Below are 57,054 nucleotides of genomic sequence, written 5' to 3'. Positions count from 1 at the left end.
CGTAGGGCGATGCTGGCGGATCACGCTTCCGAGCGTCAGATCTCGGATGAGCATTTTGAAAAGATCGGCTTCCGCCGAGTCTTCCCTGACATCTGGCTTATCCAAATTGTCCCACATTGCACCCCGGGTGATACCTGGGTTTCGATAGATTTCTCCGATGACTTCAAAATGGAAATCTGAGTATAGGTCCATCCAGTCGATGAACAATTTAATGACGTCGTCGGAAGTGGTTTTGGCCGCAGCGGAGTTCGCCAAGATATTCCGGATGCGCTCGCGCTTAAATTCTGTGTCGATCGACGGCCAGTTGCGGAACGCCTTTTTCAGCAGCGCCTGATATTCGGGAGACTCTATGCGCTCCTTGATAGCTTCGTCCTTCATGTCCAACCGCGCCACAATTTCCGCGATCGTCTTTCCCTTGTCACGAAGCTCGTCCTCAAGCATCTGGAGCCAGTGCCTCAGAATGTTGGTGACTTGCTCCTGCTCTTGTTCAGACCAGTAGCCGACGCCAGCGGAGATCAAGCCTCCGACGAAGGGAATTGAGCCCGCAAGAGCATTTATCGCTGCTCGGGCAGCCTTCTTCTTGCCGTCCGGCTCCAGTTCATCCTTGTCGATCCTGTCGATTTCCATCGGGGGCAACGTTACGTCAGGCCCGAGCTATACGCGCGTCGAACTGCCAGCCAAAACCGATGCTGCTGGCTCTTCGAATTTCTTCAATGCGACGAATGCGAATGTTTCCTGATGCCTTCTAAGCCCATCAAACCATTCGCAAATGGCCTCACCAAGCATACCCTTGCCAGTATAAATCATCTTCTTTCCACCTGTTCGGTGGACTACTTCGTCGCCAACAGTGAAATCGTCCTCAGTCATTTCCGCCTCCATGCGTCCGAATCGCGAACTTCAGCGTGCGCTCACGCCGCGCCCCTCGCCATCGGATATGATGGACGTCCCGCAATTTACAGGGCGGGGCAGGAGGCACTGTCATCTGTGACGCTTGTGATAGGGTCGATATTTCCCGACCGGTTTTGAACTGCCTAAACGTTCTCACCTCTTCGCCTTGGCCAACTCCGCCGTAATGTAGGCGGCAGACTCCTCAGTCGCTCGTCGCGTTTGTTACCGCAGTCGTGCCATTTCTTCTGGCGCGATGGCGGTGGACGCTGGGCCAGGCACCGCAGTTGGCGGAGTCCCCGTCGTTGCAACGGCCGGGCTGATGTTCACGATCTCGCTGCAGGACGGGAAGCGGCTGCATCCCCAGAACTGGCGGCCGGCAAATCTTCCTTGATGAGCCATTCGCAGCTTCATTCCCGCAGAGCACTTTGGACACCGCAGCCAGGCGCCTTGTTGAGCGACAGACTGCACCCCTAATTTCGAAACCTCGTCCATCTTCGAAGGCGCGGGCGGCGCTTCGGTGGGCGACGGCAAGTGCAGCGGCCTCCATTCCTCAATTGGGTCTGCTGTGCCGCCCCATTTCGATCTCAGGGCGTTCCACGTAACACCGGCCGCCACACCTAGCGCGATCGTGGCAGGCATGACCCAATTGCCGTGGTCTAGCCCTCCCACGCCACCATGCCAGGAGCATGCGCCGCGGCGGCCAATCGACATCGAATGCCAACCATCGCTGCACGCCCGAACACCCACGAAGGGAGACAGGCCAATCCTTGAGACTATGAACGTGGGGAAACCCACCGCGAAAGGATTCGCTACGATCGCCTTCATGGCGTCATTGGGGCAGGTTGCAGTAAGCGATACTGTTCTCGCCACTATAGGGAGACTTGATCTGAAGCGTCCACTGGCGACCTTCAAAATGGCGACCCAACGAGTTCATCTTCGCAGCCATCGCTTCGCACGCCTGGTGAGCGCTCGAACTGTCCATATCCAAATAGGCCGTTACCGTCCCGCCCCATCCCGAAACGTCACAAGGTTGAGTTGAAAATCCGGTGGAATCGACAATCTTGCAAAGCAAATAGGCACTATCGACTGCGTCGGCTGAAACCACGGAAGGAACAAGCACCGCAAAGGCGGCTAGCATCCATTTCATTTGACCCCCCAATGTCGCCAGCTATGGCTACAGCTTACCACTCTTCGCCTTTCAACAAAATTCTGCCGTGCGATTGTTCGACACAATGAACTTCATTATTTCGCGCGATCGGACGTTCCGCCATTTGAGCGGCGGCATCGAGGCTCACCCGAAGCTCCGCGGCGGCAAGCATGACGAAGTGAACCAAGCTGCCGGGACCACTTTCGAAGTTGATATCGCAGATATTCTCAGCGACATTCATCTCGGCGGCCGTTTCAATGTTCGCGTTGTCAATTGTACGCGCATCGGAAATGCTAACGCTGCCTGGCCAGATGCCCAGAATCGACAACAACAAGGCTCCAGAGCGTACGGATTTCATTGCGCTGCTCCCCCAACACGCAGCTTTGCCCGGTTCGTGAAGAGCGTCAATCCATGTCGCGCGCGTGTAGCGTGGATTCGCCGAGTGTCGCAGGAAACGTTTGGAAAGCAACGCGTGAACAAGGGGCGAACGCGCTGCTACCATTTTGCTACCCAACTGGGTAGCACTGGGGATAACAGCCCGGGACGAAAGCCTTTTCTTTTTTGAGGAAGCCTTGGCAGCAAAGGGCTACAGGCGACTGGCGGGGGTATAGCGGTACGACTGTAAGCGAATTTCAAGACCGTTCGTTCAGGATGGGCCTAGACAAGGATATCATCGTTGACGAGAAAGTCGCCGAGTCGACCGCAAAGGAAACCGGAACCGTCATCGAGATTTCCGGCATTAAGTCGGTGAAGTTTCCGGACAAGCGGCTCGAAACCATCAGCCGCGTGGTGGTGGAGCGGCTTCTTCCCTACTTTGTTGACAAAGATTGCGCCTGCCCTTCCGTCGTCCGCGAGGCGAAGGACGCCTCCGGCACGCTGTCGCTCAACGACTATCTGGGCAAGGACAGCAGCCAGATTGTCGAAATGAAGGTTGAGAACGGGACGTTCTCGCTCAAGGCGAATGACGAAGAAAAGACGTTCCATGTTCGCGTCTTCAAGTTCTATTCACCGAGGGTGGCCAAGAGCAAAGTCAGCCTTGTCGCGCATCGCCGCGAGGTGACTGACAACCCGCTGCAATCCCAGATTCCCGAGTTCGGCGAAGAATTCTACGAGCCGGGTCCGGACGGGGACGTATCCAAAGGCCGAAACTTCGTCATCAAAGCCTATGTGTTCGGAGACTACCTCAACGACAACGTGTCGCTGGAACGGGGCGAGTTTCGGTTCCAGACCGATGCGGATCTGCTCAGTGGGATTTCGCAGAACGATATTGAGCAGAAGGCCGCTGAGATAGCCCGGTCCGCCGTCGGGTCGGAGATTGCAGAGCGAAAGCGCCCAAGGAGGCGCGCATCGCGGACTATGTTTCGTCTGATGCGCCCTGGGCACCGCACGCTCGCGGAACAAAATAGATTTCACCGCATTGCCCATGCGCCCATCCAATCAGGATATCGAATTGCACCTTCAAAAGAAGAAATACGAGAAAGAGATTGCTATGCGGAGCCAGGTTGCTGCGGTGCTGAAATCCGACAATCCCAGCGAGCTAAGCGAGAAAATCACGCAGCTGATGGAAAGCATTTCGGAGACGAGCAAGGACGATCTCATCCACTATGTCTCGATGCGCAAATGCGTGCTCGACCTGTTTTCCAAGTCGTTGGAGATAGACGGCGATGGCAAACACAAATCGGAAGGAGATGTCCAGGACATCATCATGCGGCGTAAGAAGGACTCGGAAGACCTCGACTACGATGCGCACAATCTCTGGATTCTCGACGAGCTTGAATTATCGTATGTGTCGTCGGACAAGCCGCTGAACAAAGCGAACAGTGACCGTACGGACATAACTGTGTTCAACAGGCGCGTCGCGTTTCGCGGCGAAAACCAGGCCAGCAATGCCATCACCATCTTCGAGTTCAAAAAGCCGCAGAGGGACAATTTTGCGGATCCGTCCTCGAAGGAAGACCCGGTCCAACAGATTGTTCGCTACGTGAATCAGATCAGAGAGGGGAAGTTCAAGACGCCAAGCGGGCGCGACATTCTCGTGAACGACACCACGCCGTTTTACGGATGTGTGGTGTGCGACCTCACCGCCAAGGTTAGGAAATGGCTTCACACTGAAAAGGAATTCACACCCATGCCGGACGGCATGGGATGGTTCCGCTGATTCGGAAATAACAACCTCTACATGGAGGTCATCAGCTGGACGAAGCTTCTTCGGGATGCGGAAATGCGAAACAAGATATTCTTCAGCAAGCTGGGACTATAGCTATACCACCAGCAGAGACGTTGAGGAACGATTAGACACTGAAGAAGCTGCAGGGCATGTCGGGCCCTAGGAAGGACAACGGATCTTTCGGCCCCAGCACATACTCGGGCCACTCCGAAGCGATGCTGTCCGCATCGGGCGCGACCGGGTTGCGCGAGCGGCTGACATGTGTGCGTGCTCGTTCGAGCAGCTCTTCGACTATCGCGATAATGGCAGCTGAGCCCAGAACGGCGGGGATCGTCAAGCGCAGAGAGTCCTCGAAATTGTCGAGGCAGATATGGACGACTTTCGGATGGAGCCTGCGCGTGGTCTCGAGAAGCCTGCCATAGTCAAACTTTCGCCCGTCATGCGCCATCAGCGCGAAGTTGTAGAGATGGCCGGGCTTGCATTCGGGCTGATTGGTCCGCGCGGCCCAAGGCCGTGTCAACACTTCCACAGTGATGCCGGCCACCGGCGACTTATCGACATGGCCGATACGTGCCCATTTGCCAGGCTCGATCTCACCCCACGGCAAGGGGTCAAGCGCGATGAAGTGCATGGTCACCGGATCGTCCGCTTGCGGCAGAACCGGAACGGCATCGTTGTAGCTGGTGCAGAAAGCCAGAAGCCCTTGTCAACGTCGCGCAGGAACTGGAGGAGCCTCGGATAGTCGTCTGCATGCCCGACCCGGAAATGGGCGCCTCAATGTCGGCCGAAGAGATCCACCTCGTAACTTCCTGAAAGCCGACCTTGCCGCCGATCCCGCTGTACGTGCAAAAGGGGACGTTGCCAGTTTTCAAATTCATACTCTCGCCAAAGCCCCTAATCCTCATCGCAAGTTGGGCATCTATAAGTCTTCGCGCTGAACTGGTGTAGAATTCGTGCGTGCGAATCGACCTTCCAAAGCAATCCGTTGATGCGCTCGCGGAGATCATCTCTGGCGACTCGGCAAGTGGCTATGCGTCATCGATTGGCCTGTATCGTCAGGGCTGGCGGCTGGAAGGCTTGTTCAAACGCTTCGGTGTACCCTTCGACGTGAAAGCCGAGAGCAGGGTGACGGCCACCAAGACAGCGATCCGTTGGGCCATTTTCATCGACACTGGCAACGGAGAGGTGCTCAAGCGGATCATCGAAAGCGCCGCAGATCCCCGCGACTTCATCAAGGAGCCGGAGCGGCACGCTGCCGAAGTCGATTACCTCAACGAGCACCTTTTCTACGACGGCTTGAAGCTCGAGTCGGCGGGCCGCACTATGCGACTGGTCGAGGTTCTTGTGACCGCGCCGGTGACCGGCGAGCTGTCGGACATGGCCGCCGAGTATCGACTTCGAAACCGTGAGCCGGGATCTAGATCGAGCTCTACGTGCGGCCGCCGACGACCCGGAGATCGCGGTCACTGCAGCCTGCGCTGTTGTTGAGAGCGTGTGCCGGTCCATCTTGGTCGAGTTGGAGATCTACTTCCCTGCGAAGCAGGACATCACGAGCCTTTACCGGGCGGTGCGGGATCCACTGGGGCTCAACCCTACAAGAGAACGTGCGGCGCCCGAGATCGTGAACGACGTGAAGGCTGTGCTCTCAGGTTTAGTGACGTCCGTCGAGAGCATCGGCTCGCTGCGTACACACGTCGGTGGCGCCCATGGCAAAGAGAAGGGCTTCCGTCGTATCGACGCCCGCATCGCCAAGGTGGCCATCCACTCGGCATCAGCGATAGCACTCTTAATCATCAAGATATGGCAGATAAGACATCCCTGTCAAAAGCTGCCCCTGCAAGAAAAGCCGAAGGAACCGTCATGAGTATCGGACCCATCATCCCGAAGCTGAGTCCGGATCGAGCGGACGAGGGCCTTCGCATCGCGTACCATCCGCTCGACTTTGGTGATTACAGACTTGAGCTGCAGCTGACGGGCGACGGATTGGAGAGGGCAATGAAGGCGAACTCGGACTTCGAGGTGCCGACTGAGCCGATTATCCTCGCTCGGTACAAGAAGTCGACTAGGACTCTGACGACTTATCCGGTCGGCACCACCTTCGGCGCCTATTTCTTGGAGCCCAAGTACCTACACCTCAAGACCCTCATTTTGGAGGGTGTGGTCTCACCGATGGTAGCGATGGAGGATGGGGACTACCTCTACTACGAGGAGCTGCCCAACGGCATCATCCGCGAGCCACTCGCGGGCTTCGGGCTGGCTTTTGATATGCGGTTCATCGTCGAGTCAGCCGAGCGGCAGTCCGGCGTAACGACGTTGCGGTTTTCGGAAGACAAAGGCGTGTCGCGCAAGGGCGACACGCTTTCGATGTCGTACTCACTCTTCAAAAGATTGCGCCGCGACATTAACCGCACCCACAGGCGGTCCCTCGACTTGGCGAACAAGGCCAAGCGTGAATACCTAGACGCCACGCTCAACCTGATGCTCGATCCGGAGTTCGAGCTGCCGATCGGCGACGGGACTGCGAAGCCGGTGGCTGACATCCTTGCCGAGACGCTGATCGGCAGATCTCGATCGGTGGAAGCAGAGGCAAAGGCTGCGGCCCGCACCGTGAAGAAGTCGGTCAAGACGCTCGCGGAGAAAGAACCGGCTGAGCTCCTGGACCTACGTCGCGAGATCGAATTGGTATCCCTTGAGGAGCTGATTGAGCTGTTCGAGAAGAAGCTAGGTCAGGCGGGTCTACAAGAGCGTCATTGGCAGGAATTCTTTAACGGCAATGCTTTCGTCCTGCAGTTAGCTTTCAACTTACCGGCTTTGGCCTTCGGCGACCAAGTCGCGGTTGGAGGCACCAAGTTCGACGGTTCCGGCGGCAAGCTGGCTGATTACGCGATCAAGCTCGGTCTGTTCGGCAACTTGGCGTTGATCGAGATCAAGACGCCGAAGACAACGTTGCTGGAGAGAAAAACGTATCGAGGCGGTGTGCACGCGCCGTCGCAGGAGTTAGTGGGCGCCGTCACCCAGATACTCGACCAGCGCCATCAACTGCAGAACGAGATTAATAACAAGAAGGTCGCGTCGAAGGCATACGATGTCTTCACCTACGCCGTGCCCTGCATCGTGATCGCCGGCTGCGAACCCGCCACGGACGACGAGAAGAAAAGCTTCGAGCTTTATCGGAACAACCTGCGCGACGTAATCGTCATCACATTCCATGAGCTACTGGCCAAGTTGAAGGCGCTGCACGCGTCCCTGAGCAAGCCACCGAGTACGGTTGCCCCTGCAACGGACACGTTGACGCGATAGCGTCAGGATCGGCTTCGCCAACGCTCGGCCTGGTGTTGGTTGGGGATAACCAACGACCGCCTATGGTCATGTCACTACGATGCCCACACCGACCTGAATGTCTTCAACAAAAGAGCTGCATCTGGAAGCTGCCAGTCCGCTAACGGCCCCTAAACTGCCTGTCGGCAATGCGCCTATGTGCCATTGAGCCCGAACTTGCCTTAGCCAATAAGCAGGACATAAAGGCGGTGCCAGTCAATCAATCCGAGCTGGGCATGGGCTGGCTATTCGCCGCGGAACGCGAGGTGATATCAGATAAGTTCGAATTGCAGTTGATCTTCGATGGCGGGCGCGGTGACTTCAAATCCGAGCGGCCTGTTGCAGATGACGGGTTCGGCAGCTAATTCAGCGCGAAGGCTGTCCAGGTGTGGCAATCCCAAAACCTTGGAGAAAGCCTCATCCACCGCCTTTCGGACCGGATCATCCGCCATATTGGGGATAGTTCTTAGATCCATTGAGGCGAGTTTTTCGTAAGAACCGGCCAGCTGTGCGAGTTGTCGCTCGGAAAGAGCCCTTACATCCAAAATTGGAAGGTTCTCAATAGTGGGTTTTTTGAACTGTACCCACGAGCCTTCCGTCGGAACTCGATGTGCTACCAAGGTGAGAAGCCCAAGTGTTGAGTTGAGCCACATCGCAATGACCTTCTCAGCACGCTCATCTTCACTGTGTAACCTAACTGGCCACCAGACATTCGACAGCCCGCGCTCAGGTAGGCGCACAGCCAACGCCCTTTGAGTATTCAGTCTGGAACGCTCGGCTATCATCACAGTGCCAGCGCGAGGCCACAGAAGGCCGATATCGCGCGCTGGTCTTCCTTTGGCAGGGGAGATACGCGGCGCGAGCCACTTGTTGGGCAGGGTTTCAATTGTGCGGATCAATTCGCCGCTGTGGCCAATGAGTGCCGGAAATGATGTGTGAGAGTTAGAAACAGTAAAGCCATCGGCAATATCACGGCGATCTGGGCCGAGAGAGGCCATTTTCCTAAGGGCTTGCATTGGAACCTCAACCGACTCATTCCGACCCGGTCGATAAAAATAGCCCTGCCGAAGCATCCATGCTGTCCGGACGAGATTTGTTTGAGCGAATGAACATCCTATCCACGGACCTTGCCGTACATCGCCCCATGGGATTTCAAGAGTCTCGCCGTATTTCTGAGCCCCAATGATAATTTCAGACAAGCCGTGGACCGGCTTCGCCGATGTGCCGACAGGCGCTGGCGCTCCACGCAATATTTCCTCGCCCAAGGCGAGAGCATGAGCGCTGTTCTTTGGATTCTGCCACAAATTGATAAAATGAGTTGTGTGGCCTCCCATCATCTGGTCGGATTCCGACTGCCCATTTCGCTTGCGCGCAATCAGCAGTATCTCGCTCAAGTCGGTATTTTCCGAAAAATTCCACCTAGTAGGGTCATGGCTTGCCACGACTGTTTCAAGCACATAGCCGTGTCGGAACAAATCGCGCGTCTTTTCCCATGCGACGCCAGTTGCTAGGGCCGCAGGCAGGACTAAGGCGATCCTTCCGCCATCTTTCAGGTGTTTGTCGGCGACGGCCGTGAAAACACTGCCCAGGCCGGCTGTGGACGATGCAGCCAGTTTGGAGGTCTTGACGCGCCGCGCCAGTTCTCCCTGCATTTCGCCACGTTCGTCCGGGAGTGATCCGAAAAGCAAATTCCCACCAACGCTGCGAACGAACGGCGGGTTCATTACGCATAAATCCAATGACGGCAGCGGTGCCGAAGATTGGTAGGTTTCCTTGCCAACTTGCTCAGCACCACCACCGCTCGTCATGAGGTCGAGTTGGGTTCGGATTGTGTCTGCCGAGATGTAGTCGATGCTTCCAAGGTAGACCTGACCCGTTTGCATTCTGCCCATTGGAAGGGAGTATAGATGCATGTTGCGAAAACAAGTTTCTGGAGCGAGCATCGCCAGCGTCGATGCGGTTAAGTGGACGGCGGACGGCAATACGTCATAGCCATACAACATTTCTTCGATAATCAGCTTATGTAGATCTCGAAGCGATTCATCGTTAACTTGCTCATCCTTGCTCATTCTAAACTTGATGAAATTGTCGGTGAGCGCTTGGCTAGCTGCCATTAACAGCGTGCCGGTGCCACAGGCCAAGTCCGCGATGCGAAATCGCCTCAAGGTCTGCGGGTCAGACCAGTCTTTGTCGTGCCATCTGTCTATGCTCAACGTTAATTTCAGCAGAAGAGTAGCGGCAGGAACCGACGTGTAATAGGTTCCCAGATATTTTGCTTCAAGCAGCAAGAGATGATAGATTCGACCCATCAAGTCGTGCCGCAACGCTGCCTTTTTAGATACAATTTCAAGCGCGCGATTTGCCAAGTGTCTTATGGCGGCGTCGCTGTCTTGATTTGACGGCATGGACAGCAGAATTTCACGCGCCACTTTAAAAATTGGCACGTAGTTGATTTCACTGATTATCATCTCCCAGTGCTGTGCCGTATCGCCTATGAAGTCACGCCTTTGCAGGAATGCCCTGATTGGCAAAACCTTCTCCTCAAGGGCGGACAGTTGCTCCTGAAATATGAACGCGTTGGCCAGCATCAATGCCGAGAGCTTTGCGGTTGTCTCGCGTCGACGATACTCAAATTGTAGTTTCGGCATGCCCCTTGGTCCCTATCCCGAGCAACTTAATCAAGCGGTCGCACGTCGCACCGCTATCGAGTAGAGCACTAGATACCTCAGCTAGCCCAACGTTCAGGGTATCGACTGCCTGTTGCAGCACGTCGTCGCGCACGATCACATCGTGCGCGCGTCGCAACTCGGCAAGAATTTCATTGACGCTCCCATGATGCCACGTTGCGTTGTCAGCATCTGTGAGTACCGAAAATTTGAGGGATGCAGAGCCAAGCTCTTGGGGCAATCGGCTGAATTGAACAGTGCGTATATACGTGGGATAAACCACCGCGATGGCTAGATGAGCAACGCCTTGATCCACACGACTTTTAGCCTGGGCAAGAACAACAAGGTCGGCGTTCGAGGTGTCGGCTACTTTGCCTTCGACAGCGCAGCGCAGCCCGCGCATTACTGCCATCACATCTGGCCTGGATCGGCCCTTCTGAAGAATTGTCTCAGGATCAGCGTCAACACCGCGTCGCCCCAAGCAGGCTGCGAGAACTGTATTTAGAACCTCTTCCCGATGACGTTCGCCCATAAATATTGTAACCCCGCAATTCAGGTAATAACGCGCCATTTATGATTAAGGTGGAGTTAAGTATGGCTAAGCCACTGATTGATAATCGTTATTCAGCAGGCGGTCTTCCATGTGGGCGTCACCGCTGGCATCGCGCCGTTCTTTTAGTAGCTTTGCCAGTTCGCCGATTGTCATGTCGCACACGGTTGGCTCTTCCGCGCGCAGCATAATTTCAGCAGGTCTTCGCAGTAGGTGCGAATGTCCCGGAATGGTCGTAGGCAATCTTTTCGTCAGAGGTCCGTTCGGCTATCGCATGGCCAGCGTGAAAGCCCAGAGGATGGCGCGAAGCCAGGAGCTGTTGGCGACGGTCGAGGCGTCGATCCGGGTGCCATGGTCAAAGCTCCCGGAAACCTGAACCGATTTCTTGCTGAGAGCGGCACCTCAAATGAAAGCCGCTCCCTGAATTGGATACGGTCAAGGACGGACTTCATCCGGCCGGACAGTGCCGAGATCGAACTGGCCGTTACTGCCGCGACGAGGCCGCGCAGGTCCTTGAGAGGCTCAAGCGCCTCGGCGATCGCTTCCCGGACGATCGATACGTGTGGATCACAAGCCAATCCTCGGCGTGCTTCGCCGCGTCCCGAAGCGTTTTTGCCAGATCGCCAAGCGGAGCGACCTTCTCCAACGCTTCTTCCAGCGAGCCGAGCCGGCCCTCCAGGCTGGCTGCTGGACGCTTCGACGAACAGGGTCGTTCGACCGCCCGTCGAGGCCCGTCAGGAGCTTGACGGCCTCGTAAATCGAGTGGCTCTTCTCGCCGAAACCGACCCGCGCCAGCCGCGCCGGCGTCAGCAACCCGGTTTCGAGGAGTTGCGGTACCGTCCCGAGGGCGGAGTCCATCCTGCTTTCAAACTGCGGATCGCACACCGGGGGAGCTGTCAACCACCCGAACGCCTCGGCTGTATTCCCGTCATCATCCTGAAAGAGAAGGCGTACCCACGCTTCCGCCGTACCGGACAGCTTGAGGGCGTTCGGAGGATAGGCGACCGTCGGCCGCCAGTCGCCGATCTGTACACCGGAGTCGTTGATCACAGCATCAGGTACGAGAGGCGGCTTGTCCGGTCGGATCGGCTTCCTCTTCGGGAATGTCGTCGAATGACGAGTAGTTCAGATTGTAGAGTTTGGAATAGAGCCCGCCCATAGCCATCAGTTTGTCATGGTTGCCGGTCTCAATAACCTGGCCGTTCTGAAGCACGATGATGCGATCGGCACCACGGATTGTGGCGAGACGGTGGGCGATGACAAGCCCGGTGCGGCCTTCCAGGAGTTTTCTGAGAGCTTTCTGGATGAGCATTTCCGTGTAGCTGTCGATGTTGGCGGTGGCCTCGTCAAGAACAAGGATCTTGGCGTCGGCGACGAGAGCGCGGGCGAAACTGACAAGCTGGCGCTGGCCGAGAGAAAGGTTGCCGCCGCGTTCGCCGAGTTGGGTTTCATACCTGTCGGGAAGGCTCATGATGAAGTCGTGGGCTCCGACCACCTTGGCAGCCTCGATCACCTTCTCGCGCGTGACTTCCGTCTTGCGGTAGCGGATGTTCTCGAAAACCGTCCCGGTGAACAGAAACGGCTCCTGCAGCACCATGGCGATCTGGTTGCCGAGCGATTCCTGTGTGAGATCGCGCACATCATGTCCGCCGACCAGCACTTGGCCTTGCTGAGCATCATAGAAGCGATGGACGAGGGCCATCGCGCTCGATTTGCCAGAGCCGGTCGGCCCGACCAAGGCGACCGTTTCGCCCGGCTTGACCCCAAAGGAGACGTTTTTCAGCACCGGCTGTTTGGGATCGTACCCGAACGTGACGCTCCTGAACTCGACCGAGCCGTCCATTTCGGGCGCAAGGATCCTGGCATCCGGTTTGTCCTGGATCTCGATCCTGACGTCGAGCACATCGGTCAGGCGCTTGCCGGAGGCCATTGCGCGCTGCATGATGGAATATTGCAGAGTTAGTGAGCGAATTGGGTCAAAGAAGCGTTGGATATAGAATATGTAGGCAACCAATACGCCCAAATCGACGCGGCCATTCATGATCATGGAGCCGCCGACCACAATGACGACAGCCATGGCGAGGCCGGTGAGGCCATCGACGATCGGGACCATGACCTGTGCATATTTGGCAGCGGTCAGGTGGGTCGTGAGGTCGGCATGTGCCTTGTCGTCATACAATACGAAGTTGACGTACTGGCGGTCCATGGACTGGACGGTTCGGACGCCTTGAATCGCTTCGGCCAATGCGCCGTTGACGACTGAATTGGTCTCTTGTGCAGCCATGAAGGCCTCGCGGGCACGCGGCAGCCACACGATGCGGATAATCAACAGGGCCGGCAAGACCGAGAGCGTCAGAAAGCCGAGGTTGAAGTTGACCGACAGCATTACGAAGATGATGCCGAAGAGAAGCGCAATGTCGCCTACGGAGTAGATCGAGTTTTCGAGAAATTCGTGGATAGAGTTGACGTCGCCCTGAAGGCGAGACATCAGGCGTCCTACCTCGGTTTTGTCCATGAAGGAGAGCGATACCTTCTGCAGATGGGCAAACATGGCGCGGCGGATGTCGAAGAGGACGTTCTCGGCCATTTTCCCTACCACGGTTTCTTGCGCGTAGGCGGCGCCGAAATTAACCAGAATGGCAAGCGCAAACGCGATGGCGGCCTCAAGCAGGGCGAAGGCATCAGCGCCTGCCGGAGTTATGGCGTGGTCGATCGCGTAGCGGATGATCAGCGGGATGAGAAGCTGCGTGCTAGTGAAAATCAGCAATGCGGCAAGCGAGACGACCGCCATGGCTCGGTAGGGACGAACGAAGGCCCATATGCGGCGAATGATGTTCTTGTCGAAAGCCCGGCCAAAGATCTCCTCCTCGATGCGATGGGACCCGACGACCGCGCGCGGAGGGCGTCTATCGCTATCATTCGGTTCGATTTCGAGTTCGTTGGCGTGCCGCTTGGCCATCAGGGCGCGCCTCCAAACGTGGTCGCAATGTCATCTCCCGGGCGCAACTGAAGATCATAAAGGGCCTTATAGCGTCCTCGCTTGGCCAAAAGCTCTTGATGGGTGCCGCGTTCCACGATCTCGCCGTTGTCGACAAACAGAATCCGGTCGGCGTGCTTGAGTGAACTCAGCCGGTGGGCGATGATGATCGTCACCCTATCCTTGGCGAAACGCCGTATCGCCGAGCGGATGCGCTGCTCTGTGGCGGCGTCGATCGCGGCCGTTGAGTCGTCGAAAACGACGATTGATGGGCGCAACATCATCGTGCGAGCTATGGTGAGACGCTGACGCTGGCCGCCCGAGAGAGAGGCGCCACGTTCGCCGACGACCGTCTTGTAGCCAGCGGGGAGGCCGAGAATGTAATTGTGCAACTGGGCGGATTCGCTAGCGCGCTCGATCGGCTGTTCCTTCGCCCAGGGGTCGCCATAAGCGATGTTGTTCTCGATCGTGGTTGTGAACAGGAATGCATCCTGCTGTACGACCGCGACCACCTTGCGAAGCGATGCGAGGGTGACCCCGCGGATGTCCTGCCCGTCAAGCATGATGGTGCCACCAGTGACGTCGTAAAAGCGGGGGATCAGGTGAGCAATTGTCGACTTGCCAGAACCCGGCGGACCCACGATCGCGATCGTCTCGCCCCTACGGGCGCAGAAGGTAATATTCTTTAGAATGACGCGGTTTCCGGTGCCGGGATATGCAAACGAGACATTGTCGAAACGCAGAGTTCCTTCACCGATCTCGAGCGGTCTTGCACCGGAAGCATCCCCGATCGTGATGTCCTGGTCGAGCAGACTGAAGAGGCGCGAACCGCAAGTGTAAGCGCGGGCAAAGCCGTTGACCATCAGTCCGATTTGGCGGACGGGCATTTGCAGGATCGTCATGAACGTCAGGAACGTCGTGAGCGTTCCAACGCTGATCTGGCCGGCGATGAGTTTGTCGCAACCGACCCAGAGGACCAACCCCATGGCGACAAAGAAGGCGAGGGTCATTGCCGACGTGTTGGGCACGTACACGTCAACCTGCTCGTGCGCGAGTTCGAGCGCGTTTGTGGAGGCGATGTCGAACTTCGCCATCTCATGAGCCTGTGCCGAAAACGCCCGGACAACGCGGATGCCCGCGAGATTTTCCTCCATCACGCGGCCTAGGACGGAAAGCCGCTCCTGCAGGTCGAGCCAGATGGCGCGTAGCTTAAGCTGGGTGACCGACGATCGCCAGGCTACGAAAGGCACGAAGCTCAGCGCGATCAAACCGAGCACCGGGTCGGTTGAGATCATCATGCAGGCGCCTATCCCGATCAGCATGGTGAGCAGAAAGAACCTAACCAGGGCGGTGGAAAAATACATCCGCACGCCGTCGAGATCGAGGATGCCGAGGGTGATCAGGTCGCCTGAATGAACCCGGTCGTGAAAGGAAAAGCTCAGGCGCTGGACCTTGTCGTAACAAGCAAGCCGCAGTTCGTACGCGACGTGGTGCCCGACAGCTTCGGCAAAGTAGTTTTGCGCCATCGTAAAGAGGCCGCGTAGCGCACTCGCGCCGAGCAGCAGGAGAGCAGGAGTCCAGAGGGCTTGTTCTGCAGCCGTCACCGTGACACCACCCCCGATGGCTACCTGGGTCTGGTCGACAGCCCGGCCGAGAATCTGGGGAATGAGCAACTGCAGGATTACGGCTACCATCGTCGAACCGATAGCTAACGCGACCTGCCACGGGTGCCTCAAATTCATGCGCGTAATGCGCAGTAGCGTGCTCAAGCCCCGGCCCCACCCGGCCGCTTTTACATGCGCGGACGATTTGAGAGAGGTCGTGCCAACAGCATCACTGCCCACCGAGTGCCCCCGACTGAATTTTCCGCCTTCGGAAGCGAGCCGGTCGACTCACATCAAAGACGTCCCTCCAACTTGATCCTGGCCACCATCGGCTCAACATGCTGATCCGGCGAGTTGCGCCATGGCTTCGCTCGCTGGTATGTCAATCACCGTGATTCCGCTCGCCGCAAGGAAACGGGCTTCGTTTCTGGTCAGCGTTTGCCCGTCCATTATCGCGTAACGAGGGCCTTCTGAGCGCTTCATGATCTGCCTGGCGTAAGTGCGCAGCATCTGATCATTGAAGCGGCAGCCGACGAAGAAAAAACCCCGGTCGACGCGTCGTTCCTTGACCACGTCAGGGATAGGCGTCTGGATATCGATTTCAGTCAGGGCTTCGACATAGTCGGAATCGGCGATGAGGAAATTTGCGGCCGGCCTAATACTGCCATGTGGCGCATAGAGAACCGTCTTCGTCGCTGCTCCAGCCTCGAGTTCCCTTCCCGACAAGTCGTAAGTTCTGGTCCAAATGTCGCCAACTTCGTTCGCCCGCGTAACGCCTTGTATCTCGACGACGTCGGTTCGGCCGGCCTCTGCCAGCGCCGCGCGCATGGCGCCTTCGTACCAGCTGTCGATGATGAGGGAGAGCGGGAGTTTTGCGAGCCAGGCGTGGAGGATGCTCGGCGCCGCCGGCCCCGCAAATATATCAGTCATCCAAGCTTGAAGTGTGCGGCGATGCCGGCGCTGTTCAATGAACTGCGCGACCGACCACATATTGGTGCGGATCTTCGAGGGGGCTGGCGCCCGCGTGTTGAGTGCCTCGGCAACGGCTTCGGGGGTACACGGCACAGGCGGCTCAGCAGAGCTGAGCCGGAGGAGACCCGGACCGAGATACGGGATCACCTCATCGGAGACTAACGCTCGTCTGGCCAGCTCAAGCAGCTTTCGGGCAAAACTGTCCCGGACGACGACTAGGTGGCCCGAGGTCGGGATCGTGTTCATGCTCGTTTCCTCTTGACGCCTCTCATTGACGGGCGGCATCAGTCCCCGTCGGAAAGCTTCCTTGCCTCGACGGTGATCGGCAGACGCGTATGCGGCGGAAGATCGGGAAGGAGGAGCCGCCAGCCGTTCCTGAGCGTTACGACCCCGCCCCACAGGTCCTGGTTCTCGAACTTGATAATCGGCTCCTCGAGATCCTTTTTGGGGACATACGCCGACAACCCGGCCTCGGTCCTGCGGATCATTACTTTCATGCGGCCGTTCCTTTATTGGCGTTTTCTTCGGCACTGCAGGGAGCGTCGGCGTTGTCGAGGCTCGTCAATTCACGCGCTCGCATGCCGACGACCGTCCCACGGTCGATCCATTCGACCGCGTAGATGAAGAACTGCTGTAGAAACGTGCCAATGTCGCGCACATAACCCTCTTCGCCCTTGAGCACGAGATTTTCGCCGATCTCCCTGCCAGGATAGGTCCCGTCGTTCTTTATGTGACGAGTGGCACGGACCCGCTCTCCCGGCCTAAATTGGGGAGGCCTGCGGATTTCCACCTCCTGTTCGCGTGCGAGCCGCATGGCGGTTCCTTGGTTCTCTGAGGCTAGTGTCATTGATGAGGCGCGCAGGCATTCCCCGGGGCAGCCACTTGTGTGGGTACCCAATGGGCTCAGGCAGGAACGCAGGTCTTCGGCACAGGACACACCGAAGCACATTGCTGCGTGTCGAAAGCTCCCTCGCATTCGGTGCACTTCTGCAGCTCGACCACGTAGCTCTCGCCTTTGAACTTGATCGCACCCGACGGGCATTCGAATTCGCAGGCGCCGCATTGCGTGCATTGGGATGCGATAATCTTGAAGGCCATTTTGACTCCTGGTTCGGGTGAATGAGACGGCTCAGGCGATCGCCGCGAGTGCCGGGACGCCGGACTCGGCGGCATAAATCGCGCCGATTGCCGTTTCGATGTAATCATGGCCGTAAGCGTCGGTTACTCGGATACCGGCGTCCGCGAGCTGATCCTTGGGGCAATTTCCAATCTTAACGCAAAGCACGACGTCTATGCCTTCCAGCGCAGCGATGACGCCGTCGAGAGTGGCGTTCTCGCCCCAACCCCCGAGGCAATACTGCTCAACCTTACGGTGACCGACAAAGTTGATCCCCATCGGCGAGGCTTCGTACACCTGGAATTCCTTGGCATGGCCGAAGTGTTCGTTGACGCGGCCGCCGCCCTTAGTTGCCACCGCGACGAGGAGGGACTTGCCGGAGCTCGCTGTCTTGACCATTCCGATCGCTTCGCTCCTGGCCGCGAGGTGATCACGGCGCTCGTCCGCGACCAGCTCCCGATAGGCTTCGCGCTTGCTGGCATCGTAGGTGAGCTCGCCGGGAATCTGGTCGAGCGTGAATTCTTGGCCACGATCCTCACCCAGCAGGCCGACGGCATCTGCCCGGCACTGCCGGCAGTGGCGCATCAACTTGGCGCCGCCTTCAAGACGATCCTGAAGAGCCTTCATCTCCATTGCATTTGGGCCACGCTGCCCGATCAACCCGTAGTGCGTGCCGTGCGCCGGGTCCGAGATCAGAGGCATGACGTTATGCAGGAACGCGCCGCGCTGCCTGACCCACTTGTTCACCTCAATCAGGTGCTGGTCATTCACTCCGGGGATCATCACCGAATTGATTTTGGTGAGGATGCCGCGTGCGCTGAGCATCTCCAATCCCAGCATCTGCCGCTCGTGCAGAATTCTGGCGGCTTCTATGCCGCCATAGCGGCGGTGATCGTAAAAAATCCAGGGATAGATTTTTGCGCCGATTTCCGGATCGACCATGTTGATCGTGATCGTCACGTGGTCGACATTCATGTCGGCAAGCTCGTCGACGTGGTCGGGCAGCGCGAGCCCATTCGTAGAGACGCAAAGCTTGACGTCGGGGATTTCCCTGACGACGCGTTCGAATGTCGCCTTCGTCTTCTCCCAGTCGTAGCAGGCATCCCCCGGTCCGGCGATCCCAAGGACGGAAAGCTGCGGCACTTCATTGGCGACCGCGATCACCTTGCGTACTGCCTGATCGGGCGTCAGCTTTTCCGAGACAACCCCGGGCCGGCTTTCGTTGGCGCAATCATATTTGCGATTGCAGTAGTTGCATTGGACATTGCAGGCCGGCGCGACGGCGACGTGCATGCGCGCGAAATAGTGGTGCGCCTCTTCTGAAAAGCACGGGTGATCCTTGATCTTGTCCCAGATGGCCGGATCCACATCGTCCGGCCTTGTCGACGACCCGCAGGAGGAAGATGCGCAGCCACCCGACTTCGCGCTCACCAGCAACTGGTCGGAGAACCTCGCGCCGGTCAGGCTCTCAACTGAAATCACCGGTGCGGCCATTGAAGGGCTCCGTTACGGGTTAACGTCGCGGTTCGAAGCGCAAGAGCAATGCCAACTGAAAAGGTGGCGCTAGTTCACGAATTGGCTTTGCGCGTCGGATATCATGGAGTTGCTCCGACATAGCTTTGTCGGACTTCTAACAGGACTATGTTAGAGGTGAGGAAGACGACCCGGCCGGACATCAGTTCAAGATAGAAATCCCGCGTCGACCGCTCGGCCGTGATCGCCCTCGGCACAACTCCCGACCGGTCTTACGACGAGGATGTCGGTCTCGGCGACGGCGAGCTCGTCCGCGGTGAAGTTGCCACTGCTCACTTGGGTCTGCATGGTTCCGATTCAGGAGAGTGGGGTGACTCCTTTCTGCGATCGGCAAGACGTCGGCAAGGGCGGGTGATGAAGGGAGTGTGACAGCATCATACACTCGCGCAGCTTTGGCCCGGGCTCCGACACATTTCGCGTAGCTGGCGCAGTGTTCTCGTTCTCCACGTCATGAGAATGCTAGAATTTCTTCACATCGATACCGTGTCGGCGCAAAGCGTATCCGACCTGTCGCGGCGTGACGCCGAGGACACGGGCGGCCTTGGCCTGAACCCAGCCGACCTTCTCCATCGCGCCGATCAGCCGATCGCGGTCCGTCAGGCGCGGGCCTATTGCAGGGAGAGCGGGATCGTTTGCAGGGTCGGCAGTATGGGGCCGCACGTGATCCTGCGGGGCGCCGAAGCGCCCGGCCGGCATCGGCAATCCGGCGGGCATTATATTGCTTCGAAAGCGCTGGTTGCCGGTATTGCCGCTGAGCGAATGATCAGCTTTTTTCCAGAGGAGCCAAGATAGGCATTGGTTATTGTTGCAGGCAAAATCTGATGGAGCAATTGTCCTTGAGCGCGCTAGCGTGGCCGTCCTTTGCACGCAGTTCTCCAATTCGCGGACGTTACCAGGGAAGTAGCATTGCGAGATAAACTCGAGCGCCGACGGCGCGAAGGCGAGTTCGAGATGGTTCTCCTTGTTGAATCGTTCGAGGAAGGCGTTCGCAAGGCGAGGGATATCCCCCGGTCGCTCTCGGAGCGGAGGCAGGATGATTGGCACCACATTGATGCGATAATAAAGGTCGGCCCTGAAATCCCCGTTTACGACAGCCGACTCGAGATCCCTGTTGGTGGCGCATATAAGTCGCACGTCCACCTGCAGCGTCTTGGTACCGCCAACACGCTCCAGTTCGCCTTCCTGCAAGACGCGTAACAGCTTGGCTTGGAAAGCAGGTGAAATCTCGCCGATTTCGTCGAGTAGCAGCGTTCCCCCGTTTGCCAATTCAAAACGGCCGGCGCGCTGGGAAATTGCCCCTGTGAAGGCGCCTCTTTCATGTCCGAACAGCTCCGACTCCAGAACGCTTTCCGACAGTGCGGCGCAGTTCAACTTGACGAAAGACTTCCTCCGCCGGCGCGAGAGCTTATGTATAGCTTGCGCGAAAAACTCCTTGCCGGTGCCGCTCTCGCCCCTCAGGAGCACGGTGGAATTCGTCCTTGCTACAATGGAGACGGTTTCGAGCACCTGCTTGAGTGCGGGGCTCTCCCCGATGATCCCATCCATCTTGGCGGGTGCATGCGGGACGGGGTCGGTCCGGTCCTCATCGGACGAATTCTCCGCTGTCCAGCTCTCATCGACGCGCCGCTCACGATCCCTAGTCAAGCCGCGATGGAGGCGAATAGTGCGGCCTACGAGGTTGGCCACCATCGTCAGGAAGCAGATGTCCTCATCGTAGCGGGACCCGTTTGCGCTGTCTCTGACGATCGACAACGTCCCAAGGATCCTGTCCTCAGCCTTAACCGGGACGCCGATAAAGGCCATTGGGAGGGAACTGACACCAGGACGTGTTTGAAGCTCGGCCTGAAACAACTCGGACGTACTGAGGTCCGCGATGACGAGCCGCGTGCCCGTAGCGACGATTTGATCTATTGCCGCCTTTGGTATGATGGGGTGAGTGCCTGATGGGCCGCTGCCGGCACTCGCGGCGATCTCCGGCTCACCTTCAGAGTCCAGGACAAAGATTGCTCCATGACGCATTTGCACAAACGACGGGAGAGTGTTCGCGACATTGGCCAGCGTAACCTCCAGCCGGGCGGGAGCCGTCAGCGCCTTCGATACCTCGTAGATTCCCCTGAGCCAGTCATCTGCTTCGAACATCCCATCACTGGCGTCTCGACGTCCTACTCCGTTGACCCGATCATCCGGCCCTATGTGAGCCATGGAAACACCTCAGCGGTTGTGGTCAGGGTGCTCCTCCCAAGCGCCTTTTCATCAGTTCAGGAAGTTCACCCGCTCCGCAGTTTGGCGAGATGGTGCCGGCAAGATTGCGCTTTGTCGCGAGTTCGGGAGTACACAGGTGCACACCCGCCGAAACGGTGCCAAAGCCGATCATCCGAACTTGAAGAGGATGCCGAAGCCACCACGCGGATAATTCCATTCGATCTCGCCGCTGGCCTCGCACAAAACGCGGCAGGTGCCGCACTCCATGCAGCCATCGGCGGTGATTTCAACTTGACCTTTGTCGTTCAACTCATAGCATTTCGCCGGACAGACGCGTGTCAGCGCGAGCAGATTCGCGCTTGGTTGCTTGTGCGGTCGCACCTTTATATGCGGACGGCCGGAGTCCACCAGATAGCGGTTCTGGTAAAGCTTGTCTTCGACACGTAATTCTGTCCCTGGGTTCGTCATGTCGTCAGTCCCTCACCGCCACGCCAAGGCCAGGCGGATCGCGTCGCTGACCAGCCCCAACCGCGAGCGCGCCTTGATGAAGGCTGCCGTGGTCGCCTTTTCCTTTTCGATCTTTGGCGTGCCGTCGACACGCATGAAGTTTTGCGCGGCTTGCGACATCAACCGCGGGTAGGTCGTGAAGAAACTGCAGGCGTTAGTGTGGAGTAAAGCTGGCATGTCTTTGTATTTCCGCAGGTCTTTGACTACGAAGGATTTATCCAGCATCGTCTTGTAAAGGGCGAGGTTCGGTTTGGTCATTGGATCGTTGCGTCTCTTCACCTGGATGATAGCCTCAGCCGCAATGCGACCGGAGGTCATGGCGAGGTTCGAACCCTCGCGGTGAACGGCGTTGTTTAATTGCGCGGCATCGCCGACAACGACCCAACCGTCGCCAAAGAGCTGCGGAATAGCCTTGTAGCCACCTTCGGGAATGAGATGCGCCGCGTATTCTTTCACCTCCGAACCGGCGATCAGCGGCCGGATCGAAGGATGGTTTTTCAGCGCGTCGAGGAGGCCGTATGGGCTCTCCATCTTCGCCGCGAAATCCGAGACGAGGCAGCCGATGCCCAGTGAGACCGATTCCTTGTTGGTGTAGAGGAACCCGAGCCCGGCCATGCCGTGGGATATCGTGCCGACTGCCTCAATCACGCAGCCTTCACTCCCTTTGACCCCGAACCGCTGCTCAATGACCTCTTCGGGCAGGAAATGCATCTCCTTGACTGCGAGCGCCACGGCTTCCGGCTTCAGCATCTTGCGCAGGCCGCCCCGCGTGCCAAGCAGCCCGCAGACACCTTCTGCAAGAACAACTACGTCCGCGTAGATAGCTCCGCCGGCCCGATCCGTGCGGACGCCGATCACCTTGCCCTTGGCGTCACGGACGAGTTCCGTCACCGTCGTTTCGCACAGAACCGTCGCGCCGGCCTCGCGCACCCTGCGCGAAAGCCATTTATCGAACTGGGCACGGATGATCGTATAGCGATTCGGCTTCACCTCGTTGAAGTCGTCCGACCGATAGTGAATCCCGGTGTGGGAAGTCTCGTCCATCACCCATAGCCGCTGTTCAACCAGATGACGTTCGAGAGGTGCATCATCGCGGAAATCCGGAATGATCTTCTCCAACATATTCGCATACATGATGGCACCCTGGACATTCTTGGAGCCCGGATATTCACCTCGCTCCAACTGCAGCACCTTCAAGCCGTCGCTAGCCATAGTGTAGGCAGCTGCGTTCCCGGACATGCCGGCCCCGATGACAATGGCGTCGAACTCTTCGTTGATCATTTCCATCTCCCTTAGCTCGCAAGCTTGTCGCGACTGTGCGGTGACAGCCGCCGGGTGAAGGCCTCGGTCAGCGCGGGCAGGAAACGGACCGCATCGGTGACGATACCGAGGTGAGCGAAATCGAAAATCGGCGCGTTCGGGTCGGTGTTGATGGCCACGATGAGATCGGCTCCCTCAACTCCAACGCGGTGCTGGATGGCGCCGGAAATACCGGCCGCTATGTAAAGCTTCGGCCGAATTGTCTTGCCTGTTTGGCCGATCTGCCGATCGGCCGACATCCAGCCCTTTTGGACCAGCGGCCGCGAACAGCCGAATTCGGCGCCTATCACTCGCGCGAGACTCTTCACAAGCTGCAGGTTCTCCGCTCCGCCGAGACCGAGCCCTCCCGCAACCACCACATCCGCATAGGCGAGATTGGCGTTACCCGACTGGCTGTCCGGAAGGAATCCTAGCACCTTGGTGACGATTTCATCCTCGGCTAGCGACAGCTTGTGCGGGATGACACGCCCGATCGCTCTGTCGGCCCGCTGGGGCATGGGCATGACCCTCGGTCGCACCGTCGCCATCTGCGGCCTGTAATTGAGCGTGTAGATCGTGCATAGCAACGAACCGCCAAAAGTCGGGCGAGTCGCGGCGAGCGAACCGTCAGCATCCACGTCCAGTTCGGTGCAGTCGGCCGTTAGCCCTGTCAGCAAGGTTGTTGCGACGGAACCGGCGAGATCCCTGCCGAGCGTGGTTGCACCGAGAAGCAGGATCTCGGGTTTGTAAGTAGCAACCAGATCGGTCATCGCCTTGGTGAAAGGCTCATTACGATAGTCGGCGAGCACCGGCGCCTCGACGAAGTAGACGAGGTCGGCGCCATAGGCGAAGGCCTCGGCGACTGCGTTCTGGGTGGCTTCTCCCGGGGGTCCGAGCACAGCACCCGCGAGCTGGACGCCAAGTTTGTCCGCCAGCTTGCGGCCCTCGCCAAGCAGCTCGAAGGATACGGGGTGGACCTGGCCGCGTTCGAGCTCGATGAAAACCCAGACGTGCCTATAGTCCCTGAAACGCTCAGGAAGCTCCTTCTTCATCCCGGCACGGCCGGGGGGCTGGCGAGGGGTGTCTGAGTTCGTGCTCGACATATGGTCTGCTCCTTGCCGTCACGCGGCCTCGAAGGCGAGTTCCGGTTCCAGCGCCGGCTGTCGGGTGAAGATTGCACAAATCAGTTCGTCTGCGGCATCGCGCAGCGTCTTTTCGGCGGTCTCAATTTGCGCCGCCTTTTCCGAACGGGCGCTAGGGGCGAAAACGCGTTTGACGACCGTCGGCGAGCCACGCAAGCCGCATTTGGTGAGATCTTCAATGCCGGCCTCGGCCGCACTCCATTTCACAATCTGGTTGCGCGCGGCGCAAAGCGCGTCTTCGATCGAGCCCCGGCGCATCTCGTTTGTGCCTTCCAACATGGTGATGAGGCAAGGCAGCCTGCTCTTCAGCTTCTGGGTGCCGCCCTCGCAACGGCGCTCGACCGTGATCTCGCCTGCAGCAAGATCAATGGAGGCGATTTTCGCGACATAGGTGAGTTGAAGGAGATCGAGACGCTTGGCGATGCCGGGCCCGACTTGGGCGGTGTCGCCGTCGATCGTCTGTTTGCCTGTGAAGACCACGTCCGGCGTGCCGAACGTCTCGCCGATTTTCGCGATTGCCTGGGAAAGAGCAAAGGAGGTCGCCAGTGTGTCGGAACCGGCAAAATAGCGGTCGGTCAAAAGCACCGCGCGATCGGCGCCGTAGCCGAGCGCCTTGCGCAGGGAGTCCTCTGCCATGGGTGGACCCATAGTGAGCGCCGTGACCTCCCCACCATAAGCGTCGCGTAGCCTGAGTGCTTCTTCGAGGGCGAACAAGTCGTAAGGGTTGATGATGGTCGGCACACCCTGGCGCATAATGGTGTTCGTCACCGGATGGACCCGTATCTGTGCCGAGTCCGGCACCTGCTTGATGCTGACGACGATATGCATTGGCGTTCTCTACGCTGTTATCCCGATGCGGCCTGGCGGTGCGAGTTCTTGTTTGCATCATTCGTGCCAAGTGATTTGCGAACGTCTGTTCCTTGTAAATTGCATTGACCTTTTCTGAGGCTCCCCGGGTTCGGTGCCCGAATTGTCGGCTTGTCGACATTGTCGCGTCGCAACTATGTAGCGCTTATTGGCCGAACCGCTTCAGGACGGAGTCGAACGGAACGAATGTGCGGCCTGGCGTGTGAGGTTTGTTCGGATTGTGATCTTTGAGCACCTTGAAAACCCGGTGCGTGAGCGGCGAGGAAAGCGCGAACTCCTCGTAGGCGCGTTCCAGCATGGCGCGCATGCGCGCGGCGATCACCTGGTCGGGCAGACCGGAGAAATCTTCCTCGGCAAGGTATTGGCCCACACGCTTGAGGATATGCAGCCGTGAGACATTGAGCACCTTCGGATCATACGAGACGCCAAGGACAGCGAAGAACTCCTCCGCGGACGACAGGCCTTTCAGTCGCGTGAGGATGTTGGTGACGTCGATGGAACTGCTGTCAGCGGAACAACTCATTGCGTTCTCCCTTTGTCGGAAACGGTGGTTTCTGGTGCGTTGGTCGCACATTCGACATGCAGCCCCGAAAGCCGCGGGCTGATGAACGAATGCGCTGAGCCAGCGCGGCAATCGGCCTCGTCGTCACAACTGCCTCCGGTGTCGAGGCCGGACGTCGCGCGCGGTACAACTGGTCGATCTCCATGGAGGCAGCCGGCCCCGCTTGGAAGCGAGCGAGGTGGGCTGACGCAAGGGCCCGCAGGGCCCGAGCACGATGGGCTTGACTGTCTCCGGATTGGCCCTCGACCTGGCGCTCGGCCCCGCCCGAGGTCTCCCGGCCGCCAAGGGGGGCAATGCGCGGTGAGGCCGACTTCGGTATCTGCCTCCTGATGGACAGCCATCGCGGCGGCACCTCTTCGCGTGCGGCATTGCCCGCGCGCTCGCCGACTCCAAGGACGACCGAGGCATGGCGCGCGCCGGCGCGGAACGCGGCCACCGTGTTGGCGGTAGCGAGGCCGAGATCATTATGCGCATGGAATTCGAGGTCGACGGGAGACTTCGCGGCAGGCGGGGTGACAAGCTCGAAGGTCGAAAGGGGATCGAGGGCGCTGACACTATCGACCAGGCTGACGCGGCTTGCGCCGGCGCGCGCCGCCGTCTTAAGAAGGCGGGAGAGATAGTCCTGGGCTGGTATGCGTGCATCCTCAGAGCCCAGGGCGAGGAAAAAGCCGCTGGCGGCCGCGCGCCCGACCATATGCTCGATGAGCTTTAGCGGTCGTTCCCGGACTAGCCCGAGCTTGGTGGCAAGCTGGATATCCGATGCAGGCAACGACAGATTGAGGGCGCGGACGCCGCTCTCGACCGATGCATGGAGATCCCGTGAGGTCATCCGGCGCCATGCCGTGAGCCGCACCGGGACACTCCGTGCGACCACGTCGCAATTGCGTCGATCTCGATCGCAAGCTTTCCGACATCGTCAAGGCAACGCCGGGTGCCTGCTCGCCCTCGTGCAGGGTAATATCCTTGAGAAAGACCCGACTGCTCATGAATGGACGCCGGTTCATCTGCCGCTGAGACCCGGTACGCATTGAAGGCCTTCGGCGCTCCGTATATTCGACCCGGAACTGTGGGCGTCGCGCAGCTTCTCCACAATTGAAGGCAAGACCTCTAGCACCCGGTCCACCTCTTCTTGTCCGTTGTCACGCGCGAAAGAGAAGCGGACCGCGCCATGTGGCATTTTCATCGCCCTCAGGACGTGACTTGGCTCCGCACAGCCCGATGTGCAGGCGGACCCGGAGGAACAGACGATACCCTCGCGGTCGAGGAGATGCAGGATTCCATGGCCTTCAATACCTTCGAAGGCGATGTTTGCGGTGTTCGGCAAGCGCTCTAGGGGATCGCCGTTGACGAAGCTGTTTGGGACACGCTTGACAAGCCCGTTCTCCAGCCGGTCGCGGAGCCACTTTATCCGCGTGGTCTCGTCATCCATGAATTTCAAGGCGAGTTCGGCGGCCATGCCGAGCCCGACTATGCCGGGCGTGTTTTCGGTGCCCGCGCGCCGGTCGCTCTCTTGGTGCCCCCCCTTGATCAGGGACTGGAACGGCACGCCGCGCTTGACGAAAAGTGCGCCTACCCCTTTTGGTCCATGAAATTTATGACTGGAGAGCGACAGCATGTCGATGGCGGTTGATTTCAGGTCCATCGGGAGCTTGCCGACTGCCTGCACGGCATCAGTGTGGAAAAGGGCGCCGACTTCCTTGGCCAATTCGGCGAGCTTGGCGACAGGGAAAATCGTACCAGTCTCGTTATTGGCCCACATGATCGAGACGATTGCCACGTTCGGGTTGAGGACGGCCCGGTAAGCGTCGACGTTCAGCCGGCCATGGCGGTCCACCGGGATCCTGTGCACCTTAGCGCGGCGCGTCTCCTCAAGATGAGCGCAGAGGGTTAGCACAGCCGGATGTTCGACAGCGGAAGTCACGATCTCTGTTCGGTCAGGCATCACCTCGAGCGCCGAAAGAATGGCCGCATTGTCGCTTTCCGTTCCACCCGAGGTGAAGGTGATCTCGTCGTCGAACTCCGCGCCGATCAGTGCCTGCACCTGGCGCCGCGCGTTTCTCAACGTGGCGCCGGCAAGGGCGCCAAAACCGTGCGCCGACGAAGGATTGCCGAATTGATCCGTAAGCAACGGCAACATCGCTTCAACGACCGCGGGATCGACCCGTGTCGTTGCGTTGTTGTCGAGATAGACAACTTTCATGGGCTATGGTCCTCAATGGATCGGAATGACGTGAAGGCGCAACCCGGTCGCTTCGAGCCTTGCGCATGCCGTTGCTGGCAGAGACGACCCAGAAGCGGTGCAGGTGCCCCACAGATTGGCGCAGATTGGGCCGCCATCGCACCGACAAGCTCACCTCAGGCGCCCTCTCTCCTTCTTCGGCAATCAACTACAGGACTTGCCGCAGGAGCACTTCCCGCTCGCATTCGGATTGTCGAAGACAAAGCCGGAGGTTTCGAGACCCATGACGAAGTCGACGGCCATGCCGGCTATATGCGGCTGGGTGCCGGTGTCTACGAACACCTTGATCCCATCCGTCTCGATGATCGCGTCGCCCTCGCGCGGGACGCTCTCCAGGCCCATCGAGTATTTGAAGCCGGAGCAGCCGCCGGTCTCGACCATGATGCGAAAGCCTTCTGCCGGCTCACTAGCGGCGGAAAGAGCGGTCTTGGCGGCGGCAACGGCCTTGTCGGTGAGCGTAATCATCGCTGGCTTTCTCCTCGGTGCGTGACACTTCGCGGATCAGCAAGCATGGATCGTGCCAATGGGAAAAAACCGTTTCCGGACAGTGCGACATCGCCAACGCGGCGACGATTTTGGTTCGGCTGTTGCCGCCAAGGCGTTGGGCAACCGACAGGTATTGTCGGATTTGTCGAGACCGCCACAGGGGGTGGGGCTCAAGTTCCCTCGGAACTGGCTCGTAAGCCGGGTTTCCGAGACGCTTCGAGCAATTGGCACGACTTTTGAGCTCTTTTTGGCGAGGGCGACGATGCCCGACCGATAGTATGCGCAAGCAGGGGTGAAGACATGCACCAGCGCGGGAAACCGTCGCCGGAGAGAATCCGGCGGGCACGCGAAGACAGCCCAACAATCCGCGACCGCGATCTCGCCGCCCAATTAGGCATTTCGGAAGCGGAGCTTTTCGCGGCACACTGCGGTTTCGGCACGGTGCGCATCGAGCCCCGCGTTAATGATGTGCTAACCGGTCTCGAGGCGATCGGCGAGGTCATGGCGCTGACCCGCAATGCCAGTGCCGTGCATGAGAAGATAGGCATCTACGATAAGGTGTTCACCGGCAAGCACGCCATGGTGCTCGGCAATGACATTGATTTGCGCATCTTCCCGAGCCTGTGGGCGCATGGCTTTGCCGTCGAGATTCGCGATGGCGGGGAAATCCACCGCAGCCTGCAATTCTTCGACGCCGCAGGCGAGGCAGTTCACAAGGTGCAACTGAGACCGTCCTCCAACCTCTATGCCTATCAAAAGCTGACAGACGAGCTCCAATCCTCGAACCAGGAACCGATCGTGTCGGTTATGGGGAGGTCAGGCGAAAATATCGCAAAGATTCCGGACCAAGCCGCTACAGTCGATGACCTGCGGGAGCACTGGAGCCGGCTGACCGACGTGCACCAGTTCTTCGGCATGCTGAAGACCCTGAACCTCAGCCGCCGCCAGGCAGTGCGCATGGTCGGCCAGGATTACGCCTGGCTGCTCGACAATGCTGCCGTTGGCGCCATGTTACATCGTGCGGCCGAGGACGAGATGCCGATGATGTGCTTCGTCGGCAATCGTGGCTGCATCCAGATTCATTCCGGCCCTATCAAGTCGGTCAAGCAGATCGGGCCTTGCATCAATGTGCTCGACGAGACTTTCCACCTGCATCTCAGGGCCCACCACATCCGTGAGGTTTGGGCCGTGCGCAAGCCGACCAGGGACGGTCACGTCACGTCACTCGAAGCGTATGGCGCCAACGGCAAGATGATCATCCAGTTCTTCGGGACGCGCAAGGAAGGCGAACCCGAGCGCCACGACTGGCGGCTACTGGCCGAGAACCTGCCGCGCATTCCCCGTTCAACCGCCGCTTGAGGTGAGGCCGATGCAAATTGATTTGCGTTTTCGCTCGGCGTCCGCGCCGCTACTCTGGATTTTGCTGACCACCAGTCTGCCTGCCGAGGCGGCCATTGAGGGCACAGCTGTCTTTTGCGGCCCGCCGGGGATCGCCCCGATCGGAGGCGCCATTCCCGAGGGCGCCATCGCGCCTGGCGAGGATCGCCATCATTGCTCCCGTTGCGATGGGTCACAACCGAAACTGCGCGGTAAAGCAGCCCAATGTAGGCAAATGCATCAGCTGCCCGCGGAGGGGCATATTGTCGGTCAATTGTCCAACATCCCAGTCCTGTACGGCAGCGGGCGGGAGGAATTGTTCGAAGTGAAGTCAATTGGTCCCTCCGTCAAGTTTCCAGAGGACGGCCTCCACAAAGGCATCCTCGAATGATCCTTCTGCGGCAAGAGCCCCCGGCGTCTAATGCCAAGCTCGAAAAGGAACGTCCGAGATGAAGCAAAGCTGAACACGCCCCAAAGCAGCCCGCATTATCAAAGAACGCTTAGCGGATCCTGTTCGCGCTATCGGCTCAGCGCGGCTAAGATTCTTGCCAAGAGCAGCAACACGGCAGGCAACGGCCGGGTTGCCGATGCGACCAGTGCGGTCGAGGATTTTTCCGGCTACCAGCAAATGCCCGACAAGGCGATCGCCATCGCCAGGCCGATGTGATCCTGACGCAGAAGTATGTGGGGCTGCCGATCTCGGCAGTGAGCTATTTTGCGGGCGCCCTGATGGCCTCGGCGCCGGCGGACGTGGACCTTGTTCTTGCCATAGGCGCGGCCGATCGCGGCCCGTCTCCGGCTCGCTCAGCCGCTCGACGGCAATCCAATCCATCTCGCGCAAGAGATCGGGACCCGGAGCGTTCTCCACGAGCGCGCAGGTTCACCATGCCGTCGGTCATCGATCGTCCTTCGAATTAGTTGGGTCAGCAACCCGACCTTACCGACGAAGTAGCGATGACGACCGCAAAGCCGCTCGCTCGCTACAGCGCTCGTGGAGGGCGCGCTCGCGAGCGGCTTCGCTACCGCCGAGCTACACCCTCTCTCGCAGGTGACCTCGTTCGATACTTAGCCTCTTCACTCGGCTCCTCGCTAGCATTCTTTTCTGCAAAACCTTGTCGTGTCTGGAACAGGCATGAATGTCGAAATTCGTACCAAGGTTAGCCTCAGAAGGGCAGCTACAACGGAGATATGAGCAGCGCCAATGGTGCGCTTATTCGGCACGCAATTTGCTCGACGTTGTCATCGGAGGCGATGTCGGCAGTGCGCGCGGAGCTCAGCGGTGACGAACAGCCTGCGCGATCTCAACCGAGCGTAAACGCCTGAACGCAGGAGAACCAAATGGCAACCAACCCGGTTCCAGATCATGTCCCGCCGGAAATGGTGGGCGACTTCAGCCTTTTTTCCTCGCCAGGCATGTCTCCGGCGCCCAACGGCGACCCCCACGCAGCAATCGCTTGCGTGCATGCCGGACCGCGAATCTTTTATTCGCCCTGGAACACGCGTACCGGGCAGGGTGCTTGGGTCATCACTCGCGCCGCAGATCAGCGCCGGGTGCTGCAGGAGACCGAAAACTTTTCCAGTCATCGCAACGTCTTCGCATCTGCACTGGGCGAAGACTGGCCGACGATCCCGCTCGAACTCGATCCCCCTTCCCATGCAGTCTTTCGCTCATTGCTCAATCCGCTCTTTTCGCCGAAGCGTGTAACGGAACTGGAGCCCGCCATCCGCGAGCGAGCGATAGCGCTTATCACGAGGATCGCCTCGTCGGGAACAAGCTGCGATGTCATGAAGGATTTCGCCTTTCCTTTCGCGGTCAGCATCTTCCTTCGCTTCATCGGACTGCCGGAGCACCGTCTTGAGACGTTTGTTGCCTGGGCGAAAGATCTGCTCCATGGCGATGATGTCAGACGGCCGGCGGCGGCTCGGACGATTGTAGCGTTCATAGACGAGCTGGCGGCGATGCGCCGCAACAAGCCCGTCGACGATTTCATGAGCTTCATTGTGCAGGCGCAGGTCGAGGGCCGCGGGCTGACAGACCAGGAGGTCCGTGGCATTGGCGTGCTCGTTTTGGTGGCGGGGCTCGACACGGTCGCTACAGCCATAGGCTTTGACTTGGCCTATCTCGCGCGAAAACTGGAAGATCAGGAATTGCTCCGAAAAGAACCGGACCGGATCGTGCGCGCAGCCGAAGAACTGCTGCGTGCCTTTCCGACCGTTCATTTGATCCGCGTCGCACGGAAAGATATCGACTTCGAAGGCGCGCCGATCCGCAAGGGGGACTTCGTTTCCTGCGCCACGATGATTGCAAATCGTGACCCGGCGGAATTCGAATCTCCCAACACGGTCGATCTGACCCGAGAAGGCATCCGCCACGCCGCCTTTGGCTATGGTCCCCACCGGTGCCTTGGTTCACATCTCGCGCGCCGGGAAATTGTCATTGGCCTGGAGGAGTGGCTGGCGCGCCTGCCGCCCTTTCGGATCAAGGAGGGAACAGCACCCATCACCCACGGCGGCCAACTGTTCGGGATTGAAAATCTGATCCTGGAGTGGGGCTAAACCTAGCCCGGCCTGAGCTGGGGCACAGACGTTGGAGGTCGCCTTGCGCATCATCGTTCACCAAGCCAGATGTCAGGGGCATGCGCAATGCGCGGCGCGAGCGCCGGCAGTCTTCAAGCTGGATGAGGCGGGTTACATCCTCCCTGGTGACATCGAGGTTGCGGACGCGGAGCAACTGCTTGCGTCGGATGGGGTGCGATCCTGCCCCGAACTTGCGCTGGAAATCGACGATCCACCCGCTGCGCGAATCGCTTCGGAGGCCACCCTCAAACCGAAGACAGAGGTCCCGGAACACGTCGGAACCACCGAATTTGCGGCAGACCCGACGGGCCAAGCGAAAATCGTCGAACTGCTCGACCGTGAGGCGATCCGTGACTGCCTCTATCGGTACTGCCGCGGGATAGACCGTGCCGATGAAGCGGCACTGCGCAGCGCCTACTGGCCAGATGCACATGACAATCACGGGGCCTATTGCGGCTCGGCAGAGGGCTTCATCCGGTTTGCGCTCGGCGTCTTCAAGACCGGACCGCGCAACATCCATCAGATCACGAACATCCTTGTCGAATTCATTAACCCGGCAGAGGCCGCAGTCGAGAGCTATTTCACCGCGCTGCAACGCGGACCGGACAAAGACGGAGAAATACGCCAGATGCTGCTAAGCGGGCGCTACTGCGATCTATTTCAAAAGAGGGCAGGGGAGTGGCGGATTGCCGAACGGACCGTTGTCTATGACTGGCTCGAGGAGCAGATCCCATCGTCGGTGCTGGAGGCAGAACGCTTCGGCCCGCGACAGCCGATTGGAGCACCGTATCCGGACGATCCAATTTATGCGCTCGGGAAGCGTCGCATTGCTTCTCATGACAATGCCTTCACAGCTTCGGAACCGCATCAGTGGGACTACGGACTATGAATACTCTGCAACGCCACAGCGACACCTGCAAGGTAAAGATGGCCGGCAGGGACCCCGCGACGGCGTGACCGCGACAGCGCTCTGCTCTGAAACCATGAGCGCACCGAGGAGGCCGGTCTGCATCGATTTGCTGGAGCTTAGCAGAGCCGCTCATCGATCCTGAACCGGCCAGATCGTGTTACAGAGCCAGTTGGAAGATTTCGACCAGGGACAATGCTGCCAGACCAATTGTGGTGAGACCAGACCATTCCCGCCATCAACAACGCGCTGGGTCATGCGCGGGTTGAGTTCGCAATGCCGTACAGATTGTATAACGAACGTCCACCGGCCGCTCATGACCGGATCCTCTAGATGCCTCTGATGAATAGCGCTTTCGTCATCCTGGACGGCTCCTGACGGGCTGCCCGAATATCTCACCTGCCGAGGGCTTGCTTGCACGGGGTAATGCCGCTGCTGAAGGGGTCTGCTCGAGCGCGCTCCCTTCACCGAGTCTAACCCAGAGTGAAGTCCTCGCGATTGCGACGGTAGCGCGGTGACTTCGAAGGCGAGCTCAAGGCGTAGTCATGGCGGTCGACCGGCCGGCCGCTGCGTTGCGTTGAGCCTGCGCCGGCGCGTGCCCGAAATCTGACCCATGTGCTCGCGGCAGGGCCGCTGACACTAAACGACCAGGAGAACGGGAATGTCCGTCCATAAAGACGCATGTGTCGGCGCCGGCCAATGCCCCACCGTCGAGCCGGAGAGGGGGTTCGACGAGCATGTCCTTGCCTGCGTTCTCTCGTGTGCGCTCAAGGAGGTCGAGGGTGGCGAAGCGACAGCGACGGAGTCAACAGGGCTTTCCCTTGCCGAGCTGCGCGAGGTCCTGCCCCTGGGTTTGTCCGCAACCGCTATGGCGGCCTTAGCCTTGGAAGACGTCAGCGATCCTGAGCGGGGCATGGAGGAAGAACTTCTGCGCGGCCTTCTGCTGGCGCATGCCCGGCCGAGCGACCCGGCGAGCGCGCGCTTCGCTAAGATCGTCGCCCGGCGTGCCATGCGCGATGACCATCTTTGGCAGGATCTTGGTCTTCTCAATCGGGCCGAGCTCAACCGCCTGCTTGCCACGCATTTTCCGATGCTTGCGGCCGGCAATACCCGAAACATGAAATGGAAGAAGTACTTTTACCGCAGACTCTGTGAGGCCGAAGGGTTTTCGCTATGTACTGCGCCCAATTGCCGGGAATGTAGCGATTTCGACAATTGCTTCGGCCCGGAGGAGGGCGAATGTGAAGAACGCGTCACATTTGATTTAGAGGCCGCTTTTGGTCACGAGGCCTTGAAGCCTTGATCGCCGTCGCGCCACAAGCGTTTTTCCCGGCGGCGCTGTATGGAGGAGGGAATATTCATCGCCTCGCGATACTTGGTGACCGTTCGGCGAGCGAGATCTATGCCGCATTCCTTGAGCCGGTCAGCGATGTCATCGTCAGAAAGCATGTTATCAAGCGATTCTTCGGAGACCATCGCTTTGATCCGATGGCGGACAGCTTCGGCGGAGTGCGCGTCACCGCCTTCACAGGAGGCGATCGCGACAGTGAAGAAATACTTGAGTTCGAACACACCGCGTGGGGTAACCATGTACTTGTTCGAGGTCACCCGGCTTACAGTCGACTCATGCATGTTGATCGCGTCAGCGACCGTCCTGAGATTGAGGGGCCGTAGGTGGGCGACGCCATATTCCAGAAAGGCATCCTGCTGGCGCACGATTTCGGTGGCAACCTTAAGGATCGTCTTGGCGCGCTGATCGAGGCTGCGGATCAACCAGTTCGCGTTTTGCAAGCATTCATTGAGAAACGTCATGTCTTTCGATTTTTTGGAGGCTCGGCAGGAAACCTCCGTGACATAGCTTTGGTTGATCAGCACCTTGGGCAGCGTGTTCGGATCAAGTTCGATCTGCCATCCACCTCCTGGCGAGCGCAGGACCCATACGTCCGGTATAACGCATTCCGGCGTTCCCGACTGGAAAGTGTTTCCAGGCTTGGGGTCAAGCGCACGGATTTCCTGCAGCATGTCGAGAAGATCTTCTTCATCGACGCCGCAACGCTGCTTCAATGTCTGAAAATCGCGTCGCGCAAGCATCTCAAGGTTGGCAACCAAAACCGCCATCGCCGGGTCGAACCGGTTTCGCTCGCGCAACTGTATCTCGAGACATTCGCTGAGCGATCGTGCGAAAATTCCCGGTGGATCGAAGTGCTGCAAGACGCCCAGCACCCGTTCCACATGGGCCAGCCCGACGTTTAGGGTCTCAGCCAAGTCCGAAGGACTTACCCGAAGATAGCCAGTGTCATCCAGATGCCCGGCAAGCTGATTAGCAATCAGCCGCTCGTGCGGTGTGAAGGCAGTGAGGGAGATCTGACGAGCGACATGGTCGTGCAACGTTTCGGCTAAGGCGACAAACTCCTCGTAGGCAGGACGCTCGCCCGGCGTGGTGTTCGTCGTGTTGGGCTGGGATTTCCCTTGCCTGGGCAGGTCCGGGGACCTTGCCCAGTTCGGTCCTTCAACCTCGCCAGACCGGCCTTCGTCGTTTGGCGCATGCTCCAGAAGCGGATTTTTCTCGAGCTCCTGGTCCACGAACTGATGCAGTTCGGCATGCGTCAGCTGCAACAGGCGAATCGACTCGATGAGTTGAGGCGATGCCGCAAGAGACTGTTTCTGAAGTAGGCTGAAGAACGATTTCATGGTCGGTTCGGTATTTCTGTCAAAGAAGCTCTTGGCCGTGGCTAATTGGATCTCTCACAGGTCGACGCTGCAAAGCCGCGTCACGTTTGAATGACCTCACGGGGCTGCGGGCTTCAGAGCCTCGCCCTTTGCGTCCCATAGCGTCGCCCAAAACGCAGTTGCGCATGGTCGATCTGCACCAGGTCACGCCGCGTCCTTCAACGATTGAAGGACGTTCTGCGGGGATGAGACGCCATAGGGGTCGGTCTCGCAGTTATCGGAGAAACCTTCCTCCTCGAACCACTGCTCCACCACGCCATTGTTGAGCAGAGCCGCGTAGCGCCAGGAGCGCATTCCGAAGCCCAGATTGTCCTTGGCAACCAGCATGCCCATTTTGCGCGTGAACTCGCCAGACCCATCCGGGATCAGCTCGACCTTCTGCAGCCCCAAGGACTTTCCCCATGCATTCATGACAAAGGCATCGTTGACCGAGAGGCAGTAGACCGCGTCGACTCCTTGTTTCTTGAAATCCTCGTAGAGATCTTCGAAATTGGGCAGTTGGTAGGTCGAGCAGGTCGGGGTGAAAGCGCCAGGCAGGGAGAACAGGATGACGCGCTTGCCGGCAAAGTAGTCGTCGGATGTTTTTTCTTCCCAGCGGTATGGATTTGGCCCCTGGATTGAATCATCGCGAACACGCGTGAGAAATGTGACGAATGGGACCTTCTTTTGACCGGTCATCAACTTGCTCCTTTTGAAGAAACTGGCGCACTGAATTTTACTGAGGCTGGCGCATACCGCGCTGGGGTGCTGCCGGGCGCGAGACAATGCCCACGCGGCTCCCGATCCTTTCCCGTTCGGGTGTATGGGAAAGGGCCCGGCTCCAGATGTTCGGATCTCCAAACCGGGCGATGCCAAGTGCTCAGCGAGGACAACCACCGCCGCCTTTGTCGATCGTTTAGAGCCTCGCGTGCCAGCCATGGTTCGGTATCCGCTTTCATCGTGTTCAAAGGGCTCTGAGCACGAGCAGCAAGAGGCATGCCATTTGCAATGGAGCTGCTTCTGCACCAACGTTTCCCTTTCGGACGACGTCTTTCGCCAGGCCGGATGCGCGCCATAGCCGTCGCGTGTTGTAGCGCGGATATTTACGCTTTCGCCGCGGCAAACGACGGACCACACAGCGCAAGCCATGCCAGGGCGCAGCCGCGGGCCCCACCGTAGCGAGGTGGCACAGTGTGCGCCCCAGCGGTGTTCGCAGAGGCAGGACTGACGCGAACGCACGCCTGTGGCAGCAATTCATGCGGCCGCTCTACGGCGATCGCCATGATCCCCAATCGATGAGGATCGAATTCGGCTCGGCCCCGATCATGGTATGCTTGGCGTTCCAACTGGCTTCGCCGGGCGCGTCGATCGAAACCTCTGTGTCGGAAACGGAACTAGAATTGTCGCAAGGCCGACCGAACGGTCGGCAAGAAGCGCCGCTGTTTAGCGCGAAGCGGCAGAACGCAACGGAGCGCCGACGGGCACGCAAATTGCTTTAATGATCTTGTCGGTGGGACGTCCGCGAATTCGAGGAGAGCCTCGGCTGCCCCTAACGACCCTTGATGCAGAAGCGCATTTTTCTTCCGCTCAACTCGACTCGCAAAAAGGATCTGCTATGACCGATATCGATCGCTTTGCCTGGCTGGCACTCAATCGGCATTTCAAAACCGATGATTTGACAGGTCTCGCTAGCTCGCGCCGAAAGTTTGCTGCCCATTTGCTGCCGGACGTTCAAACTGTCATTGAAGAGCAGATTGCGCCCTTATCTCCCAAACTCGTCGGCGTCCACCAGCGGCACGAGTTCGATGCCATGAAGCTATCGGACATGGTCATTCGCGAGGGTGGAACCGTCGTTGGGCTGACACCCTTGCAATATCAGGACACCGATATCGGCGAAGACGTGCCCTACGCGTCACTGCACAATGGCCTGTGGTTATTCCTTATCGGCGAAGAGCCTGTCGCGGTCCTCATGTCGCAGTTTTTTGACCGCTGGGGCGGCAGAACAGTTCAAGTGGAAATCGCTTATCTGCCTGGCGAGCAGGCCTGTGCCTTCTCGCGTGGATTTCTTTGCAAAATCCAGGCGGCAGGCGAAAGCTCGCGATACTACCGCAACAAGGTTCTCTCTTTTGAATACGATGCACGCAACTCCGGGATGCCGGGAGCGATGCGGGTTCATCGCCTTCCTGCCGTACCCCGGAACGACGTAGTGCTTTCGGAAGCAACTATGGCGCGTCTTGATGCCAACATCTTCGACCTTGATCGACACCGAGAGGGGTTGAAGCGCCTCGGCCAACACGCGCAAAAGGGTATTCTGCTTTATGGTCCCCCTGGTACAGGCAAGACACACGTCATCCGTTATGTTTCTGCCAACCTGCCCGGACGCACTACCGTTCTGGTTACGGCTGAGCAGACAGCGGCGATTGGGTTCTACATCGCGTTGGCCCGCACCCTTCAGCCGAGCATCGTCGTGCTCGAGGACGTCGACTTGGTGGGTCGGTCGCGAGAAAACGTATATAGCCCGAAAGCCGAACGTCTGCTCAACCGTCTGTTGAACGAAATGGATGGTCTTGAACCAAATGCAGATATCCTCTTCCTCCTGACGACGAACCGGCCGGAGGACATTGAGGACGCGCTCGCCTCGCGCCCAGGCCGCGTCGACGAAGCAATTGAGATCCCGCTTCCCGACGCCGGCTGCCGCGAGCGGCTGATCGCGCTTTATGGTCGTGCGCTCGTCTTCGAAAACGGAGCGGTGGCGGACGCCGTCGCGCGCTCGGAGAACAGCAGCGCGGCCTATATCAAGGAAATGGTCCGCCGTTTGGCTCAACGGAGCCTGGCACGGGATAGCAATGATGTCGTCTCGCGCGAGGATGTGGAGATGGTCTTCGGCGACACCCGAACATTGTCGAGCCGTCTCAATAGGCGCCTTGTCGGCCTCGGCAAGAAAACCTTAAAAAGACAAGGAGCCGAAGAAGATGAGAGTGGCTGCTGTGGCTAATGTTCTGCGGCCAGAGTTCGCCTTGCGCTGATTTCCAATGCTGAGCTCTTGCACGGCGCCGAAGGCGCCGCATACGTGCGGCCTCTTTCGGGCCGTCATGCCCCCGCCAGGCCACCTTAGCGATCGTCCCTTATCGAGCACGTCGCTTCCATCTCGGCGCGAGTCCATTCCGACTCAGGTGGACCCCCGCCCGTGAGCCGACGGCCTCAATTCCGGCCGGGTGGGCTTGCCACCGGTCGCACCGAGGCGCAAGCGCTTCGTCCGCCGCTCTGCAGGTCCAGGAGGCGCTGAAACCCGATCGTTTGGGCCTTTAATTCTGTTTGGGCGGATCTTGAAGGTGATCTGGCACGGTGGCTATGCGCATGCCGGTTCACCACCGGGCTGAAGCTGGCCGCGATCACTGGGGCCCGCGCGGCATGCTGGTCGGATAATCCGCTGTCGCTGCGCCTCTCGCAGCCGGTTCAGTGATCTCCCGGGCCGGCCATCCGTCCAAAACGTCGGCTGCGCGACACCTTGTGTGTCGGATTTGTCAGGTCCGCGCCAACAGGCTCGGCGACCCAAGTCTGTGTTTGCCGCAGGCTGTAGCTCGATCCGCCAGATTGGCACGAGCTTTGCTCCCTCGGGGCGAGACCACGGCAGCAGCCGACGGGCCCTCCTATCGCGGGTCCCGCGATGAATACAACCAACGAAGGAATCCACCATGGCACTGCCGCACCGCATCTTCGAGAGCGGGTCACGAGATGGGTGGGCTGCAGCTCGGTTGGTCGGCATCGACCTTGCCCGCGGCTTGGCTGTCTTCGGCATGTATGCCGTCCATGTGGGTCCCGGCAGGGGCGAAGGACTGGTCGGTCATATGATGGCCTTCCCCTTTGGGCGCTCGTCCGTCCTGTTTGCCGTATTAACGGGTTTTTCGCTCATCCTGATTACCGGCCGCAACCCGCCGAAATCGGCGCTAGCCGGTAGACATGCCATTGCCAAGGTTGCAATTCGCGCCCTTATTCTGATCGCGCTTGGCGAAATCCTGACCTATGTCAAGGCGCCGGTCTCCGTCATTCTGGCATACTACGGAGTCTGCTTCCTGTTGGTCCTGCCGCTATATCGGCTAAGCGCACAGCGGCTCGGGTTGATCGCGGCGGTGGCAGCATTGGTTCTCCCGCAGGTGCGTTTCCTCCTTCTCAAAACGTTTGGCTCCGGGAGCTCGGACCCCGAGCTGTTCACCCTCCTGGTCAGCGGCACCTATCCCGCATTGACCTGGGTTCCTTTGCTGATCGCAGGCATGGCCATTGCGCGCTTTGACCTTCGCACGCGCGCAATGCATTTGCGCCTTGGTGTAGCCGGCGTCGCGCTGGCCGTGTTGGGCTTTGGGGGATCCTCGCTCGCGCTGCATTTAATGCCTGGTGTAAGCGCCGAGTTGGCCGATTTGCAGGAACTTTGGTGGTGGCGGGACTTGGACGATCTCACAGCGAGTTGGCTATGGATTGCCTCGCCTCATAGCGAGACGACGTTTTGGATTTTTGGCAGCGCCGGTTGCGCAATGATCATCGTGGCGGCTTGCTCGCTTGCTATGGATGCGCTCCCGTTCGTGCGAAAGCTGGTCTCGCCGATAATCGCGGTCGGCTCGATGCCTTTGACGGCCTATCTTCTGCATATTCAGGGAATATATATGCTTGGAGAACCTCACTCGCTGTCCGCGCTCTTTGGCTTGATCGTGGTTGTAAGCGCTTTCGCGGTGCTTTGGCTGCGCTTCTTCCAGCGAGGACCGATCGAAGCGCTGATGGGTTGGATCGCAGATCGAGCGACGCGACGTCCGCTGAGCATCACGTCGGCCCGACTTTCGGATCGACAGTGACGCCCGCCAAAGAACGCGACTGACCGATGGGCCGACATACGACAACTAAAATATCGCGCCTGCTCGGTGCCATGGTGGTGGCTATCGCCGCCTTGGAACCATTGGCCCGCGCGCCGCTTTGAGGATACGAAATCCGAGTATCCTGGCGCAGTGTGCGCGGTGTGTTTGATTGCATCGCCAAAGTCCTTTCTTCGGATTGAGCGAAGCCCTGTCGATCTCCACGATAGGAGGCTGTCAACCTAGCGAATACGCCCGTTCCGCCGCTGAAGACGAACTCGCATTGAGATCAGGCGGCGCCATGCGCGCAAGTGCTTGCCAAAGCCGTCGCTGTCGGTTGACCGTGCCGTGTCGTTGGCTTGGTAGAGCCTGCGGATGGGCCACCGATGTGCCGTATGGCATTCGCTTGCCTTCTTTTCGAGGAAGTCTTTCGATATGAAACTGGTTAGTCGCTCTCGAAGAGAGATAGTCGCACGAGCTGAGAGCGAGTTGACGCTCCGCAAGTTGGATCCGGCGGGGCAACGCGCATTCTGCGCGCGCTTTTCTGTCACGGCCTGCTCGAATTTCTGGGCCTTCGGCACTCGCGCAGCTCATCGCGGGTTCGACTTGAGTTTCGGATCGTGCAGGCGTGCTGTCGGGAACCGCCTCTCAGCGACTGTTGCGCGCGATAAGGGTGGCGGGCGCAACGGTCGAACTACGGGCCGGCCCGATCGTGCCCCATGGCGTGGTTTTAAATCGAGACCAGAACGAGGCGACGCCTCAAGAACGGCACCTGCCAGCCATCCAAGCGCGACCCGCGCTCGCCCGGGCTGCGTAACCAACTCCGCCCGGGCGAACGCTGATGCACTTCCTGTAGCCGCGAACGGTGAAGCCGGCGAGGCGAGGCGCCCGGCACTGGTCGGGCCCCAAGCGGAGGCAGTAGCAGCGAACTCCACGCGGCCTATCCGATAGGCGAGACGAAGCCCTGAACCGACAAGATAGTCGTGGGCAGGATCGCGCCGCACGGCTGGTGCGATTGCATTGAGGGCTGAGCTGAAGGTCTCTCCCGTCAGGAGGTGTAGGTTGCGGCTTTCGGGCCGAATAGGAACGCTGTGAGAGCGGCGAGGAACGTGGCTACTGCGCTGTAGGCAAACACACTGGCGACGCCGGCATTGTTCACTAGCAATCCGCCGAAAATCGCACCGGCTGCGATGGCAATTTGGAACGTTGACGTCATCAGCACACCGGCGCTTTCGGCCTGCTCGGGAACAGCGCGCAGCACCATCCAAGTCTGTACCCCCACCGGCACCGCACCGAAGCCAAAGCTCCATACAGCAACCGCAATTGCCGAGGCGGACGCCGATGCTCCAGGCATCAGCAACGAGACAGCGGCTATCGCCATGAGCAGGGGCGGCAGCGCCGCGACTGCCTTGAGGCTGTGTTTCGCCAGGAATGCGCCGGCTAAATTGCCGAAGAAGCCGCATACGCCAGAAACGAGCAACAGCAGCGAGATCGTCTCGATATGGAGCGCGGGAATCTTCTCGAGGTAAGCCCGGACATAGGTGAAGCTGGCGAAATGCCCAGAAGCGACCAGCAATACGACCAAAAACGCGACCTTGATGGTTGGCTTCTTGATTACATTCAGCAGACCGCGGAATCCAGCCATTTCAACCGGCGGCAACGTCGGAATGGTTACGAGTTGCACCAGCAGTGTAACGGCATTGAGGGCTGCGGCGATCGCGAAGGTGGCTCGCCATCCCCAGATGTCGCCGACATAGGCGCCGATCGGAGGCGTGCAAACGATGGCGACCGAAACGCCGGTGAAGATTATTGACATGGCGCGCGGCAGGAGGTGATTTGGAACGAGCCGCATCGCCAGCGATGCCGAAATCGACCAGAAGCCTCCAAGCGCAATGCCGAGCACGACGCGTGCCGCCAGGAAAACCGGCAGCGACCACGCGAGCTCAGCCAGAAGGTTGGACAGGATCTGAAGCAGCATCATCGCCCACAGGACGATCCTGCGGTCCAGGCGCTTTGTTATGAAGGCGACCGTCGGCGCAGAGATCGCCGCGGCAATCGCCGTCGCTGTCATCGTCTGTCCAGCCGCACCCTCTGTGACATGCAGACCATGCGCGAGCGGCGTCAGCACGCTGGCAGGCAAAAGCTCTGCCGCCACCAGCCCGAAGGTGCCCAGGGCAAGCGATATGACCGCGCCCCATGCGGGACGAGACCGCTGATCCGGCTTTTCTGGGCCGTGCAGAAAAGTCTCCATGAAGCCTGTCGCGGATTCGGTCATGAATAAGCTCGCCAGCTTGGGTGCAACTGCAACATGGGTTCGCTGCAGCGACCCGCATTCATGGAGCACGCCGTTGCCGGCGGCGTCGCACGAAGGGAATGTTCATCGCTGCCCGACATGTTGTGACAGCGCCGCGTGCAATATCAGTGCCGGTTCTCCGAGCCGGACGAGGATGTGATCGTCGGCAGTCGTCGCATCAGGCATGTTCCATGCCGACTTCGCGGGGGCCAGTCTCGAACCAGCCATGCGCAACCAGCTACCGAGCACGCACGTCTGATGTCCCGCGGCGGGAGGCGCGCAAGCCAGTCGCTTTGCCGCCGCCTGTATGCAGCCAAAGGTCGGCTCTAGCTCGAAGGCCCAGCTTCCTCCCTAGCGGTCTCGAAGCTGACGCCTTTTGTCGGGCTTTGTCGGGTCCGCTACAGGGCTTGTCCCGACAATCACTTGTTTGGCAGCAAACACTTGTGGGAGCTCAGGCTGACTCGCGGGATATAAACGAAAAAATCCCTGTTGGTTATAAGCCAGTCTACTTGGCACGAGTCTTGAGACCCATTCGGTGTGAGGCGGCAAAAGCTGCCCATTGGCATTCATATTGCGGCCAGCCGCGACGGATGGAACGAAGGAAGGAAATCTATAATGTCAGGTCTGCGTCAGATCGCCTTTTACGGAAAGGGCGGCATCGGCAAGTCCACCACCTCCCAAAACACGCTCGCCGCCCTGGTCGACCTCGGGCAAAGAATCCTCATCGTAGGCTGCGATCCCAAAGCCGACTCCACCCGCCTGATCCTGAACTCGAAGGCTCAGGATACTGTCCTGCATCTGGCGGCACAGGAAGGTTCGGTGGAAGATCTCGAGCTGCAGGACGTGCTCAAGATTGGCTACAGAGGCATCAAATGCGTGGAATCCGGCGGCCCGGAGCCGGGTGTTGGCTGCGCCGGCCGAGGCGTCATCACATCAATCAACTTCCTCGAAGAGAACGGCGCCTACGACGATGTCGACTATGTCTCCTACGACGTGCTCGGCGACGTGGTTTGCGGCGGTTTCGCGATGCCAATTCGCGAGGGCAAGGCGCAGGAAATCTACATCGTTATGTCTGGGGAGATGATGGCGCTCTATGCCGCCAACAACATCGCCAAGGGCATCCTGAAATATGCCCATTCGGGCGGCGTGCGGCTCGGAGGGCTGATCTGCAACGAACGTCAAACCGACCGTGAGCTCGACCTCGCTGAAGCCCTGGCTTCCAGGCTCAATTCCAAGCTCATCCATTTCGTGCCGCGCGACAACATCGTCCAGCACGCCGAGCTCAGGAAGATGTCAGTTATCCAGTATGCGCCGGATTCCAAGCAGGCCGGAGAGTACCGCGCGCTGGCCGAGAAGATCCATGCCAATTCTGGCCAGGGCACCATCCCGACGCCGATCACCATGGAGGAGCTCGAGGACATGCTGCTCGACTTCGGCATCATGAAAACTGACGAGCAGATGCTTGCCGAGCTTCAGGCCAAGGAAGCGGCCAAGACGGCCGCCCAGTAACGACCGATATTGGTCGCCTCTCGAGTTGGGGCGCCTTGCAAAGAACGGGCGCCTCATCGGTGGGGCGTCATCAGACACCTTGAAAGGGGTCCCATGAGCCTGGAATACGAGAATGATGGTGCTCTCCATGCGAAGCTTATCGAGGAGGTGCTATCGCAATATCCCGACAAAGCGGCGAAGCGCCGCAAAAAACACCTCAGCGTCGCAAAGAGCGGGGATGAGGCTGGCGGGGAAAGTGAGATCCTTTCCGAATGCGACGTCAAATCGAACATCAAGTCCATCCCCGGGGTGATGACAATACGCGGCTGCGCCTATGCCGGCTCAAAGGGCGTGGTCTGGGGCCCAGTCAAGGATATGGTCCATATCTCGCACGGCCCCGTCGGTTGCGGCCAATATTCCTGGTCACAGCGCCGCAACTACTACGTCGGCACAACGGGCATCGACACGTTCGGGACAATGCAGTTCACCTCCGATTTCCAGGAGAAAGACATTGTCTTCGGCGGTGACAAGAAACTGGAACAGATCATCGACGAGATCGAGATGCTGTTTCCGCTGAACAACGGCATCACCGTGCAATCCGAATGCCCGATCGGTCTCATTGGTGATGACACCGAGGCAGTTTCTCGCAAGAAAGCCAAGGAGTACGAAAAGACTATCGTGCCGGTGCGCTGCGAGGGCTTCCGCGGCGTCTCGCAATCACTCGGCCACCACATCGCCAATGACGCGATCCGCGACTGGGTGTTCGACAAAAAGGACGTTGAGTTCGAGGCCGGTGCTTACGACGTTAACGTGATCGGAGACTACAATATTGGCGGCGACGCCTGGGCCTCGCGCATCTTGCTTGAGGAGATAGGATTGCGCGTGGTCGGCAACTGGTCGGGCGACGCAACACTGGCCGAGATTGAGCGCGCGCCAAAGGCCAAGCTCAATCTCATCCACTGCTACCGCTCGATGAACTACATCTGCCGGCATATGGAGGAAAAGTATGGCGTCGCCTGGATGGAGTACAATTTCTTCGGACCGTCCCAGATCGAGACCTCTCTGCGCAATATAGCCAAGCGTTTCGGGCCGGAAATCGAGGAAAAAACCGAGAAGGTGATCGCCAAGTACAGGCCGCTTGTTGACGCCGTCATCTCCAAGTACCGGCCGCGTCTCGAAGGCAATACCGTCATGCTATACGTCGGTGGCCTGCGCCCCCGCCACGTCATCACAGCTTACGAGGACCTCGGCATGGTCATCGTCGGCACCGGCTACGAGTTCGGCCACAACGATGACTATCAGCGCACCGGTCATTACGTAAAGAACGGCACGCTGATCTATGACGACGTTACCGGCTACGAGTTGGAGAAGTTCATCGAGGGAGTTCGCCCCAACCTCGTGGGCTCCGGCATCAAGGAAAAATACCCGGTGCAGAAGATGGGCATTCCGTTCCGTCAGATGCACTCCTGGGATTATTCGGGACCTTATCACGGCTATGACGGCTTTGCCATTTTCGCGCGTGACGTGGATCTTGCCATCAACAATCCGGTCTGGGATCTCTACCAGGCCCCTTGGAAAGAAAGCCCGCCCAGTGGGCGGGCGATAGCTGCGGAATAGACACCCTGTCCTGGCCTAGTCTCCCCAGAGAGACCATGAACCCCGCGAGCTTGTGAGCCCCGGGAAACTGGAAACGTCTCGACGTACTGAGCTGCCGAATGGCGCGGCCAGATCAAAAAGAGGTAATATCAATGCCGCAGTCGGCCGAAAAGATTCTCGACCACGCTCCCCTGTTCCGCGAGCCGGAATACAGGCAAATGCTCGCCGAGAAGAAGCTGAATTTCGAATGTCCGCACCCGGATCAGATCGTTACCGATCAAGGCGAATTCACCAAGACCTGGGAATACCGCGAAAAGAACCTCGCCCGAGAAGCGCTTGTGATAAATCCCGCCAAGGCCTGTCAGCCCCTCGGCGCGGTATTCGCGGCCGCGGGCTTCGAGCGGACCATGTCCTTCGTCCATGGCAGCCAGGGCTGCGTAGCCTATTACCGCTCGCACCTGTCGCGCCATTTCAAGGAGCCTGCTTCGGCGGTTTCCTCCTCGATGACCGAGGACGCGGCAGTATTCGGCGGCCTGAAGAACCTGGTCGACGGGCTCGCCAACACCTACCAGCTTTATGACCCGAAGATGATCGCAGTTTCGACGACCTGTATGGCGGAGGTCATTGGCGACGACTTGCACAGTTTCATCGAGAACGCCAAAGACGAAAATTCGGTCCCGCGCGACTTTGACGTGCCCTTTGCCCACACGCCCGCCTTCGTCGGTAGCCATGTCGACGGCTATGATGGCATGCTGAAGGGCATTCTGGAGCACTTCTGGAAAGGCCAGGAGCGCACGGAAGCCAAGGGAACCATCAACGTCATTCCGGGCTTCGACGGCTTCTGCGTTGGCAACAACCGGGAACTCAAACGCCTGCTCGATGTGATGGGTGTGTCCTACACCTTCATCCAGGACGCGTCTGACCAGTTCGACACCCCATCGGACGGGGAATACCGCATGTATGACGGCGGCACGAAGATCGAAGAGGTGAAGGGGGCAATCGACGCCGAGGCGACGGTTTCACTGCAGTACTACAACACCCGAAAAACCCTCGACTACTGCGGGCAAGTTGGGCAGGCCACGGCTTCGTTCCATTATCCGCTCGGCGTCCAGGCGACTGACGAGTTCCTGATGAAGATCTCGGCGCTTTCCGGGAAGGAAATCCCCGAAGCAATCCGGCTGGAGCGCGGCCGACTGATTGATGCCATGGCGGACAGCCAGTCCTGGCTGCACGGAAAGAAATACGCGATCTACGGCGACCCGGACTTCGTGTATGCCATGGCTCGCTTCGTCATGGAAACGGGCGGCGAGCCGACACATTGCCTCGCCACCAACGGCACCTCGGCGTGGGAAGCCGAGTTGAAGGAACTGCTTGCATCCTCGCCCTTCGGCAAGGACGCTCAGGTCTGGGCGGGCAAGGACCTTTGGGCTATGCGGTCACTGCTCTTCACCGAGCCAGTGGACCTGCTGATCGGCAATTCCTATGGCAAGTATCTGGAGCGCGACACCGGCACGCCGCTGATCAGGCTGACGTTTCCGATCTTCGACCGGCACCACCACCATCGCTTTGCGATCATGGGCTACCAGGGCGGATTACGCGTGCTGACGACGATCCTCGATAAGATCTTCGACAAGCTCGATCGCGAGACGAGCCAGACGGGCGTGACGGACTATTCCTATGACCTCACCCGCTAGAAGACACGGCCGGCTTTTCGCCCAGGCGGTTCGTTGCCGAATTGGCTTTGGGGACTGACGCGATGACCTCGCTCAGTGCCAAGATCCAGGACGTTTTCGACGAGCCTGCCTGCGACAAGAACCGTGGAAAGGATGCCAAGGCGCGCAAGGAGGGCTGCACAAGCCCGCTGACGCCAGGAGCGGCAGCGGGCGGTTGCGCGTTTGACGGGGCCAAGATCGTCCTGCAGCCGATCACTGACGTTGCGCACCTGGTCCATGCGCCGCTCGCCTGCGAGGGCAATTCCTGGGACAACCGCGGTGCAGCTTCGTCTGGGCCCAGCTTATGGCGCACAAGCTTCACGACCGACCTTACCGAACTCGAGGTGGTGATGGGGCAGGGCGAGCGGAAGCTCTTCAAGGCGATCCGCGAAATCAAGGAAGCGTATGCGCCGCCGGCAGTCTTTGTCTATTCGACCTGCGTGACGGCGCTCATCGGCGATGATATCGAGGCCGTCTGCAAACGCGCCGCCGAAAAATTCGGCTTGGCCGTAGTCCCGATCAATGCGCCCGGATTGGCCGGCTCCAAGAACCTCGGCAACAAGCTCGCCGCCGAGGCGTTGCTCGACTATGTCATCGGCACGGTGGAACCCGACGACGCCGGGCCGTACGACATCAACATCCTTGGTGAATTCAACCTTTCCGGCGAATTCTGGCTGATAAAGCCGCTCCTTGATCGGCTCGGGATCCGGGTACGCGCCTGCATTCCGGGCGACGCGCGCTATCTCGACGTTGCTTCCGCGCACCGCGCCCGGGCGGCTATGGTGGTGTGCTCGACGGCCCTCATCAATCTAGCGCGCAAGATGGACGAGCGCTGGGACATCCCTTTCTTCGAAGGCTCCTTCTACGGGATTTCAGACACTTCGGAAGCACTTCGCAAAATTGCTAAGCTGCTGGTGAGGAAGGGCGCCGATCCGGAGATCCTCGACCGCACAGAGACGCTGATCGCTGAGCAGGAGGCGATTGCATGGGAGAAGCTCGAGGCCTACCGGCGGGGGCTGCGAGGCAAGCGCGTGCTGCTCAACACGGGTGGTGTGAAGTCTTGGTCGGTGGTCCATGCGCTGATGGAGATCGGCATGGAAATCGTGGGCACCTCGGTCAAGAAATCCACGGTCGAAGACAAGGAGCGCATCAAACAGATCCTAAAGGACGACAACCACATGTTCGAGCAGATGGCAGCGCGCGACCTTTACGCCATGCTTTCAGAAGGCAAGGCCGATATCATGCTGTCGGGCGGGCGCACGCAATTCGTCGCGCTCAAGGCCAAGACGCCCTGGCTCGACATCAACCAGGAGCGCCAACACCCTTACGCCGGTTACGACGGCATGGTGGAACTCGTACGCCAGATCGACCTCGCCATTCACAACCCGATCTGGTGCCAGGTGCGCGAGCGGGCCCCGTGGGCGTGCCAGCCTGGTGTGAAGGACGAACAGCCGAGCACCAAAGTTGACACGGCAACGGTGCGCGCTGTCCAGGAATTCGCCGGCACGACGCGGACTATTTCGGCTGGTGTTGAGGAAATCCGATGACCCGCGTCCTTTCCCAGACCAAATCAGCTTCGGTCAATCCGCTGAAATCGTCACAGCCGCTGGGTGCCGCCTTGGCCTTTCTCGGCATCGACGGCGCAGTGCCGCTGTTCCACGGCACCCAGGGCTGCACCAGCTTCGCGCTCGTGCTCTTCGTGCGGCATTTCAAGGAAACGATCCCCCTACAGACCACCGCCATGGATGAAGTGACAACCATCCTCGGCGGGTCGGACAATCTGGAAGAGGCGATCCTCAATCTTAAGACTCGCACGAAGCCAAAGCTGATCGGGGTCTGCACGACGGCGCTGGTGGAAACCCGTGGCGAAGATTCCGCAGGCGACATCGCCGACATCAGGCTGAAACGGGCGGAAGAACTCGCGGGTACGGAGATCGTGCTGGCCAACACGCCGGATTTCAGCGGCGCCCTCGAAGAGGGCTGGGCCAAGGCTGTCACCGCGATGATCGAAGGCATTACGCGGCCTGGCGAGCGGGCGCGCCAGTCAAAGAAGATCGCAATCCTGCCCGGCTGGAACCTCACTGTGGCTGACATCGAGCATTTGCGCGAGATGGTTGAAAGCTTTGGGCTGCACCCGGTGATTTTGCCGGACCTCTCAGGCTCGCTTGACGGTACTGTACCAGACCACTGGGTCCCGACCACCTATGGTGGTACGAGCGTCGAGGACATCCGCGAGCTCGGCGCGGCCGAGCACTGCATTGCCGTCTGCGAGCATATGCGCCGGCCGGCCGAGGTGCTGCACAAGGTGACCGGTGTCCCTTACGTGCTGTTCGAGTCACTGACCGGATTGAAGGACGCCGATCAGTTTGTTTCCCTGCTGTCCACGATTTCTGGCGAGTCTGTGCCGGCCAGTGTGCGCCGCCGGCGGGCGCAATTGCAGGATGCGCTGCTCGACGGACATTTCCATTTCGGAGGCAAGAAAATTGCTATCGCTGCTGAACCAGACCAACTCTATCAATTCGCAACCTTCTTCACGGGCATGGGCTCCAAAATCGCGGCGGCGGTCACGACGACCGATATGTCGGAAATTCTGGAAAAGGTACCGGCGAAGTCGATTCAGATCGGCGATCTCGGCGATTTGGAAACGCTTGCCGGCGGCGCTGATCTTCTGGTCACCCATTCACATGGACGCCAGGCGTCGCAGCGCCTTGGCATTCCGCTCATGCGCGTCGGCTTCCCCGTGTTCGACCGGCTCGGCAGCCAGCACAAGCTCTCAATCCTCTATCAAGGGACCCGTGATCTGGTTTTCGAGGTTGCCAACATGTTCCAAGCCGACCGGCATGCGCCGATGCCTGAGGAACTTGATCCATTCCGCAAGCGGGAAACGCCAGGTGGGCCCCGTTCGTCGCCTCTCACTCGTCACTGACGAGGTTCAAGGTCCGATGCGTGAACGACAAGCAGGCGCTTTGCGTGTGGCAATCGCAACCCAGGACATGAAGGAGCTCAATGCACATTTCGGGTCCGCCAAGCGCTTTGTCATCTACGATGTGACGCGCGAGGAATGGAACCTCCTGGAAGCCCTTGCCTTCGACGACGTCTCCGACGAAAGCGGGAAACATCGGACCGAGGGGGATGACCGCATCGCACCGAAGGTGGAAGCGCTGAAGGGCTGCCACCTCCTGTTTTGTCTCGCGATCGGCGGACCTTCGGCAGCCAAGCTTGTCTCGGCAAAAATCCATCCAATCAAGGTGCCGCAGCCACAACCCATCCAAGAGGTGCTGTTGCGCACGCAGACGATGCTGAGGACATGTCCTCCGCCCTGGCTGCGCAAGGTGCTGGCCGAAGCTGGTGTCGCCGGAGAGAAACCGTCCTTCGAGGACGAGGACTGAAACGAGGAAGAGCGAAATGTTTGAAGTCGCGGTTAGCCCTGCTGTCAACGAGGACGAGGCGGCCCTTGCCAGCCCGTTCGTCAAATGCCTCGTGCGGTTGATCCGTGCTCAAGACTCCCACGGGTCATGGGACGGCAAAGCGGACGCCGAGTTGCTGGCCGACTTCATCGTCAGCAAGGAACAGCGCCGTACGATTCCAATAATCGGCGATCCCGATCCGGACGTGCTGTGGAGGCTCGACAAGTTTTACACTGCCGTCGCCCTTGCGATCGAAGAGCGCTCCGGCCTGATGGCATCGCCGATGATCGAAATGAGCCATGAGGGCTTCGGGCGCGTGCTTTTCACCGCCGGGCGTCTGGTCGTTCTGTCCAAGACCCTGCGCGACGTGCATCGGTTCGGCTTCGAGACCCTCCGCAAGCTCGCCGAGGCCGGCACGAAACTGGTCGGCGACGCAATCGCAGCCATCGAAACCTATCCCGAGGTAGCGCGCGCGTGATGAGAGCAGGTGTCGAGCGAAGGGGTCATGACAAGTCTTGAGCAGCCGCCATGGCCAGCCTGCGCAGCCGACGCGGTCCGGGCCGATGGGGCTCTTGAGGTAGCGCCGATGAAGCCACTTGTCCTGATCTGTTCGCATGATACCGAGTTCTATCTGTTCCTGAGCCACATACTGGAGGTGGACGGCTTCGCCAGTGAGCCGGCAGGCGGCGCCAAGGAAGCGCTTGCATTGGCCGACGAACGGGAATTCAAGGCCGTGGTGCTGGACTGCGGGCCAGCGAGCATAACCGGGTCTGCAATCTGCGCCCGGCTCAAGCGCGAGCCCCGGACCGGCCGGCTGCCGATTATTGCCCTGATCGCGCCCGGCGCCGAGAACCAGCACCTCGATCTCCTGAAGGCTGGCATTGACGAGAGCTTTGTGCGGCCGATCGCCCCGGCCAAGCTGCTCGACTGTCTACGGGAGAGGCTGGCGCTCACGAAGCGGGGCGCAAATGGTCTTGAAAACGGCGGCTGGCTCTCCTGTGGCGGCCTCGAGATGAAGCTCGACGCCCACCGGGTTCGCGGCAATGGCCACGACATCCACCTCGGACCCATCGAGTTCAACGTGCTGCGGCTTATGATTGAAGCTCCCGGGAAGGTCTTCAGCCGGGATGAACTTATCGGCGCGGCCTGGCCGCCCAACATCCATGTCGGTGCACGCACCGTCGATGTCCATATCAGCCGGATCAGAAAAGCCCTGAAAACGGCTTCGCCCGGCAGCGTCATTCGCACCGTCAGGTCGGCTGGCTATTCGCTCGAGAAGCCGGACGACTGAATCAAGTGCTGGGTGTGGTGCCACTCCCCTCCCGCGCGCGGTGAGCCGGTCTTGCGGCCTGAAACGCCCTAAACGAATACTCAGGAGAAGCAGGCAAATGGCTTTTAAAAGCGTACTCTGTGTGACCGGCGCTGACAATTCCGATCAGGACGTTAGAACTGCCGCCGGGTTGTGTGCCGAAGTCGGCGCGCACCTTTCCGTACTGATTATGCCTCCTCCAATGCTCCTAATGTCGTATCCGTCGATCGGAGATGGTGTCCCCGAGTGGCCTGGAGGACGTGGACAGGCAATTGCCAGATTGAACGATCGGTTTCGGCAAATCGATCGATATACACAGGACGTGGCCAGACTGGAAAAACGCTGCAAAGACATCCAGAAACTGCTGAGAGCTATGTCGCTAGCCTATGACGTTGACACCGACTATTGCGGTCCGGCAAGCCTCGGCGAAGTGGCACGACAGCGCGCGCTCTGCGCCGACCTTACGGTCATCGGACCGGGCCTCCTCAACGACGAGAATCTCGGACCTCCTGTTGTCAACGGCTGCTTGTTCGATACGGGAAGGCCGGTGCTCGTTGTGCCGAATGGCGCTGAGGTGACCCTGTGGCCACGGCGCGTCCTGGTCGGCTGGGATTCGCGTGTCGAAGCGTCCCGTGCGGTTCGTGAAGCGCTGGGTCTCCTATGCGTTGCTGAGGAGGTTCGTGTCGCCCTGGTCGATCCGAAGACGAACTACAACGGGAACGGCGCGGAGCCTGGAGCCGACATCGCTGCCTATCTCACTCGGCACGGTGCTCGGGTGTCGGTTGACCTACTGCCAAGTGCTGGCAAACCGGCTGCTATGGTGCTTGCGCAGCACGCAACCGACATTTCTGCCGACATGATAGTCATGGGCGCCTATGGCAGCCGTCGGCTGCGTGAGCGGCTCTTTGGCGGTGTGACCAGATGGATTTTTGAAAAGCCGACATTGCCGCTGTTTTTGGCTCGATGACGGTTCCGGAGCCGCACCGATGCTGTTCGAAGCTCTACCGTGATGCCTGCATTCATACCGTAGATGCTCTCCATCGAAACAATCATTGAACATGAAAAGCATTGCTCGGGAGGCGACGCCCGCCGGAAATCGCTCCAGTCATGCGCAAGGCGGAAAGTGGAATGGAGTCCTCCCAGTTCTGATACCCAGGGCACACCACTCAATTTAACCGCTCGCTTTCCTGGCGCATCCTGCAGCACCACGAGCTGACGATTGTGCTCGCGACCGCGGGACGCATTCGGTCCGCAGCTTTGTCGAGGCTGCCTTCAAGCGTGTTGGGAGGGAGATCGTCTGGAAGGGAAAGGCATTGACGAGGTAGGCCGCGAACGCAGGATTAAACAGGCGCTGATCCGGATAGAAGCGGCTATTTCGGTCCAGGCCGAGGTGGACCCGCCGATTGGCGAGGGCTGCTAAGGCGGCCACCAAGCACGGTTGGAAGCCGAAGACGACTTTGATGAGCTCGTCTAATGGTCGAGACCGATTGCCACGCTTCGGCATCACACTCGTTTAAAGGGAAAGGTAATGATCTCGCTGGAGGGCAAGCGCGTCTGGTCTCCGGCCACGGCCGGCATGGTTGGGGTGCGCAGCGGTGCGCCGCTGTCCGGCGCGCCCGAGGCAAAAGCCCTACGTGGCTTGCCGTTGTAAAACCAGCTCGCCGGATAGCCGGACACTACGCTGGCGTTGTCGACGGAGTTCGGGCCAAAGCCGTCTCTGTAGAACCCCACCGTATGAAAGATGAAGGTATCTCGTTCGATATCGACGAGAGCGATGATGTGCGGCTTCCACCCGAACCTCGGGTCGAAGCCGCTCATCCGATCCTGGAGCCGTGAGTCAACGCCCGCGGTCAGATAATCCTTGCTGCTTCCAGCGTAGAGAACATCTGCGCCGGATCCGCAGAGCTTGTCATTGTCCCTCCCGAAAATGCGCGGTTCGTCGCGGCCATTGTCACCGGAGAGTTCCTCCCATGCCTTCTCGCCGCAGGATCCGTGATCGCTTTCCCGGGTCAAAGATTCGCCTCCGCAATCGGCGATCCGGTCGATGCCACTAGAACCTAAGCTAACATCGTGATGCTCGTTGCCGAAGGCTTCGGAAGCTGGTTGACCGCTAAGAAACCGTTTCAGCTGTAGGATGAGCTTTTTGATTTCAATTCTCACAGATGCAGCCCACCACGCGACGAAGCGCCTCCATATATCGCTCGTCGAGTCATCGCTCTAATCGATTGCCATTATGCTCTCATTTGCACGATGAATGTTCCCACGTGCATTTCGCCTTTCCGCCGAGCAGTGCGCATGGCATTGCGGCGGCCCCACTGGTGGCCAATCATCTGAACATTCGAAATGCCAAACCGCCCACCGTGTGGTGGTCACGTATCTCGGCCACATCGTCGAGCAGATATTGTCGCCGCGCTACCACCCCTATACCGATGCACTTTTGTCGGCGATTGCCGACACCTGTGTCGTCAAGAAACACATTGTGCTCGAAAGCGACATTTCCTCGGCGATGGATCCGCCGAGCGGCTGCCCCTTCCAGACGCGCTGTCCGCGCAAGCATCCGGTTCCCAGAGAAATTTGTGAGCGCGAGGTTCCGCCCATCCAAAAGCTGCCCGGTAGCCATAATATCAAGTCCCACCTACCGGACGACGCGGTCTTCGCAGTGATGGAGCCGGTCATCAAACTCAAGCCTTAGCCCGAAGAGGAGGCGGGGTGAGACAGGCGGCATCGGGATAGGATCAATTCGCGGTCGTGTGTGCGCCAGCTGCTGTGCGGCCGTGTGGACGCCTCTACAGCCTCCATCGCTGTTAGGTCGCCATCGGGGTCCCGACTTAGGCGCGGCGCGCCCTGCCGGTGCCCCTCCTCACCGGCAGGGCCCCTACTTTCAACCAAACGAATGACCGAGACGAATTTCCCGAAGGCCCGCCACGGGATCTTCTTGGGTAGAGATCGCCGAAGACAACGGCGTCGGCAACGCACGCCGACGTAAGGCCGCCGGACGGCGTGATCGAAGCCAACAGCATCATTGCCGCGACCGGACCTTTCCAGATCCCCATCACGATCGCCCGCCGCGGGCCTATCGCGGGCGCAACTCTAATGGTGGCTGGGCGTCCTCGGCAAGTGGGACGCCGCGGCGACGCAAGCTTGATGTCGCTGCTGGATGAAGCCGACGCCTATGTCGCTCGCAACCATCTCGACCTCTCGGAAGAGCCCACGGCCCGTCGTATCGACCAGGATCCGGAATGCGCGACCAATCCGATCCGCGAGCTCGACCTGGCCGACGTCGGGACAGCGGCGATCGTCTGGGCGACAGGCTTTGCTGTTGACTGCAGCTTGCTGAAGGTCGACGCCTTCGACGAGAAGGGCCGGCCAAGGCACCACCGTGGCGTCTCGAGCCAGCCCGGCTCTATTTCCTGGGTTTACCTTGGCAGTCGCAAAGAGGGTCCAGCTTCTTCTGGGGCGTCTGGCATGATGCCAAACACGTGGCCGACCGTATTTCGACGCAGTGAAAATATCTGGCCTACCATGCTGCCGCGAAGGGCCAGCCCGTGGACGCCTGACCTGACCCTGCCCGGCCTGCGGTGTGGAAGGGTCACTGCCGCGAGCATCCATCTGCCCGCATCGTCGGTTATCCGACAATGTCGGGTTCCGGACGAGCTGGAATTCGAGAACTCATTGCTTGGGCAGACTTCTTTTCCGGCACGCTTCATGCATGGAAGTTTTCGAACGCATTTGTGAGATGTCATCCCATGCTAGCCCCTCGAGCGCCCGTCAAAGCCGTGAAAAAGCCAAATCCTGTGGTGGAGGCAGCCGCTAGAAGCCGCCGTAACATCCGGAAAAGCTGCGCGACAGCATCACACTCGTCCTTCTCGCCCTTGGCGTGGGTTTGGCGCCCGCTGTCGATGTCGCCGACCTTGGGCCCAAACGAGGACAGGCTTTTGCCTTCCTCGCGGTCGCGACCGCGGACGGCAAGGCCATTGTCCAGGTGAGCGACGACGGCGCCGGCATTTCGCCGAGCAACCGGGCGCGTATTTTCGAGCCATTCTTCACCACGCGCCGCGAATCCGGCGGCACCGGCATGGGCCTCGGCATCGTACTGGCCCTCCTGAAAGCGCATGATGGCACGATCCGCCTGGTTGAGTCCGAGCGCGGCACGCGCTTCGAGATCTTCCTGCCGGCTGCATGAATTGCAGCATGATCGTTTCAGAAGAACCGGCTTCGGGATCATGCTTTAGAACTGGAGAAGCGAAAAAAGTGCGCTACGACGTCGTCATCATCGGTGGAGCCATCGTCGGCTCCTCGATCGCTTATTATCTGCGCGAGGAAGGGTTTTCTGGCTCGATCGCGCTGGTCGAGCGCGACCCGCAATTCGCCCATGCGGCGACGACGCTGTCCTGCGCTTCGATCCGCCAGCAGTTTTCGATTCCCGAAAACATCCGGCTGTCGCAGTTCACGCTGAAACTGTTCCGGCGGCTGACGGAAGAGTTCGGGGCCGACGCCGATATCGGTTTTCGCGAAGGCGGCTACCTCATCCTTGCCGGCGAGAACGGGTTGCCGATCCTCAAGGCCAATCACCAGACGCAGTTGGCCGAGGGCGC

General features: G+C 59.3%; 52 protein-coding genes and 4 pseudogenes (1 of these 56 only partly in view). 26 read left to right on the top strand and 30 right to left on the bottom strand.

The window, feature by feature from the left end; translation table 11 throughout:
* The 4 genes from AC0L2R_RS23985 to AC0L2R_RS23970 form a co-directional block, all read right to left on the bottom strand.
* Positions 1 to 627 carry the 5' portion of a hypothetical protein gene (locus AC0L2R_RS23985; protein WP_473511951.1) on the bottom strand. The gene continues 117 nt to the left of window position 1, outside the view, so the window shows 627 of its 744 coding nt (coding positions 1–627); its start codon is at positions 625 to 627; the stop codon falls past the left edge of the window.
* 27 nt (positions 628 to 654) lie between these two features.
* Entirely contained in the window at positions 655 to 867 is a 213-nt protein-coding gene (locus AC0L2R_RS23980) for a DUF2158 domain-containing protein (protein WP_473511949.1), read from the bottom strand.
* An 850-nt stretch (positions 868 to 1,717) separates the two neighbouring features.
* Positions 1,718 to 2,035, bottom strand: coding sequence for a hypothetical protein (locus AC0L2R_RS23975; protein WP_473511947.1), 318 nt, complete (start codon positions 2,033 to 2,035; stop codon positions 1,718 to 1,720).
* Between the two features lie 34 nt (positions 2,036 to 2,069).
* Entirely contained in the window at positions 2,070 to 2,393 is a 324-nt protein-coding gene (locus tag AC0L2R_RS23970) for a hypothetical protein (RefSeq protein WP_473511946.1), read from the bottom strand.
* Positions 2,394 to 2,686: 293 nt separating this feature from the next.
* Between AC0L2R_RS23970 and AC0L2R_RS23965 the strand changes: the two genes are divergently transcribed.
* Both AC0L2R_RS23965 and AC0L2R_RS23960 read left to right on the top strand, forming a co-directional pair.
* Complete coding sequence (locus tag AC0L2R_RS23965; RefSeq protein ID WP_473511944.1) at positions 2,687 to 3,751, top strand: hypothetical protein; 1,065 nt, start codon at positions 2,687 to 2,689, stop codon at positions 3,749 to 3,751.
* Positions 3,741 to 4,193 (top strand): hypothetical protein, encoded by a 453-nt coding sequence (locus tag AC0L2R_RS23960; RefSeq protein ID WP_473511942.1) that lies wholly within the window; start codon positions 3,741 to 3,743, stop codon positions 4,191 to 4,193. The genes AC0L2R_RS23965 and AC0L2R_RS23960 overlap by 11 nt, the downstream gene beginning before the upstream one ends.
* 133 nt (positions 4,194 to 4,326) lie before the next feature.
* Here AC0L2R_RS23960 and AC0L2R_RS23955 read toward each other — a convergent pair whose 3' ends face one another.
* The gene (locus AC0L2R_RS23955; RefSeq protein WP_473511940.1) at positions 4,327 to 4,839 is read right to left on the bottom strand and encodes a hypothetical protein; all 513 of its coding nucleotides are present in this window, start codon (positions 4,837 to 4,839) and stop codon (positions 4,327 to 4,329) included.
* A gap of 320 nt (positions 4,840 to 5,159) precedes the next feature.
* Between AC0L2R_RS23955 and AC0L2R_RS23950 the strand changes: the two genes are divergently transcribed.
* Genes AC0L2R_RS23950 through AC0L2R_RS23940 form a run of 3 tightly spaced genes read left to right on the top strand, consistent with a single transcriptional unit; the run spans position 5,160 to position 7,502 of the window.
* Positions 5,160 to 5,690 carry a hypothetical protein gene (locus AC0L2R_RS23950; protein ID WP_473511939.1) on the top strand — a complete coding sequence of 177 codons (531 nt, stop codon included), beginning with the start codon at positions 5,160 to 5,162 and terminating at the stop codon, positions 5,688 to 5,690.
* Positions 5,691 to 5,709: 19 nt separating this feature from the next.
* On the top strand, positions 5,710 to 6,066 hold the full coding sequence (locus AC0L2R_RS23945; protein WP_473511937.1) for an abortive infection family protein: 357 nt from the start codon (positions 5,710 to 5,712) through the stop codon (positions 6,064 to 6,066).
* Positions 6,063 to 7,502 (top strand): Shedu immune nuclease family protein, encoded by a 1,440-nt coding sequence (locus AC0L2R_RS23940; protein ID WP_473511936.1) that lies wholly within the window; start codon positions 6,063 to 6,065, stop codon positions 7,500 to 7,502. Before AC0L2R_RS23945 ends, AC0L2R_RS23940 begins: the two co-directional genes overlap by 4 nt.
* A 290-nt stretch (positions 7,503 to 7,792) precedes the next feature.
* Here the strand turns inward: AC0L2R_RS23940 and AC0L2R_RS23935 are convergent, their stop codons facing one another.
* From AC0L2R_RS23935 to AC0L2R_RS23835, 21 genes are all read right to left on the bottom strand, one after another.
* Positions 7,793 to 10,168 carry a DNA methyltransferase family protein gene (locus tag AC0L2R_RS23935; protein WP_473511934.1) on the bottom strand — a complete coding sequence of 792 codons (2,376 nt, stop codon included), beginning with the start codon at positions 10,166 to 10,168 and terminating at the stop codon, positions 7,793 to 7,795.
* Entirely contained in the window at positions 10,149 to 10,598 is a 450-nt protein-coding gene (locus tag AC0L2R_RS23930) for a hypothetical protein (RefSeq protein ID WP_473511933.1), read from the bottom strand. The genes AC0L2R_RS23935 and AC0L2R_RS23930 overlap by 20 nt, the downstream gene beginning before the upstream one ends.
* 186 nt (positions 10,599 to 10,784) lie before the next feature.
* Positions 10,785 to 10,925, bottom strand: coding sequence for a hypothetical protein (locus AC0L2R_RS23925; protein WP_473511931.1), 141 nt, complete (start codon positions 10,923 to 10,925; stop codon positions 10,785 to 10,787).
* A 378-nt stretch (positions 10,926 to 11,303) separates the two neighbouring features.
* Positions 11,304 to 11,786 carry a hypothetical protein gene (locus AC0L2R_RS23920; RefSeq protein WP_473511929.1) on the bottom strand — a complete coding sequence of 161 codons (483 nt, stop codon included), beginning with the start codon at positions 11,784 to 11,786 and terminating at the stop codon, positions 11,304 to 11,306.
* 4 nt (positions 11,787 to 11,790) lie between these two features.
* Positions 11,791 to 13,695: an ABC transporter ATP-binding protein gene (locus AC0L2R_RS23915; RefSeq protein ID WP_473511928.1), complete on the bottom strand. Its 1,905-nt coding sequence runs from the start codon at positions 13,693 to 13,695 to the stop codon at positions 11,791 to 11,793.
* A complete protein-coding gene (locus AC0L2R_RS23910) occupies positions 13,695 to 15,557 on the bottom strand; it encodes an ABC transporter ATP-binding protein (RefSeq protein WP_473511926.1) in 1,863 nt (620 codons plus the stop codon). Before AC0L2R_RS23910 ends, AC0L2R_RS23915 begins: the two co-directional genes overlap by 1 nt.
* 93 nt (positions 15,558 to 15,650) lie before the next feature.
* Entirely contained in the window at positions 15,651 to 16,535 is an 885-nt protein-coding gene (locus AC0L2R_RS23905) for an SIR2 family NAD-dependent protein deacylase (protein ID WP_473511925.1), read from the bottom strand.
* Positions 16,536 to 16,573: 38 nt separating this feature from the next.
* Complete coding sequence (gene nifT, locus AC0L2R_RS23900; RefSeq protein ID WP_040594248.1) at positions 16,574 to 16,786, bottom strand: putative nitrogen fixation protein NifT; 213 nt, start codon at positions 16,784 to 16,786, stop codon at positions 16,574 to 16,576.
* Positions 16,783 to 17,103 carry a nitrogen fixation protein NifZ gene (locus tag AC0L2R_RS23895; protein WP_473511923.1) on the bottom strand — a complete coding sequence of 107 codons (321 nt, stop codon included), beginning with the start codon at positions 17,101 to 17,103 and terminating at the stop codon, positions 16,783 to 16,785. Before AC0L2R_RS23895 ends, nifT begins: the two co-directional genes overlap by 4 nt.
* 89 nt (positions 17,104 to 17,192) lie before the next feature.
* Positions 17,193 to 17,387: a 4Fe-4S dicluster domain-containing protein gene (locus AC0L2R_RS23890; protein ID WP_008878193.1), complete on the bottom strand. Its 195-nt coding sequence runs from the start codon at positions 17,385 to 17,387 to the stop codon at positions 17,193 to 17,195.
* A gap of 31 nt (positions 17,388 to 17,418) precedes the next feature.
* Positions 17,419 to 18,900 (bottom strand): nitrogenase cofactor biosynthesis protein NifB, encoded by a 1,482-nt coding sequence (nifB, locus tag AC0L2R_RS23885; RefSeq protein WP_473511921.1) that lies wholly within the window; start codon positions 18,898 to 18,900, stop codon positions 17,419 to 17,421.
* Between the two features lie 186 nt (positions 18,901 to 19,086).
* Entirely contained in the window at positions 19,087 to 19,215 is a 129-nt protein-coding gene (locus AC0L2R_RS23880) for a hypothetical protein (RefSeq protein WP_473511919.1), read from the bottom strand.
* Between the two features lie 183 nt (positions 19,216 to 19,398).
* Positions 19,399 to 21,078 (bottom strand): nif-specific transcriptional activator NifA, encoded by a 1,680-nt coding sequence (gene nifA / locus AC0L2R_RS23875; protein ID WP_473511918.1) that lies wholly within the window; start codon positions 21,076 to 21,078, stop codon positions 19,399 to 19,401.
* Positions 21,079 to 21,309: 231 nt separating this feature from the next.
* Positions 21,310 to 21,609, bottom strand: a complete 300-nt coding sequence (locus AC0L2R_RS23870; protein WP_473511916.1) for a ferredoxin family protein — start codon at positions 21,607 to 21,609, stop codon at positions 21,310 to 21,312.
* A 12-nt stretch (positions 21,610 to 21,621) separates the two neighbouring features.
* Positions 21,622 to 22,929: an FAD-dependent oxidoreductase gene (locus AC0L2R_RS23865; protein WP_473511915.1), complete on the bottom strand. Its 1,308-nt coding sequence runs from the start codon at positions 22,927 to 22,929 to the stop codon at positions 21,622 to 21,624.
* Positions 22,930 to 22,940: 11 nt separating this feature from the next.
* The gene (locus tag AC0L2R_RS23860; RefSeq protein ID WP_473511914.1) at positions 22,941 to 24,050 is read right to left on the bottom strand and encodes an electron transfer flavoprotein subunit alpha/FixB family protein; all 1,110 of its coding nucleotides are present in this window, start codon (positions 24,048 to 24,050) and stop codon (positions 22,941 to 22,943) included.
* 18 nt (positions 24,051 to 24,068) lie between these two features.
* Complete coding sequence (locus AC0L2R_RS23855) at positions 24,069 to 24,917, bottom strand: electron transfer flavoprotein subunit beta/FixA family protein (protein WP_473511912.1); 849 nt, start codon at positions 24,915 to 24,917, stop codon at positions 24,069 to 24,071.
* 184 nt (positions 24,918 to 25,101) lie between these two features.
* Entirely contained in the window at positions 25,102 to 25,479 is a 378-nt protein-coding gene (gene nifW / locus AC0L2R_RS23850) for a nitrogenase stabilizing/protective protein NifW (protein ID WP_473511910.1), read from the bottom strand.
* The gene (locus tag AC0L2R_RS23845; protein ID WP_473511908.1) at positions 25,463 to 26,371 is read right to left on the bottom strand and encodes a beta/alpha barrel domain-containing protein; all 909 of its coding nucleotides are present in this window, start codon (positions 26,369 to 26,371) and stop codon (positions 25,463 to 25,465) included. Before AC0L2R_RS23845 ends, nifW begins: the two co-directional genes overlap by 17 nt.
* A gap of 147 nt (positions 26,372 to 26,518) precedes the next feature.
* Positions 26,519 to 27,718, bottom strand: a complete 1,200-nt coding sequence (gene nifS, locus AC0L2R_RS23840; RefSeq protein WP_473511907.1) for a cysteine desulfurase NifS — start codon at positions 27,716 to 27,718, stop codon at positions 26,519 to 26,521.
* Between the two features lie 183 nt (positions 27,719 to 27,901).
* On the bottom strand, positions 27,902 to 28,222 hold the full coding sequence (locus AC0L2R_RS23835) for a HesB/IscA family protein (protein ID WP_473511906.1): 321 nt from the start codon (positions 28,220 to 28,222) through the stop codon (positions 27,902 to 27,904).
* Positions 28,223 to 28,543: 321 nt separating this feature from the next.
* On the opposite strand from AC0L2R_RS23835, the gene AC0L2R_RS23830 reads away from it, so the two are divergent.
* From AC0L2R_RS23830 to AC0L2R_RS23805, 6 genes and pseudogenes are all read left to right on the top strand, one after another.
* The gene (locus AC0L2R_RS23830; protein ID WP_065011122.1) at positions 28,544 to 29,602 is read left to right on the top strand and encodes a hemin-degrading factor; all 1,059 of its coding nucleotides are present in this window, start codon (positions 28,544 to 28,546) and stop codon (positions 29,600 to 29,602) included.
* Positions 29,603 to 29,612: 10 nt separating this feature from the next.
* Positions 29,613 to 30,011 carry a hypothetical protein gene (locus tag AC0L2R_RS23825; protein ID WP_473511904.1) on the top strand — a complete coding sequence of 133 codons (399 nt, stop codon included), beginning with the start codon at positions 29,613 to 29,615 and terminating at the stop codon, positions 30,009 to 30,011.
* A gap of 947 nt (positions 30,012 to 30,958) precedes the next feature.
* A complete protein-coding gene (locus tag AC0L2R_RS23820; RefSeq protein ID WP_473480592.1) occupies positions 30,959 to 32,176 on the top strand; it encodes a cytochrome P450 in 1,218 nt (405 codons plus the stop codon).
* Between the two features lie 31 nt (positions 32,177 to 32,207).
* Positions 32,208 to 32,342 (top strand): annotated as a pseudogene (locus AC0L2R_RS23815) (ferredoxin); the annotation flags it as partial.
* A gap of 174 nt (positions 32,343 to 32,516) precedes the next feature.
* The gene (locus AC0L2R_RS23810) at positions 32,517 to 33,086 is read left to right on the top strand and encodes a nuclear transport factor 2 family protein (protein WP_473512038.1); all 570 of its coding nucleotides are present in this window, start codon (positions 32,517 to 32,519) and stop codon (positions 33,084 to 33,086) included.
* 679 nt (positions 33,087 to 33,765) lie between these two features.
* Positions 33,766 to 34,407: a nitrogen fixation protein NifQ gene (locus tag AC0L2R_RS23805; RefSeq protein ID WP_473511902.1), complete on the top strand. Its 642-nt coding sequence runs from the start codon at positions 33,766 to 33,768 to the stop codon at positions 34,405 to 34,407.
* On the opposite strand, the gene rpoN is transcribed toward AC0L2R_RS23805, so the two are convergent.
* Together rpoN and AC0L2R_RS23795 are read right to left on the bottom strand one after the other, a co-directional pair.
* Positions 34,386 to 35,795 carry an RNA polymerase factor sigma-54 gene (gene rpoN, locus AC0L2R_RS23800; protein WP_473511901.1) on the bottom strand — a complete coding sequence of 470 codons (1,410 nt, stop codon included), beginning with the start codon at positions 35,793 to 35,795 and terminating at the stop codon, positions 34,386 to 34,388. The genes AC0L2R_RS23805 and rpoN overlap by 22 nt on opposite strands.
* Positions 35,796 to 35,978: 183 nt before the next feature.
* Positions 35,979 to 36,512, bottom strand: coding sequence for a redoxin family protein (locus tag AC0L2R_RS23795; RefSeq protein WP_473512037.1), 534 nt, complete (start codon positions 36,510 to 36,512; stop codon positions 35,979 to 35,981).
* Between the two features lie 916 nt (positions 36,513 to 37,428).
* Here AC0L2R_RS23795 and AC0L2R_RS23790 point away from each other — a divergent pair.
* Both AC0L2R_RS23790 and AC0L2R_RS23785 read left to right on the top strand, forming a co-directional pair.
* Positions 37,429 to 38,808 (top strand): AAA family ATPase, encoded by a 1,380-nt coding sequence (locus tag AC0L2R_RS23790; RefSeq protein WP_473511900.1) that lies wholly within the window; start codon positions 37,429 to 37,431, stop codon positions 38,806 to 38,808.
* A 700-nt stretch (positions 38,809 to 39,508) separates the two neighbouring features.
* The gene (locus AC0L2R_RS23785) at positions 39,509 to 40,657 is read left to right on the top strand and encodes a DUF418 domain-containing protein (RefSeq protein WP_473511898.1); all 1,149 of its coding nucleotides are present in this window, start codon (positions 39,509 to 39,511) and stop codon (positions 40,655 to 40,657) included.
* Positions 40,658 to 41,702: 1,045 nt separating this feature from the next.
* Here the strand turns inward: AC0L2R_RS23785 and AC0L2R_RS23780 are convergent.
* Positions 41,703 to 42,929, bottom strand: a complete 1,227-nt coding sequence (locus tag AC0L2R_RS23780) for an MFS transporter (protein ID WP_473511897.1) — start codon at positions 42,927 to 42,929, stop codon at positions 41,703 to 41,705.
* 633 nt (positions 42,930 to 43,562) lie between these two features.
* Here AC0L2R_RS23780 and nifH point away from each other — a divergent pair.
* The 9 genes from nifH to AC0L2R_RS23735 all read left to right on the top strand — a co-directional run bounded on the left by nifH (position 43,563) and on the right by AC0L2R_RS23735 (position 53,426).
* On the top strand, positions 43,563 to 44,456 hold the full coding sequence (gene nifH, locus AC0L2R_RS23775) for a nitrogenase iron protein (RefSeq protein ID WP_404926324.1): 894 nt from the start codon (positions 43,563 to 43,565) through the stop codon (positions 44,454 to 44,456).
* Positions 44,457 to 44,549: 93 nt separating this feature from the next.
* Positions 44,550 to 46,052, top strand: a complete 1,503-nt coding sequence (nifD, locus tag AC0L2R_RS23770; RefSeq protein ID WP_473511895.1) for a nitrogenase molybdenum-iron protein alpha chain — start codon at positions 44,550 to 44,552, stop codon at positions 46,050 to 46,052.
* A gap of 131 nt (positions 46,053 to 46,183) precedes the next feature.
* Positions 46,184 to 47,725 (top strand): nitrogenase molybdenum-iron protein subunit beta, encoded by a 1,542-nt coding sequence (nifK, locus tag AC0L2R_RS23765; RefSeq protein ID WP_473511893.1) that lies wholly within the window; start codon positions 46,184 to 46,186, stop codon positions 47,723 to 47,725.
* Positions 47,726 to 47,787: 62 nt separating this feature from the next.
* Positions 47,788 to 49,290 carry a nitrogenase iron-molybdenum cofactor biosynthesis protein NifE gene (gene nifE / locus AC0L2R_RS23760; RefSeq protein WP_473511892.1) on the top strand — a complete coding sequence of 501 codons (1,503 nt, stop codon included), beginning with the start codon at positions 47,788 to 47,790 and terminating at the stop codon, positions 49,288 to 49,290.
* Positions 49,287 to 50,669: a nitrogenase iron-molybdenum cofactor biosynthesis protein NifN gene (gene nifN, locus AC0L2R_RS23755; RefSeq protein ID WP_473511891.1), complete on the top strand. Its 1,383-nt coding sequence runs from the start codon at positions 49,287 to 49,289 to the stop codon at positions 50,667 to 50,669. Before nifE ends, nifN begins: the two co-directional genes overlap by 4 nt.
* The gene (nifX, locus tag AC0L2R_RS23750) at positions 50,635 to 51,132 is read left to right on the top strand and encodes a nitrogen fixation protein NifX (RefSeq protein WP_473511889.1); all 498 of its coding nucleotides are present in this window, start codon (positions 50,635 to 50,637) and stop codon (positions 51,130 to 51,132) included. Before nifN ends, nifX begins: the two co-directional genes overlap by 35 nt.
* A 16-nt stretch (positions 51,133 to 51,148) precedes the next feature.
* Complete coding sequence (locus tag AC0L2R_RS23745; RefSeq protein WP_473511887.1) at positions 51,149 to 51,628, top strand: NifX-associated nitrogen fixation protein; 480 nt, start codon at positions 51,149 to 51,151, stop codon at positions 51,626 to 51,628.
* 108 nt (positions 51,629 to 51,736) lie between these two features.
* The gene (locus tag AC0L2R_RS23740) at positions 51,737 to 52,441 is read left to right on the top strand and encodes a response regulator transcription factor (RefSeq protein ID WP_065010719.1); all 705 of its coding nucleotides are present in this window, start codon (positions 51,737 to 51,739) and stop codon (positions 52,439 to 52,441) included.
* 97 nt (positions 52,442 to 52,538) lie between these two features.
* On the top strand, positions 52,539 to 53,426 hold the full coding sequence (locus tag AC0L2R_RS23735) for a universal stress protein (protein ID WP_473511885.1): 888 nt from the start codon (positions 52,539 to 52,541) through the stop codon (positions 53,424 to 53,426).
* Positions 53,427 to 53,962: 536 nt separating this feature from the next.
* Here AC0L2R_RS23735 and AC0L2R_RS23730 read toward each other — a convergent pair.
* Positions 53,963 to 54,619 (bottom strand): hypothetical protein, encoded by a 657-nt coding sequence (locus tag AC0L2R_RS23730; protein WP_473511884.1) that lies wholly within the window; start codon positions 54,617 to 54,619, stop codon positions 53,963 to 53,965.
* Positions 54,620 to 54,812: 193 nt separating this feature from the next.
* On the opposite strand from AC0L2R_RS23730, the pseudogene AC0L2R_RS23725 reads away from it, so the two are divergent.
* The 4 genes and pseudogenes from AC0L2R_RS23725 to AC0L2R_RS23710 all read left to right on the top strand — a co-directional run.
* Positions 54,813 to 55,151, top strand: a pseudogene (locus AC0L2R_RS23725) (oligopeptide/dipeptide ABC transporter ATP-binding protein); the annotation flags it as partial.
* Positions 55,152 to 55,512: 361 nt separating this feature from the next.
* Positions 55,513 to 55,965, top strand: a pseudogene (locus AC0L2R_RS23720) (FAD-dependent oxidoreductase); the annotation flags it as partial.
* 446 nt (positions 55,966 to 56,411) lie between these two features.
* Positions 56,412 to 56,642: pseudogene (locus tag AC0L2R_RS23715) on the top strand (ATP-binding protein); the annotation flags it as partial.
* Positions 56,643 to 56,710: 68 nt separating this feature from the next.
* Positions 56,711 to 57,054, top strand: a 344-nt coding sequence (locus AC0L2R_RS23710; RefSeq protein WP_473511882.1) for an NAD(P)/FAD-dependent oxidoreductase, incomplete at its 3' end; no start/stop codon positions are given.

The organism is Mesorhizobium sp. WSM4820 (genome assembly GCF_055811075.1).
Note: the sequence above shows the minus strand (reverse complement) of the source record. Positions and strands in the feature narration are given on the sequence as shown.

What these genes read in the sequence shown, in the direction of transcription:
- rpoN (WP_473511901.1), bottom strand. Translation starts at nt 35,795, where the DNA reads ATGAAATCGTTCTTCAGCCTACTTCAGAAACAGTCTCTTGCGGCATCG.
- nifB (WP_473511921.1), bottom strand. Translation starts at nt 18,900, where the DNA reads ATGGCCGCACCGGTGATTTCAGTTGAGAGCCTGACCGGCGCGAGGTTC.
- AC0L2R_RS23830 (WP_065011122.1), top strand. Translation starts at nt 28,544, where the DNA reads ATGCACCAGCGCGGGAAACCGTCGCCGGAGAGAATCCGGCGGGCACGC.
- AC0L2R_RS23940 (WP_473511936.1), top strand. Translation starts at nt 6,063, where the DNA reads ATGAGTATCGGACCCATCATCCCGAAGCTGAGTCCGGATCGAGCGGAC.
- AC0L2R_RS23785 (WP_473511898.1), top strand. Translation starts at nt 39,509, where the DNA reads ATGGCACTGCCGCACCGCATCTTCGAGAGCGGGTCACGAGATGGGTGG.
- AC0L2R_RS23980 (WP_473511949.1), bottom strand. Translation starts at nt 867, where the DNA reads ATGACTGAGGACGATTTCACTGTTGGCGACGAAGTAGTCCACCGAACA.
- AC0L2R_RS23890 (WP_008878193.1), bottom strand. Translation starts at nt 17,387, where the DNA reads ATGGCCTTCAAGATTATCGCATCCCAATGCACGCAATGCGGCGCCTGC.
- AC0L2R_RS23930 (WP_473511933.1), bottom strand. Translation starts at nt 10,598, where the DNA reads ATGGCAGTAATGCGCGGGCTGCGCTGCGCTGTCGAAGGCAAAGTAGCC.
- AC0L2R_RS23965 (WP_473511944.1), top strand. Translation starts at nt 2,687, where the DNA reads ATGGGCCTAGACAAGGATATCATCGTTGACGAGAAAGTCGCCGAGTCG.
- AC0L2R_RS23870 (WP_473511916.1), bottom strand. Translation starts at nt 21,609, where the DNA reads ATGACGAACCCAGGGACAGAATTACGTGTCGAAGACAAGCTTTACCAG.
- nifN (WP_473511891.1), top strand. Translation starts at nt 49,287, where the DNA reads ATGACCCGCGTCCTTTCCCAGACCAAATCAGCTTCGGTCAATCCGCTG.
- AC0L2R_RS23895 (WP_473511923.1), bottom strand. Translation starts at nt 17,103, where the DNA reads ATGCGGCTCGCACGCGAACAGGAGGTGGAAATCCGCAGGCCTCCCCAA.
- AC0L2R_RS23960 (WP_473511942.1), top strand. Translation starts at nt 3,741, where the DNA reads ATGCGGCGTAAGAAGGACTCGGAAGACCTCGACTACGATGCGCACAAT.
- AC0L2R_RS23935 (WP_473511934.1), bottom strand. Translation starts at nt 10,168, where the DNA reads ATGCCGAAACTACAATTTGAGTATCGTCGACGCGAGACAACCGCAAAG.
- AC0L2R_RS23825 (WP_473511904.1), top strand. Translation starts at nt 29,613, where the DNA reads ATGCAAATTGATTTGCGTTTTCGCTCGGCGTCCGCGCCGCTACTCTGG.
- nifD (WP_473511895.1), top strand. Translation starts at nt 44,550, where the DNA reads ATGAGCCTGGAATACGAGAATGATGGTGCTCTCCATGCGAAGCTTATC.
- nifS (WP_473511907.1), bottom strand. Translation starts at nt 27,718, where the DNA reads ATGAAAGTTGTCTATCTCGACAACAACGCAACGACACGGGTCGATCCC.
- AC0L2R_RS23905 (WP_473511925.1), bottom strand. Translation starts at nt 16,535, where the DNA reads ATGAACACGATCCCGACCTCGGGCCACCTAGTCGTCGTCCGGGACAGT.
- nifE (WP_473511892.1), top strand. Translation starts at nt 47,788, where the DNA reads ATGACCTCGCTCAGTGCCAAGATCCAGGACGTTTTCGACGAGCCTGCC.
- AC0L2R_RS23975 (WP_473511947.1), bottom strand. Translation starts at nt 2,035, where the DNA reads ATGAAATGGATGCTAGCCGCCTTTGCGGTGCTTGTTCCTTCCGTGGTT.
- nifA (WP_473511918.1), bottom strand. Translation starts at nt 21,078, where the DNA reads ATGTTCGAAGCAGATGACTGGCTCAGGGGAATCTACGAGGTATCGAAG.
- nifK (WP_473511893.1), top strand. Translation starts at nt 46,184, where the DNA reads ATGCCGCAGTCGGCCGAAAAGATTCTCGACCACGCTCCCCTGTTCCGC.
- AC0L2R_RS23745 (WP_473511887.1), top strand. Translation starts at nt 51,149, where the DNA reads ATGTTTGAAGTCGCGGTTAGCCCTGCTGTCAACGAGGACGAGGCGGCC.
- nifH (WP_404926324.1), top strand. Translation starts at nt 43,563, where the DNA reads ATGTCAGGTCTGCGTCAGATCGCCTTTTACGGAAAGGGCGGCATCGGC.
- AC0L2R_RS23925 (WP_473511931.1), bottom strand. Translation starts at nt 10,925, where the DNA reads ATGCTGCGCGCGGAAGAGCCAACCGTGTGCGACATGACAATCGGCGAA.
- AC0L2R_RS23820 (WP_473480592.1), top strand. Translation starts at nt 30,959, where the DNA reads ATGGCAACCAACCCGGTTCCAGATCATGTCCCGCCGGAAATGGTGGGC.
- AC0L2R_RS23735 (WP_473511885.1), top strand. Translation starts at nt 52,539, where the DNA reads ATGGCTTTTAAAAGCGTACTCTGTGTGACCGGCGCTGACAATTCCGAT.
- AC0L2R_RS23970 (WP_473511946.1), bottom strand. Translation starts at nt 2,393, where the DNA reads ATGAAATCCGTACGCTCTGGAGCCTTGTTGTTGTCGATTCTGGGCATC.
- nifT (WP_040594248.1), bottom strand. Translation starts at nt 16,786, where the DNA reads ATGAAAGTAATGATCCGCAGGACCGAGGCCGGGTTGTCGGCGTATGTC.
- AC0L2R_RS23790 (WP_473511900.1), top strand. Translation starts at nt 37,429, where the DNA reads ATGACCGATATCGATCGCTTTGCCTGGCTGGCACTCAATCGGCATTTC.
- nifW (WP_473511910.1), bottom strand. Translation starts at nt 25,479, where the DNA reads ATGAGTTGTTCCGCTGACAGCAGTTCCATCGACGTCACCAACATCCTC.
- AC0L2R_RS23805 (WP_473511902.1), top strand. Translation starts at nt 33,766, where the DNA reads ATGTCCGTCCATAAAGACGCATGTGTCGGCGCCGGCCAATGCCCCACC.
- AC0L2R_RS23860 (WP_473511914.1), bottom strand. Translation starts at nt 24,050, where the DNA reads ATGTCGAGCACGAACTCAGACACCCCTCGCCAGCCCCCCGGCCGTGCC.
- AC0L2R_RS23795 (WP_473512037.1), bottom strand. Translation starts at nt 36,512, where the DNA reads ATGACCGGTCAAAAGAAGGTCCCATTCGTCACATTTCTCACGCGTGTT.
- AC0L2R_RS23915 (WP_473511928.1), bottom strand. Translation starts at nt 13,695, where the DNA reads ATGGCCAAGCGGCACGCCAACGAACTCGAAATCGAACCGAATGATAGC.
- AC0L2R_RS23835 (WP_473511906.1), bottom strand. Translation starts at nt 28,222, where the DNA reads ATGATTACGCTCACCGACAAGGCCGTTGCCGCCGCCAAGACCGCTCTT.
- AC0L2R_RS23740 (WP_065010719.1), top strand. Translation starts at nt 51,737, where the DNA reads ATGAAGCCACTTGTCCTGATCTGTTCGCATGATACCGAGTTCTATCTG.
- AC0L2R_RS23855 (WP_473511912.1), bottom strand. Translation starts at nt 24,917, where the DNA reads ATGCATATCGTCGTCAGCATCAAGCAGGTGCCGGACTCGGCACAGATA.
- AC0L2R_RS23865 (WP_473511915.1), bottom strand. Translation starts at nt 22,929, where the DNA reads ATGATCAACGAAGAGTTCGACGCCATTGTCATCGGGGCCGGCATGTCC.
- AC0L2R_RS23780 (WP_473511897.1), bottom strand. Translation starts at nt 42,929, where the DNA reads ATGACCGAATCCGCGACAGGCTTCATGGAGACTTTTCTGCACGGCCCA.